We start from the raw sequence: 48282 nt of genomic DNA, 5'->3' as shown, positions 1-48282 counted from the left end.
TAAATCATCTATATCAGCTGACACTTTATCATTATCATAATCTTCAGGAAGATCCAAATTATCTATATCAGCAGATACTTTATCATTATCTTCAGGAAGATCCAAATCATCTATATCAGCTGACACTTTATCATTATCAGAGTCTTCAGGAAGATCCAAATTATCTATATCAGCGGATACTTTATCATCATCTAAATCTTCAGGCAGTTTTAAATCATCTATATCAGCAGATACTTTATCATCATCAGAGTCTTCAGGAAGATCTAAACTATCTAAATCATCAATAGAAGGTAAACCATTATCCTCTGACGGCATGGAACTAGCCATATGTTCGTCTGTAAAAACTGACTTAAAACTGTCATAGTCGCTTTTTGATATTTCTTTTGGTAATGCTTTATTTCCTATTAAAAAAGCAATACTTCCTAATCTTTCTAAATCTTCTATTTTAGGCATATTCAATCATCTAATATAAATTTTTTAGTTAACATATTATATTATAATTAAGCTATAAAAATATGTCAACTAAATTATCGGATAATACTAAAATTACAATAGCATATTATTTAGAAGAAATTTCTATTTGTTTATTAAGTTTAGCTATTTTTTCATTGTTTCTTCTTGCTTCTTCAGGATTTATAACCATTTGACTAGATAATTTATTTATTTCATCTTTTAATATAGCAGCATCTATATCTTTTGGATATAAAGCAGTTTCTACTAATATTCCTATAACATTGTTTGTAACTTCAGCTATACCATCTTCTACATACATATTTATAAGTTTATTATCTTCGTTATATATTTTGAGTTCGCCGTAACCTATTCTTACTATATACGGGCAATGATCCAAATGTATTGAAACATATCCATCATGCGAAGGTATCTCTACATGATCTATTTTTATGGATCTCAGTATAGGTCCAATTCTAGTAATTACAGAGCAAGTTAAAGCCTTTTTATTTTTTTTTGCTGCAGTAGCCATATAAAATCCTCAAAATTAAATTATATTTTTATATTTTAAAACAAAAATTATAAATATCAATGAAATTATAAATAAAATTAATAGTATTAGTGAAATAAAGAATAAAAATCTTACAACTATTTTTAAAGAATTTATTTCTGAATATATATATTGAAATTCTTTTCTAGTTTTAGATTCTACTTTTTCTATTATTTCCTTTTCTTTTTCATCTAATTTATTATATAGTTTTTTTGTTCTATTTTCCATAGTTGTTGTTTTTACCAAATCTCCAACCATATTAGCAGAAGATAAAACAGTTAATATAACATTAAGCCAACTCATATATTATTTACCTTTGGACATTATACTGTATAGATATTCATCTGGTTTTACTATTTGTCCTTTTTTATTCACAAAAGGGTGAAGCGTATAACCTGTACTATATAATATTTTTTCGTTTTCTTTGCTTCTTATTTCATATTTTAGTTTTAATGATACATTTTTTAGTTTTTCAACACTAGTATAAACTACTATAACTTCATCATATCTTATAGAAACTTTATAATCTACAAAAGCCTCTTTTACAGGAAGCATTATATCGTATTTTTCTTCCATATCTTTATAGGAAATGCCTAACTCCCTTAAAAGCTCCGTCCTTCCTATCTCAAAATATCTTAAATAATTTGAATGATAAACTACCCCCATTTGATCAGTATCAGCATATATTACTCTTATTTCAGTTTTATTAACATGAGCCATAGGTAACTCCTAATAAATATTTATTCTTTAAATTATAACATATAAATAAAAAAAATATTTATTTTTTTTATATTTTTTATATATACAAATCACAATATTATGCTTGTATATTATACTTTCTTCCAAACTAATTTTATTTATGATTTCAGGTACTAGATCTTGAAGCACTCTATATAAAGATGTATGTTAGTATACTAAAATAATAAATCTTACAATATATTAAACATTATATTTATAATTAAAAAAATAATTTCATACTTAATATATCAATAAGTTTTGAAACAAATCTATTAAATTGTTTAAGTATTAAAATAAATGTTATTTTTTATATTGATATTATATTAATTTTGTATATACTTTATCATTATGAAAAATGGAAAAGTAATATTTCCGGGTACTTTTGACCCTTTTACATTGGGACATCTCGATGTTCTCTATAGGCTTGCTGATATATTTAATAAAGTTTATATATCTGTAGCACTTAATTTGGAAAAATCTCCTACTTTTACGATAGAAGAAAGAAAAAATATGATAAAAAAGGTAATAGGGGATAATGATGCTATAGAAATTGTATCTATATCTGGGCTTGTTACGGAATATATGAAGCAAAATGATATAAAGGTATTAGCAAGAGGGATAAGAGATAGTGAAGATTTATACTATGAATTAAGAATGTCCAGAATGAATAAATTATTATATCCAGAAATGGATACTATATTTTTGCATACATCAGAACATTATGCTTATGTAAGTTCTTCTTTAATAAAGGAAATACTTAAATTTAACGGACCTATAGACGGATTAGTGCCGGAAATACTAGTTGAAGATATAAGATCCAAATTCATAAAAAAATAATAATAAAAAGATTAGAATATGAAGAATTTTTACCTAGAAAATTACGGATGCCAGATGAATAAGGCGGATTCAAATAGTTTAATAAATTCACTTATGCAGGAAGGATTTATACAGACAGAAAATTATGAAAATGCTGATAATATCATAATAAATACATGCAGTGTTAGAGCACATGCTGAAGAGAGAGTATTTTCAAGAGTAAAACTCTTTAATGCAAATAGGAAAAAGAATAAAAAAGACACAAAAATAATCATTATGGGCTGTATGGCTCAGACTTCAAAAGATCATCTTGAAAATCTTGGAGCTGATAAGATATTTGATGTATACAATGAAGTTAATATTGTAGACTATTTGAAAGATGAAGAGGTTTTTGTTAAGAAGTTTAATGATAATTATATATTTAATAAATCCTATGTAGATGAAGATAAGCCTCATAAAGCATTTATACCTATATCGCATGGCTGTAATAATTGGTGTACTTACTGTATAGTGCCTCATACACGCGGTAATATGGTAAGCAGAAAGTCAGGCGAAATAGCAGAAGAATTAAAAAGATTAATAGATGAAGGGGCTAAAGAGATTACTCTTTTAGGTCAGAATGTTAATTCTTATGGGCTTGATATTGACAATGAGATTAATTTTACAGATTTATTATACAAATTAGACAAAGTTATTGATGAAAAGGCTAAAGACAAGGTTTGGATAAGGTTTTTAACTTCTCACCCAAAAGATTTTGATAAAGATTTAGCCGATGCTATATGGAATCTAAATAGTTTATGCAAACATATACATCTTCCTTTTCAAAGCGGTTCAGACAGAATATTAAATCTTATGAACAGAAAATATACAAAAGAAGAATATATAAAAAAAGTATCATATTTAAGAGATTATGCTGAAGATTTTCCTGTATCTACTGATGTAATAGTAGGTTATGCTGATGAAACAGAAGATGAGTATAATGAAACATTAGAATTACTTGAAAGTATTGGTTTTGAAGAAGCATATCTTTATAAATATTCAGAGCGGGAAGGTACTATAGCGCATAGAAAAAAAATACAGTATGATAAAGCAGCAGGTGCCAGAAGGCTTACTAATCTCGTAAATTATCAAAGAGAATTAGCTCAGAAACTATTAGCTAATCAGGTTGGTAAAAAAACATCTGTGATGATAGATGATATAGCCAAAGATAATATGCATTATTTATGCAGAAGCAAAGAAAATAGGATAATACTTGTAAAAAAAGATAAAGAACTTAATATGGGCGATATTTTTAATGCTGAAGTTACAGAGATAAAAAGCCATACATTGATAGGGAAGTTTATTTAATAAGATAGGTTAATATTTATGACTTATTTAGAGTATAATTTCAGTGATAATACTAATAGGGCAGAGGCAAGAAAAACATTAGAAAATTTGATTTTTTCTATGTCTGAGAATCATTATAATAAAAATAATTTAATCATAGAGAGAGAAGAAAATAAAAAACCTTATTTCAAAAATGAAAATAGTATATATTTTAATGGAACGCATACTTCGCAGTTATTTGCTGCTGTTATGAGCGATGAGTATAATGTCGGAATAGATGCCGAAAATATAAGGGATAGGGATTATTTTGCTATTGCAGAAGAATATTTTTATAAAAGTGAAGTTGAATATCTTAAAAATACTCATAAATTAGAAATAGATTTTTTTACTATATGGACAATTAAAGAAGCGTACATAAAAATGCTTGGAAAAACTATTTTTGATATAAAAAATTCTATAGAGGTTGATTTGCTTGAGAGAGAAGTGAGAAATGCTGATAATTTGTTTTTTGCTTCTTTTATACTTGATGACTTATATATAATAAGTGTATGTTTCGATACAAAAAATGATGTTTATTTGAATATTCAGGATTTTAATTTAAATATGCTATTTACTTATCCTACATTGCCGAATATTAATATAAATATGTAATTTTGAATTTTATGACTATTGACTTTTTTTATTCTAAATTATACACTTATATTACTTAGTGATGTTGTTTATTAAAACTAAGGAGTATATTTATGCTTAATAGAATATTTTTATCAGCAATATTGTTTGCTTTTTCATTATGCAATATTTTATTATCACAGGATATATCTTTTAAAGTTACAGGTATATCCGGCATAGCCTTCATAGAAAAACCAGATATAAATAAATCATTGAGAGCTTTCAGAGGAAGTGAAGTACATAGTGAATATAGATTAAGAACATCAGCTGATACTCAAGTTGATCTCACTTTAAGCAGAAGGGGAGACAAAATAGGTTCTATTGTAGTTCCTCAGAATAGTATAATTCTCGTTAATAAACCTATTTCAAAAGAAGATAATAGAGTTTCTTTGTCTTTATTAGAGGGCTATATTAAAGTTAATATAAATAAAAATGCGGGAGCCTTAGTTGAAGTACATACAGCAACTACTACTTCTGTGGTGAGGGGGACGAGTTTCGAGGTTGCTTTTGCAGAAGATGGTTCTACTATAGTTGTTCTTGATGAAGGTCTTGTTGATGTTGTTACTGACAATGATAAAGAAGTTCTCAATCCTAAGAAGGCGTATGTAAATACAATAGATGATAAATCTGAAATTATAAATCAAAGTTCTGACAGCGATCCTATAGTATTTTTGAATAGGGGAGAGGAGGCATCAAGAGAAGATTATATGTATACTATAGAAAACTTGATGTCTGCTATGGAAGATATACCTTATAAAAATAATAATAATAACGATAATTTTTCTTCATTAGTGAATGTAGAAGAAGGTGAAAATAAAATTAATGATATTGAAATGAAGCATTATAGAATGATAGCTGCAAATGAGGGATATTATAATACTATAATAAAATTAATAAATTTATATCCGGATAAAAAAAATGAGATGGTGCAATATGCTAGAAAATCATTAGCATTGTATGCAGCGAATCAAAGAGCCATTAGTAAAATGAGTTCTACTATAATAAGAACAAGAGAAAAATTTGATAGAATAAAAAAGAAATTTAATGACAGAATGATGAGTACTGCTGCGGCTAAATAATTTATAAATCAAATATGTTTTTTATATCTGAGTTTTTTCTTAATTTTGATATATAGAAATTTCTTTCATATTCAGCAAGCAGGATTTTAGCCCTCCTTATAAATTCATTTTCATCATAAACAATCAGATCTATATAAATATTGTATACTCCCATAGCTCCGCCAAGTACAATTCCTATATCAGCTTCTTTATCTCCGCTTGCAAGAACTTCTTTTTCCAATCTTTCCTGTATTTCATACCTCTCATTTAATATTTCTTTTCTTGATTCATCATCATTTATGTAATTATATGTATAATATAAAAATATTGCTCTAGCTCCGCATTTAGATATTTCTATTATATCATCTGTATTTTCATTGTAATAATCATTTACTGTTTCATAATATGATGTAGTTCCTGCTATTATATCATATCTTAATGCATTGGATTGTCTAGGTTCTGAAGTGTATGCTAAATATTGATTTATTGGATTAGTGATAATTTTTTTTCTATGGAAGGATAATGTTTTTTTTATGTATTTTTCTAATTCTACAAGAGGAATCATATTATTTAATTTTCTATTACTTATATCGGCATATCTTATATATACCCTTGACAAACCTTCTCCTATAGAATTTTCCATAATGAGGAAAAATATATTATATGCTTCTTCTTTATCAAAATCATTTAAATCTTTATTATAGAACACTAAATCAAATTTATCATTTTCATCATCGAATTCTATTTTAACAAAAACATCCTGAGTTTCTATTCTTTTATTATGTATTTCAATAGTAAAGTTTACGCCATTAGAACTAGGTATAAAAGGCATAAAAGTCCATTTTTCTTTTAACTTTTCCGGCATATCAGATATTATTCTTGGAGTTAGATAAAACAGATAATTTTTGCCGTCTATATTAAAAGTAAAATTATAATTCCTGCCTATATTAAAAGCTAAATTATCAGATATTATCTTTGCAGCATTGGATAGAAAATGAACTATATCTTTGTTTTTATTTTTGATTATATTATCAATTTCTGCTTCATTATCTTCAAACCATTTCCAAAATGATTTTACCCTTTGAGCAAAACTTAATCCATTATCCTCATCTTCAAAGCATAAAGAATATAAATTTTTTATGTTCTTTGATATATCTTCAAAATTTTCTATATTTTTTTTGTTATAATTTTCAAATAATTCTATAGCCTTGCTGAAATATTGCTTAGCAGTATTTTTCTCATTTTTATGATAATAAGCATATCCTGTTCTGTAATACCATACAGGATCAAATAATCCTTCCTCTCTTATATACATAAGATTATCCAATGCTTCATCATAATTCTGCACATTGTTTAAAGCTCTGGCAAACAGCAGAATTATTTCATAATCTCTTTTATCTTCTTCTATAGAATAAATAATTTCTATGATTTTCTGGTGCTTGTCCTGATTATGCAGTTCTTTAATTTTTTCTAAAATTTTTTTATTCATTGAACTATATATTACAATATTTTTATAAAAAAATCTATTTATTTAAAACATTAATTTATTTTTTAGCCATGATAGTTTTTTATTTTTATGCTTGACAAAAATAATTTAATATAGTAATATAGAGTACTCATAGTATTGTATAAAATAAAAATATATATAAATTGGAGATAAGCAATAATGTATGCAATCGTAGAAGTAAAAGGTAAGCAATACAAGGTGGAAAAAGGTCAGGATATTTTAGTAGAATATCTAGGCGATGATGCTAAAGAAGCTCCTGAAATTAAAACTCTTCTTCTTAAAAAAGATGATGAAAGTGTTTTAGTAGGAACACCTTATGTTGACGGCGTTAAAGTAAGTTCTAAAATAGTAGAAATGATGAAAGGCGATAAAGTAGTTATTGGTAAACATAAAAGAAGAAAAGACTATAGAAGAAAAACAGGTCATAGACATAAATATCATAAAATAACTATTGAAGATATAGCTGTTTAATGGCTTCATCTGTTAATGTAGTATACAATATAGAATCTATTATACAAAGCATAACAGTTGAAGGGCATGCCGGTATTAAAAAATCTGGTGAAGGTTATGAAGTTTGTATAGCTTTGAGTACATTAACACAGGCTATGTATAAGGCTTTATTATCTATAGTGGGAAATAAGTTTTTAAAGTACAAAATAAATAATGGATTTTTGAGTTTAGAACTTGTTAATTTTGATAAACTTGAGAATAATAAAAAAATAGAGTATAAAATAGTTAGTAATGGATATTTGATAGGTATAAAATCTTTAATTAAAGAGTATCCTGATTTTATAAAATATAAAGAGGAGTATAAAAATGGCACATAAAAAAGGCGGCGGAAGTTCTAAAAACGGACGCGATAGTCAATCTAAACGTTTAGGTGTTAAAGTTTACGGCGGTCAGAAAGTTATATCAGGCAATATTATAGTTAGACAACGCGGTACTCAATTCCATGCTGGAAGAAATGTTGATATAGGTCGCGATCACACTATATTTGCTACTGCTTCTGGTTATGTTAAGTTCCATACTAATAAATTCGGAAAGAAAACTATTTCAGTTGTAGCTGAATAATAAATTAATTGTTTAAAATATTGTATCTCAGCTGATAATTAATAATTAGCTGAGATATTTTATTTTTTTACTTCTTTATTTTACATAATAAAAAATTATTAAGTTATTGTGAATCTCATCATATACACATAATTCTGATATTTAAATGTTTTAAATTTTTATTGCAGTTTCCAAAAATTAATGTTTATATCCTATATATAGTGATACTTTATAAAGAATCAGAGTAATCTCAGAAAGATAAAATCAATCAAATAAATAAGCCAAATAATTATCTTTATTTATATATTCTTTTATATCACTTGACTTAATGAATATTTTTTCATAGCCATAAGGAGACATTACTATAATACCAATATCTGTTATAAGAAATAATAAATCATCATTATAAAAATTATCAGGTGCATTATATTTTTTTAATATTTCATAAGAATTATTTACTAAATCTTTAAAATAAGAACTTATTAATTGCTGATTATTCAAATTATAAATAAGAGAAATATTATTAATTATGAGTTTTTTATTTTCTTTCATTTGAGTAATTCTTTTATATATACAAATACTTTTTTCATCTAAGTATAATATATTAAAAGCATATAAATCTTTAATTTTTACAAAATATTGTTTTAGCTCATAAGTAGAGAATTGTTTGAGAAATGAACTAACTTCATCTGAAAGCTCTTTTTCTTTTTTATATTTAAAATCTTCTGAAAAACTATTTTCTCCGTTAACATAAAAATTTATTTTTTCTTTATAGTCTATGAATGCATAATAAAAATCAAATAAATGATTAAGAATTGTTACAGTTAATCCTCTATCATTAGTTTTTAAATATTTAAATCCGCATATATGGAATTTTTTTATATTTATTTTAGGTTTATCAATTATCTCAAAAATACCTTCTATTATTTTTTTACCATTAATGTACATATCATATTCAATTTTTGAAAGACTATTATTTTTTAAATTTATTTCTGCAATATTTTTTCTATTTAAAGTTATAAACTCTTCAGTATAATAATCAAAAACTTCAATTTTTTTACTGTTGCCTGCGATCTCATAAATACCAAATAAATCTGCATTATTTATAAATATTTTACCCATATACAAATAATGAATACCCTCATCAATATTTTCAAATCTATTGCAGTAAATATATACATTATTAATATTATCTTTAAGTATAAAAAAAGTTATATCTTTTACATAAAAATAAGGACGGTATTTATTTTTCATTAAAAGTTTAAAAATAATAACTAAAACAATAATAGAAATAATCAAAATAAAATATTCGTCATGTAAAATACTGTATAATAACTTTGCCATAATATTTATTTAACTCAAAAATTATTTTTTGTGGATTATATTATATACATAAATAAAAATCAATTATTGCCTATCAAAAAAACTAAATAAAGAATGACTTCTATTTAAATAATTTTTTAAATTAGCTGATGAAATAAATATTTTATCGGCATTTTTTTTATTTGTATTTTCTAAATCATAATCCTCATCATTAAGAATTAGATTTGTATATTCAGGCATCACTATAATACCTGTATCTGTTAAAAGAAATATTAAATTATCTATATTATCATAAAAATAGTCGCCAACTATATATTTAGATAATAACTCTTTACTATCAATAACTAAATCTTTTAAATATGAACTTATACTTTTCTCTCCGTTCAATTCAAATATAAAAGAATGATTTTTTACCATAGCTTCATCGCTTCTTTCATATGCCTTTACAGTTCTTTTGTATATGCATATTAATTCATCATCATAGTATAATATATCAAAGCATCTAAAGTCTTTAAGTTTCTTATAATATATAATACCAATTTTATCGGCATAATAGGCTTTGTTTTGATCATAATGATGGAATTTTTCTATAATAAGCTCTTTATTTTTTAATTCTTCTTCAATCTCTCTTCCTTTTTCTTCTTTGAATCTTTCATCAAAATTGTAAGCTCCGCTGATAGCCATATTTATTCTTTCTTTGCCTCTAATAAAAGGATAATTGAAATTAAATAAATAATTAGTAAGCATTTTTCTTACTTCATCCATACCAAGATAAGCTGAATATTTATCATCAGTAAAAGTAGTCTGTTCTACTGGAATATAAAACTCTTTTATTTCCATTTCAGGCTTTTTAATAACTTCAAAAACTCCTTCTACTCTTCCGCCTTCAATATCCATAGTATATTCAATTTCTGATGTTCTTTCATAATCGAATTCTCTTTTGAATTTTATCTTTAATAAAATTTCTCTATTGTTTTCTTTTGAACTCCAACCGCCAAATTTACGTACTTCTTTCCAGGACTTTTCATAAGGATCATCGTATTTAAATTGCTTTTCCTCTAGTCTTTCAAAATAAGCCATATCATAATCACGGTAAACATTAATTTGATTATTATTTAATTCATTAGTTTCACGAATCATTAATTTATTTTCGCTATTTATAAACATTTGACCTGTAAAAGAAGCAAAATATTCACGTGCGAAATTGTCAAATTTTGATTTAAGTACATACTTAATTTTACCGCGGTATTTTCTGTACCATTCATCATAATTATTATCTTTATATTTATAGCAATTAATATATATATTATTTACTTTATCTTTCAGCATGAAAAAACTTTTTTCATATACCAATATTTTATTTTTAGCATACCATTTTTTTGCTTTCTTCTCAATTAGAAAAAATACAGATAGAAAAATGGCAATTGCTCCAAACAAAATAGGCCAAAAATAATCACTAATAAGAAAAAGTCTTAATGGTTCCAATATTCCAAATGATATCATAAATACTCCTATTGTTGCTAGCAATAAACTCGCTTAATATGAGCTGACAACTAAAGTTGCCAGCTGCTCGTTTATTGATTTAAAAATTATTTTTTATTGTTATGCTTGACGCCACCGTATATAAGCTAGCGAGTAAACTCACTAGCTGGCTTTGGCTCGCTTGTTAATTATTATGCTCGCCTTTTATTATTGCTAATAAAAATTATTGGCTTATAGGCTCTGCCAATAATTTTTATATTTAGCTTTCTAATATTTTATTATGTTTGTATTTTATTGCTGCCAGCAATAAACTCGCTTAAAATATATATTAGAGTTGTTTTAAAAGTACTTGACAATATTATATATAAAATTTTGATAATTTATAAATTATGAAAATAAAGTTTTACATGTTGTATAACTTATTATTTTAGTATATAAATATGCAGTCCTTTTGCTTCTCGCCGCAGGCGTACTTCGTATGGGTCACCACCGAGTAGGTGCCTAGACGGCAAAAGAAGTGGGGGTGTGGCACGACTGTGTACTTCGTAGGGCTAGTCCCCACTATCATAAATAAAATTAGTTTTGTAACAAATATATTATTTTTTGTTGCTATATTTACCTTTTATTTTTCTTATAACCTTTTATATTTTGCAAATACTTCAAAAATATAAAAATTAATTATCTCCTATTAAAAAATTTAAATAAATAATGACTTTCATTCAGATAATTTTTTAAATGATCTGTAGGGATAAATATTCTTTCTGCAGTATTTTCTAAATTCATATCTCTATCATTAAGCTCCATATTTGGGTATTCAGGCATTACTATAATTCCTGTATCTGTTAAAAGAAATATTACATTATCTATATTATTATAAAAATTATCAGTAAGTTCATAATTAGATAATAATTCCTTACTATCAGCAACTAAATCTCTTAAATAAGAACTTATACTTCTTTCGCTTTCTAATTCAAATATAAGAGAATGATTTTTTAATATAATTTCTTTAGGTGCTTCTACTTCTACAGTTCTTTTGTATACGCATATTACTTCATCATCATAGTATAATATATCAAGGCATCTAAAATTACTAAGTTTATTATAATATGCAATACAAGTTTTATCATCAAGACAGAATTTATCTTCTAAAAGCCCATCTTTATGGTTCAATTTCTCTTCAAGCTCTTTTCCTTTTTCTTGTTTGAATTTTTCATCATAATTATAAGTTCCGCTGATAGCCTTATTTATTCTTTCTTTTCCTTTAATAAAAGGAAAATTGAAATTAAACAAATAATTAGTCATCATGTTATTCATATCAGACCAAGCTGTATCATAGGAATCTATCTGTTCAATTGGAAGAAAAAATTCTTTTATTTCTATTTCAGGCTTTCTAATAACTTCAAAAACTCCTTCTATTCTTTTATTTTCAATATCCATAGTATATTCAATTTTTGATGCTTTTTCATAATCTAATTCTTTTCTGAATGTTATTCTTGTCAATTTATCTCTTATCCCTTCTTTTGACTCAAATTTATCTCTCTTTCGTATAGCTGAATGATTTTGTTTGAAATATATTTCTTTAAAATATTTAACATCATAATCATGATAAACTATAATTTGATCTATGTATAACGGACTAGTTTCACGAATAATTAATTCATCGCTGTTATTTATAAATATTTGCCCTGAAAAAGAGTCAAAATATTCATGTGCCCACAAATCGAAATCTAATGAAGGAGATACATCTCTCAACTTACGGCAGGATGCCCCGTATGAATAATAATGTTCATCATATTTAATTTTATAGCAATTAATATATATATTATTTATTTTATCTTTCAGCATAAATAATTCTTTTTCATTTAACCATATTTTATTTTTAGAATACCATTTCTTTAGCGACGGTAGAATTTTACCAATATTAAGATATAATACCAGAGGCCCCAGAGATACAATAAAAACTAAAATACCTATGATAAGTTCAATATCCATAAATAACTCCTATTATTGTTATGCTCGCCCACACGAAGTGTGCCTACTCGGTTCGCCTATAATAAGCTAGTGAGTAAACTCACTAGCTGGCTTCGGCTCGCTTGTTAATTGTTATGCTCGCTTTTTATTATTGCCAGCGATAAACTTGCTTAATATAATCGTTTATCTTTGACACCCATAATTTTTAAAACTTATAACTTTAAAAATCATTTTTTTTGTTTTATTACAGTGATTATAATTGGTTCTTCTCCGCTAATATTATAAATAAGTTCGAGTGATGTATCAGTAAATTTAAATTCTGCATAATTGCCGTCTTCATCTGCAGTTTTATAATAATTATCTGACACTTTTAATAAGTTTTCATTTAGCATACCGCCTTCATAATTTTCTCCCCTTATCATAATTCTTATACCTTCAGAACCTACTGTTACAATCATTTTTCTTATTTTCTCTTCAGAATTATTAGGGTCTCCAACATAAGTGCCGTACCATTTAGGAGATATTACACCTGATTCTTTAGGATATGCAGATAAATCCATTACTAAAAAACTTGGAACTAATAAAGCGAATAAAAATTTTAAAATACGATTTTTCATATAACCTCCTTATTGCATCTAATTATAATTTTATTCATATTAAGATATTTTTCAATATTTTTTTCCTAATTTAGGCAAATTAATTGATTTAAGCTTTTGTGTTCCTTCATAAACAGACATTTCAAGTACTCCATTAGTAAATTTAAACTCCAAGTGAGCATCATTTGCAGATATAGTTTTATAATAATTATCTGATACTTTTGATAACTCATCATTTCCTATAGCTCCTTTTACAGCTCTGTCGCTTTCTAGTACAATATCCGCACACTTTTTTACAACTTCTATTGTAGATTCATCATTAGGATAATCAATTTCTAGTCCCTCATAACCTACGATTACATAAACCGATTTCATATATGTTTCATCTGGCGACATAAAATATTGCCCGTATAGCTCTTCAGGGATATTCGTGTTTTCTTCTGTTTTTTTAGAACATGAAACATTAATGAATAAAAAACTTGAAATTAATAAAAAGAATGAAAATTTTAAAATTCTACCTTTCATATCATATAACCTCCTATTGTATAGGATTATAAATACATTTTTTAATTATGTCAATAAAAATTTATTTCTGTATAAAAATATTCGATATTCTTTACTTGGATTAATGAAAAACTATATTTACTTTGATAAAATATAGTATTAAATCATACTAAATAATAATTATTCTTTACTATAATGATATTTGCAAGATGTTATTATTTTCTATATGATAAACTAATCTATACTCTAAATTAATTCTTTTTGAATATAAATCTTTTTTATCATATTTTAATTTTTCAAGCTCTTCAAGTTCTTCTATAACTTTTTCCATTAGTTTCCATATCTATATACTGCTGTTCTTTTATTATATCAATAATTTTTCTTAAACTTTCTTCAAGCATACTGTCTAATTCTTCTTTAACTGTCATAATTATTCCTTAACAATTACTTACTATAAATAATAATTAAAACAAAATCAAATTTTCATTTATATTATTTATAAATTAATTAAATAAATAAGCCAAATAATGATCTTTATTTATATAATCTTTTATATTCTTATAATCAATAAATATTTTTCCATATCCTTTTTCTTTCATTATTATAATAAATGAATCTGTTACTCCGAAAATTAAATTATCTATATTTGAATAAAAATCTTTAGGGGCATTATATTTTTTTAATAATGCTTCAGTATCATTTACCAAGTCTTTAAGATAAGGGCTTATTAATTTCTGACTTTCCAACTCAAATGTCATAAACATATTATCTATTTCAGAAAGCTTCAAATCTTCTAGCTTTGAAACTCTTTTATATAAAGATATTGTTTTATCATCATAGTATAATATATTAAAACTTTTAAACTCTTTAAGTTCATTATAATAATCAGCATAATTATCAATATAATTTAATATACTCTCATCCATTAATGATTTCCAATGTCTTTTTTTAGATTCTTTTACATACGATTCTACTATATCCTTATTTTCGTTTATTTTATCTTTTAAAAACTCATCTGAAAACTCTCTAACTCCATTAATAGAAGAATTTATTTTTTCTTTTCCATTTATAAAAAGATAATCAAAATTAAATACATTGCCAGAGAATATTCTCTCAGAACTGAATAAAATGCTTTCAACATTATACAAACCAAATATGTCTGCATTATGCAGTCTTATTATTTCTGCTTCATCTTCTCTTATAATTTCAAAAGTTCCTTCTATTTTTACAGGCTCTCTTAAAGTTTTTTTAATATTATCGCCAACATAGTCAGCAATACTGTCATAAGGCTTAAACTCAATAACATAGTCAATTTCTGATTTTGATGTACCATCTAATTTTGTTTTGAATTTTATTTCAGCAAAAGTTTCAGGCTCATATCTATAAGATCTATTACCCTCTGATGAGTGTTTAGTAGTTAAAATTGGATTATCTTTATCATAATAATTTTTAACTCCTATTCTTTCAGATGAAAAGTAAACATCATTCATAATAAAACCACTATCATTATTTATATATACCCTTCCTAGATATGGAAACACATTATCGCTAGTCAAGTATAAATTATTATAATTATCATTTGTTCTATATTCATAAACATAAACATATATATTGTTAATTTTATCTTTAAGCATGAAAAAATTATTTTTATAAAATCTTACAGGGTTTTTTTAGCCTTATTTTTAGGTATATTAATAATTATTATGACAGCAGCTACTAAAATAACTGCTGCTAACAAAATTATTATATCCTTATCCATAAATTTAGTTATTAAATTTTTCATAATAGCTCCTATTGTTGTTATGTTCGCCTACGCCTATAATAAGCTAGTGAGTAAACTCACTAGCTGGCTTCGGCTCACTTGTTAGTTGTTATGTTCGCCTCAGCTTAGTATAAGCTGCCAACTAAAGTTGTCAGTGCTTCGGCTCACTTATTAGTTGTTATGTTAGCCTTTTATTATTTCTAATAAAAATTATTGGCTTATAGGCTCTGCCATTCTTACGAATGTCAGATGCCAATAATTTTTATATTTAGCTTTCTAATATTTTATTATGTTTGCATTTTATTGCTGCAGCAATAAAATAACTTAATATAAGCTCGCAACTAAAGTTGTCAGCTCTTCGGCTTATTGTTTTAGTTGTTATGTTCGACGCCGCTAGCTTAACACTTTAAAATTAAATTAATCAAATAAATAATACAAATAATGATCTTTATTTATATACTCTTTTATATTTTTATAATCAATAAATATTTTTCCATATCCTTTTTCCTTCATTATTACAATAAATGAATCAGTTACTCCGAAAACTAAATTATCTATATTAGAATAAAAATCACTATCAGCATTATATTCTCTCAATAATTTTTCAGGTTCATTTACCAAGTCTTTAAGATAAGAGCTTATTAATATTTGACTGTCTAACTCAAATATAGCAAAGAGATTATTTATTTCGGCAAGATTAATACCCTCTAATTTTGAAAATCTTTTATATATACATATTATTTTATCATCATAGTATAATATATTAAAACTTTTAAACTCTTTAAGTTCATCATAAATATTATTATAATCACCTATATAAGATAAGATGCTGTCATCAAATAATGACTGCCAATCTTTTTTATAATATTCTTTTACATACGATCCAATTATACTATTATTTTCTTCTATTTTTTCTTTAACAAACTCATCTGAAAACTCTTCAGCTCCATTAATAAATGAATTGATTTTTTCTTTTCCATTTATAAAAAAATAATTAAAATTAAATACATTATAAACGAATCTTTCCTCAGCTTTCTTTAATGTTGATATTTCTGAATTATACAAACTTATTACTTCTGCTTCAGGCTTTCTTATGATTTCAAAAACACCTTCTATTGTTACAGTCTCTCTAAAAGTGTTTTTAAGTTTATCTGCAGTAGAATCTATAACATTTGTATAAGGATCAAACTCAATAATATATTCTATTTTTGATTCTGATGTATCATTTAATTTTGTTTTGAATTTTATTTCAGCAAAAGTGCTTATCAAATTATTGTTATATCTATCATAATAATTATAAACTTCTATTTTTTCAGATTTTACATTAGCCTCATTTATAATAAATTCATTATTATTATTTATATATATTCTTCCTTTATTGTTAGAGTAATTTTTATATAAATAATTATAACTTTCAATATCATTTTTTTTATATTCATAAATATAAACATATATATTGTTTATTTTATCTTTAAGCATAAAAAAATCATTTTTATAAAATTTAACAGGATTATTTTTAGCATCATTTGTCAGTATACCAATAAATACAAGAGCTGCCAATATTACTCCTGCTATAATTATTAATTCCATCATATAACTCATAACTCCTTATTATTAGTTTTCTGATAGTAAAAAATATAGGCAGTAAATTATTAATATTTTATTTGTAAAAATTTAATCAAATAAATAAGACAAATAATGATCTTTATTAATATTATATTTTATCTCATATAAAGGAATAAATATTTTTTTATACCCCTTATCTTTCATCAATATAATACCCGCTTCTGTTATAAGAAAAATTAAATTATCTATATCCTTATAAAAATTACTATTATATCTTTTTAATATCTCATCAGCATTATTAACAAAATCTTTAAAATAAGGGCTTATTAATTTTTCATTATCTAAATCAATTATAAGCGATATATTATTTACTGTAAGATTATTATTAGCTTCTATTTTAGCAAATCTTTTATATACACATATTGTTTTATCATCTAAATATACTATATTATCAGCATTATAAAAATCTTTAAGTTTATCATAATATTTAGTTTTAATATCGTTTAATGACATACTCTCATGTTTCTTTAAAATCTGTTCAACATTTATCTCCAATTCATTTTTTTTATCAGAATACGATTTATTATCTCCGTTTATATATGAATTAATTTTATCTTTATTCTTTATATTGAAATGATATAGATTAAAGAAATAGGAAAGCATCCCTATAAAACGATTACCTTTTGAAACCTTTTTAAACATTAATCTAGAATATTCTACCTTAATATCAGTATTTCTATTTACTTCAAAAACTCCATTCATAATTTTAGAGTCAGCTATTTCCACAATATAGTCAATTTCATTTTTATCACTCTTTATAAAATCATAAAGAGAACAATCGAATTTTATTATAGCTTTTTCATTTGCTTCCATGTCAACATCATACCAGCTAAAATATTCCTTATCATTTTTTTTATTATCATACAAATCATAAATAGCAATATCATTCCCCGAAAAATTACTGTTTATATTATAATATCCTTTTAGCTTATTATTATTTATAAATATATTTCCAAAAAAACCCAGCATTGTAGATAATAGTCCGAAAGAATAATAAGTATAACAGTAAATATACATATTGTTTACTTTATCTTTAAAAGTTATAAACATTATACTCTCTTCATAAATATTAGGAATATATCTTCTTTTATATACATAAATAAAAGAAGCAAATAAAGCAATCATCATAGCTATAAAAATTAAATATTTACCAAATACCAATTTAAAATAATATAAAAAATTATCAGTTTTAGCCCCGCTTAAAACTAATTCAGCCGCTATATCTTTATTGCCTTTATCAAGTGCTATTTCAAGCCCTTTGTCTAAATTCATTTTGAATTTATTTCCAAAGAATAAAAATTTCTTTTTTAATAAAATTCTTAACATAGGCTCATTTTCTTGATTAACTGCCAGCAAAAACTCATCATTTATATCATCATTGTCTTTATAATGTTTCAAAATAACTTCAGCAGCATCATAAAAATAATCATCTACAGCACTGTAAAGAGGCGTTTTACCATTAATAGATTTTTTATAAATATCAGCATTATTTTCAATTAAGAAATCTATTATATTAGTTTCGCCCCTATATCCTGAATAAGTATAAAGCAAAGTATAGCCGTCATATACTCCGTTTATATCATATTTTTGTATGAACTTCTTAACATCTTCTAAATCCCCATAACCTTCTGCAGTACTTTGATATTCATCTTCTAAACTATCTATTTCTATAACATTATATTTTTTATAAAGTTCCATTTTCTCTTTTAATGCTTTTTCTTCTGTCTCTTTTAGCAAGTTTTCCATATATTCTTTAGGGTCTTTTCCCATTTCTTTTAATTCATCTTCATTTGCAAACATTGCATCAAAAAGTTTTTTATAGAAATTAGTATCATATTCCTCTGAGCATAAAAAGAAAGATGATGTTATTAATAAAATAAAAGAGATAATTATTCTGCTAATAGTTTTTTTCATTTTCATAAATCTCCAATTAATAATAGACTTTTTTCAAAATTCTTTGACAAGATTATATATAAAAAATTTAGTAATTATCAATTATAAAATAATGTTTTATATATTGTATATTTATTATTTTTTAGTATATAAATATGTATTAATTTTGCATTCCTAATGCAAAATAAGCGGGTGTTAACGAAGTCCGATTTGTATACATAGTCCACGTAATTATAAATAGTTTTGAAACTAGAGTAATATATACTATAGTAACATATATGTCAATAAAATAATAAATTAGTATTTAAGGAATAAAACTTACATTCACATTTTTTATTATGTCCATATTTTCAGCTTCAGGCTTTGAATATTTTGATGATGCTTTTTGTGAATTAGCTTGATTTCCTATGTTAATAACAGAAGTATAAAGCACATTATTATCCTGATATATAGCAGCTTCAACAACTATTCTATAATCACCATCTTTTACAATATTTCCTTGATTATCTTTGCAATCCCAAACTATATTAACTTTTCCCTGTTTAGGTGTGGATTTAGATACTGCATCAACTATTTTTTTATCTATCTTTGATGCATTAGCTTTTTTCTGCCAATTATTTAATGATAAAGGTCTTTTTTTCCAGCCTTCTCTTCTGCCTGTAAAATCTGTAATATATATTGTGGCTATATAACTACCGTTATTATCTTCAGCCCAAACAGCTATTTGATTGCTTGCAAATCCCGGTCTTTTTGTATAGTCAAAACTTATATTAACTTTTTTAGTATTGTTCTGAGCATAATTTTCATTGATGTATGATACTGCAAAAATCATAAATAATATAATAAAAAGTTTTTTCATAAATAATCTCCTAATAATTAATTTTTTTATTTATATTAATTGCTTTTAATTATTAATAATCAATACTTTTCATAATGTATTTTATTTGGCTCAAATCTATCCGGCATTTGAGGCTCTCCATCCGGATATCCTATAACAACAAGTCCTAAAGGCTTTATATGTTCAGGCAGATTAAAAAGGTTTATAATTTCATTCATTCTCTCTTCGCGAGGTGCAATACCTATCCATACACTTCCTAAATCTTTAGCCTTTGCGGCAAGCATTAGATTTTCTAAAGCTGCAGAACAGTTTTGCTGCCAATAAAGTTTTCCAGATTCATCAGATAAATCCCCGCATACAACTATAGCTAAAGTAGCTGTATCAAGCATTTTGGCATAAGGGTGAAAGTTCATAATTTTATCTAGTGTTTCCCTATTTTTTACTACTATAAACTCCCAATTTCTTCTATTGTTAGCAGAAGGAGCATACATTGCCGCTTTAAGCATATATTCTATTTTTTCATCTTCAACTTGTTTGCCTTTAATATATTTTCTTATACTTCTTCTTGTAAATAAGATATATTCTTTCATATAAACATCACTCCTTAAAATTATTTTTTATTATTACTTTATAATAAATTTGCTTATTAAAATACTATATAATGTTATCGTATACTAGATGTTTTTATATTTAGTTATTTAATATTCTAAAACTATTATATAATAAATATTGAAAAATTAAAATTAAAAATTGTTAGAATGCTAAAAATTATATTTGAGTTATAAAAAAATTACTTGTTTTATGACTAGCAAATATTTATATGATTTTTGATAATTATGGCTAATTCAACACGAGTTAAACTTGCTCTAAAAATAAATCTAGTAAATAATCAAAATTCACACTATAAATTTAAAATCTATTCACCGCGTGCTGTTGATACTAAAAATAAAAAAAGGCTTATGTGTGCAGCTTTTATTAATGAAGCAATGTGCATTAATAAAATATTTTATATTATTTTAACTATTATAAATTTCTGCATTTTTATTTATAATATTCATGGTATTATAAAAAGAATAAGTATATTTAGTAATTAAGCTAAACTATAATTTAATAATATTAATTATAAGCATTAATCAATGTAATTTTGATATATTATAATAACAGCGATAAACTGAATATATTCTAGTTCATCGCTGCAATAATCAAAATTATAAATTACTGTTTTACCGGTACTAAATATGTAAAATCAAACTGCAAACTTTGATCGTATCTTATTCCTATTTCATTTTTTTCGTTTAAGAATAATCCATTAACTAGAGCAAGTCCTAATACTATACCATTATCAAATACGAAGTCCTTCTTCAAATTAAGTCCGAAATAGAAAGGTACTCTATAGAAAGGATCTCCTTCAACACTTATAAATTTATGCTTTTTATCTATATACCACCCTGAAACAAATATTATAGGCTCTATTTCAAACCAAGTCATAACAGGGATTGTTCCTCTTAAGAAAAGTCCATGTCCGAATACTCCGGGCTCATTATCTCTGTCAGGAAGATTATAAGAAGCCATATAAAGTATAGATAAATAATAACTATTAATACCAATAGCCCCGACATAATTTTCTGTAATAGCAGGCGAACCTTCTACGAATGGATATTCATGTCCTCCATTATGCCAATAGTGTACTGCCGCGTATGGTGTTGCTATATCATGGACAAAATCCATAGCATATATTAATCCTACATCGAATCTTTCTCTATGTTTGGCATTATGCTGTATTTGCCAATTCATATATACTTCTCCTCTTCCTCCTTTAAACCATTCAAAAGAAGCACCGTACTCATAATATCCATGTGTGAAAGGTTCATTATATTTATATTCTTCAGGTCCCTTTGCTATTAATGTGTTGTCTGGAGTAGATCTCACAACAGGCGTCATATCCATTAAAGGATCTCTTATAGGTGATGGTAAATTATGTCCTCCTGTCATTGTACCTATTCTCAAGGATATATATTCATTAGATAATTGTGTTGTAACTACAGGAAAAACTCTTATTCCTTGAGGAAATTCAAATGTAAATGGGAAAAATATTGAAGCCCCAACTCTTAAGCTAATAAAATCATTAAACTTTATATCAAAAGCACCTTCTGTAAAGTTTTCAAAATATGTTAATGTTGTTCTTGTATCCTGCCATAATAAATTTTCAGCATTATATGCATAGGAACTTGAAAATAATCTGAAATCTACAGTTACCGCTGCATATACATTACTTATGAGAATAACAAAAATAAAACAAAAATATAAGAAATGTTTCATAAACTAACCCTTATTTTTAATGGAATATTATATTAAGATTAATAATATATATATAAGAATTTATTATATCATAGTTAACATAAAATTACAATTATGATAACTATATATAAGTGCTTTCTCAGAAAAAATTTTGGGCGGGTGGGCGTATCAGATTTAAGAAAAATTATAAAGATTTGGAAAATAGTATAAAAGAAAATATTTCTAATACAGTTTATGCTTCAGTTAATGAAAATAATTCCAAATATGATGAATTAATAAATCAATTAGGAGCAAAAACAGAAGATAATAAAAAAGAGATAGACAGCTTAAATACTAGAGTAGAAGAAGCAAGAGAAGAGCAAACTAAATTCTTAGAAGAAGAGAAAGAGAATTTAAATAATCTCAAAGAAGAACTATCTAATAGTGTAGATGAAAAGATAGATGAAAAAATAGAAAAGAATAATGCTAATTATAACAGTATAATGCTTGAACAGAATCTCAAGAATTTTAAAGAACTATCCGGCTTGAAAAAAGTACAGAAAGATTTAGAAGATTCTATCTTAGTAAATAATTCTAAATATGATGAATTAATAAATCGATTAGAAAGTAAAACAGAAGATAATAAAAAAGAAATAGACAGTTTAAATACTAGAGTAGAAGAAGCAAGAGAAGAACAAACTAAATTCCTAGAAGAAGAGAAAGAGAATTTAAATAATATCAAAGAAGAATTATCAAACAGCGTAGATGAAAAAATAGAAAAGAATAATGCTAATTATAATAGCATAATGCTTGAACAGAATCTCAAGAATTTTAAAGAACTATCCGGCTTGAAAAAAGTACAGAAAGATTTAGAAGATTCTATCTTAGTAAATAATTCCAAATATGATGAATTGATAAATAATTAGAAAGTAAAACAGAGGGTGGGCGGGTTTCAATATTGATGCTTGCGATGAAAAGGTTATTTGTTATAAAATTAATAGACTTTCAATGAATAATATTTACAATAATACATTTTATATTATAATGTATTATCATTTTTATTTTTCAAAATAATAAAAATTATTAAAAACTATTATTAGGAGTTGCTGCAATGATTAAAAGAGCATTGATATCCGTATTTTATAAAGACGGAATATTAGAGTTCGCTAAGTTCTTAGCTTCAAAAAATGTGGAAATAGTTTCTACAGGAGGAACTTATAAATATTTAAAAGAGAATGGCATAAATGTTATAGAGGTTGCTGAAGTTACAGGTGCTAAAGAAATGCTTGACGGCAGAGTAAAAACTTTAGACCCTAAAATACATGGAGCAATACTTGCTATAAGAGACAATCCTACTCATATGGAAACTATTAAGGAGAGAGGAATAACTCCTATTGATATGGTGATAGTTAATCTTTATCCTTTCTTTGAAAAGGTGCAAGATGACAGTTTGAAGTTTGAAGAGAAAATAGAGTTTATAGATATAGGCGGACCTACAATGCTTCGTTCTGCTGCTAAATCTTTTAAGGATGTTGTGGTTATAAGCGATGTTAAAGATTATGATTTAGTTAAAAATGAAATGGAAAAAGGAGAAGTTAGTTTTGAGACTAAAAAATATTTAGCTTCTAAAGTATTTAATTTAACTTCTGCTTATGATGCTGCAGTGTCAGAGTTTATGTTTAATTCATTAGAAAATAAAGAAGATAAAAAACTTAATTATCTAAATATGTCTTATAGATTGCAGGAGAAATTAAGATACGGAGAGAATCCTCATCAGGGAGCAAGCTACTATGTATCAACTACAGATAAAGGCTCTATGAAAGATTTTGAGCAGTTAAACGGAAAAGAGCTTTCATTTAATAATATTAGAGATATGGATATAGCTTTAAAAATAGTGCTTGAATTTGATGAAGCTAAAAATGAATATGCCTGTTCGGCAATAAAGCATTCTACTCCTTGCGGTGCTGCTTTAGGTTCTAATGTACTTGAAGCTTATACTAGAACTTATAACTGCGATCCTACTTCTATATTCGGAGGCATTGTTGCTTTTAATAGTACAGTAGATGAGGAAACAGCAAAAGAACTTGTTAAAATATTTTTGGAAATTGTTATTGCTAAAGACTTTACTAAAGAGGCTTTGGAAGTATTAAAAACAAAAAATAATTTAAGAATAATAAAATACAAAACTAACACAAGCGATAAAATCAATCTTGTTAAAGTAGATGGAGGATTACTTGTTCAAGATGAGGATAGTGTTTTAGTTGAAGATTATAAAGTTGTAACTGAGAAAAAACCTACTGAAGAAGAGATGAAAAATTTAATATTTGGTATGAAGGTTGTAAAATATGCTAAATCAAATGCCATAGTAGTGATAAAAGACTTTATGGCTAAAGGTATAGGAAGCGGACAGACTAATAGAATATGGGCATGCGAAGATGCTTTGGAACGTGCTGGAGATGGAGTTGTAATGGCATCTGATGCTTTCTTCCCATTCAGAGATGTTGTTGATGCTTGTGCTAAATATAATATCAAAGCTATAATTCAGCCCGGCGGATCTATAAGAGATAAAGAATCAATAGAAGCCTGCAATGAACATGGCATCGCTATGGTATTTACTGGTATAAGACATTTTAAACACTAATATCTTATATTTATAATATTCAAAGCGAAGTTAATTTTCATTAGCTTCGCTTTTTTATATATTAAAATTTTTAATAAAGGGAAGATTTTTTACAAATTAAAATTTATTTTAAATATGATGAAAGCTGAAAATATCCTGCATGAGTGAGATTATTAATATTTGTAAATCCCAATTTATACATACGCATACAAGCTGCACCAGAACGATTTCCGCTTGCACAATAAACTATGTACTCTTTGTTTTTATCGAGTTTAGACATTTTTTCATTGAATTTAGAATCATCTAAAGGAATATTAATACTGTTTTTTATATATCCGCTTTGCTGAACTTCCATATAACTTCTAACATCTATTAAGCCTATATTTTTATTATTTTTATAAATGGAAACAGCATCATTTACATTTATGTTTTTGAATTTTCCTTTACTTCTTATATTAAAGATAATTTTTCTTATAGCATTTAATATTATAAAAGTTAGTATAAGTCCTACTATTAAGGTTAAAGTATTATTCATTGTATACCCACTATATGTATAAATTATTATATCATACAGGGAATTAAATTTCAATTAGTTAACTTAATTTATTTAAATAAATTTCACACATTATAGAAATCATCTAAATTATAAGCATCATTCCAAAATCTGTACTCCCAAACAAATGCTATATCAAAAGAAACTATCATTTTTTCTTTAACATAATCAGAAGCATTATTATATAAATCATCAATAATTTTAATCATATTCTCTGTTGATTTTGAAAACTCTTCATCGGCATAAGCATCAATCCAGTTTTTGTATGGATTATTTTCTATTTTGGCATTTTCTTTTATGTATTTTCCTACTTCATTATATATCCAAAAGCATGGAAGTATGGAAGCAGCAGAAGCCTCAAATGCTTCAGTATGAGCTGTATTAATTAAAAAACTTGTATAACCTAGATTGGCAGTTGTAATTTTATTTGTATTTTCTAATTTAAAAGTATCTCTGAAATATTTATGTACAATTTCTTCTTCTACTATATAGGCATTCATAGATGATTTTAAAAAAGCAATGGCATAATCTGCATTATTATTTATTTTTGAAGATATTATGGCTAATACTTTAGAGTAGTATTTTAAATATAGGCTGTCTTGTTCTATATAGTAGGCAAATTTTCCTTTATCCAAAGTACCTTCCATAAGTTCTTTATTAAACGGCATATCAATTATTTTTTTATATAGCTCTTCATTTTTTTTCCATACCATTTCTGAAAATTTCATTTTATTTTCCTTTTGTGATAAATTATTATTTAATTAAATTTTTATATTTTATTTAAATATTATTTTTCTATATACGCATAGTTAAATTTGTATCTGCCCAAAGGCTCATCAATATAATTTTTTAATTTTGGGTTAACTACCAAAAAGTCAGTTCTATATATAAAAGGTATAATAGGTACTTCTTCAAAAAGTATAGATTCTGCTTCTTTTAATGCATCCATTCGCTCTTTAGCATTTGTTGCGGTAATGGCAAAATCTATTAAAGAATCGTATCTTTCATTTGAAAAGCCTCCGTAATTGATATCACTGTAGCTTGTCATAATCTGAAGCATAGTAAGAGGATCATTATAATCGCCTGTCCAGCTTGTTCTAGCCATTTGGTAATTTCCAGATTCTCTAAAAGGCAAAGTTATTTTTGATTCTTCTGTTCTTACAGCTATTTCTATATTAAGTGCTTCTTTCCACATTTGCTGTACTGCTTCCATAACTGTAGTATAAAATCCTGATGATACTTTTAGCTCTAAAATAGGAAAGTTTTCTCCATTTGGGTATCCTGCCTCAGCTAATAATTTTCTTGCCTCTTCAACATTTTGATTATAATTATTCGCTATTATATAATTACTGCTTTCTTCTCTGAATGATTTTTCAAGTCCTTTTACTGCAGGAGGTATGAATGCCTCTGCGGATATTAATTTACCATATCCTATATTTGATACTATATAGTTTCTGTCTATTGCTAATGATAATGCTTTTCTTACTCTTTTATCAGACAGTGTTTTATCTCTAGTATTTAAGTCTATATAATAAGTTCCTATAATATCACTTACTGCCATTAGATTTTCTTTTATAAGATTTTCTATCTCTCCAATAGGAGGGGCATTTATAGAAAAATCAATATCTCCTGTTCTTACAGCATTAAGTGAAATATATTCATCAGCTATCAAAACGAAATTTATTTTTTTAGCAACTTGATTTGTATAATTCCAATAATTAGTATTAATTTCAAAAACTATTTTTTCATCAGGTTTTCTTTCTGTCATTTTATAAGCCCCATTTCCTATATAAGTATCAGGATTCCAAGTCCAATCATCACCGTATTTTTTTATTATATCCTCTCTTACAGGCATATATACGCCTCCAGAAGCAAGTAAATCAGTAAAATATATTGTAGGTTCTTCAAGTTCTATCACTAATGTATTTTCATCTATTGCCTTAACTCCTAGATTTTCTACGCTTTGTTTGCCTCTTATTATGTCTTTGGCATTTTTTATATATTCCATTAAATAACTTAATGGAGAAGCTGTTTTTGGATCTGCTGCTCTTCTATAAGAATAAACAAAATCATTAGCTGTTACTTTTTTACCGTCGCTCCATTTTGCATTATCTCTTAAATGGAATGTATATGTTAATTTGTCGTCGCTTATATCAAAACTTTCAGCAACGCCTCCTACAATATTGCCGTTTATATCTTTATTAAGAAGTCCTTCAAAGGCATGATTAATATAAATATATCCATAAGTTTCATCATTTAAAGTGGGGTCTATAGTATTGAGTTCATAACCCAAATTTACAGTGATTTCATCTTTGATATTTTTCGCTTGTTTTTTACAAGATATGAACGATATAAATAAAAATAATATAATGATAAATATTTGTTTTGAAGTCATAAAAAGCTCCTTATATTAAAAAAAATAGAGATTTTTATAACGCCGTTTGTTTTGTTTTATTTAAATTTTTAGTCTTGCTTGATATTTTTAATAAAACAAGACCAACTTTAGAAAAGGTCTCATTTTATTAGCTGTATTTGAAAAATTAATAAAAGAGATAATTCCCTACGCTGGCATTACCCAAACAGGTTATAAGGGTCGAAGTTTTTTAACAATAAAATTATGTAAACTTCCTCTCAGCCTTTTCAAGCTCCCCAATTTATGCTGAAAATGATACAGCATTTTTATTTTTTTATCAATACTTATATAATAATAATTTATTAAATTAATCTAAAATAATTATATAGTGAGAAATATATAAATATTTGTATTATGATTAATAAAGATGCTGATACTAAAACAAGTTTATTTTCTTTTACTAGCCAAATTCCATAAAACAAAAATATTGAGAATAAATATATTATAAGTGCGTATAAATATATTATTTCTTTTATTTTTAGAGTATATTTTATATTATCAATTTTTTCTGTATCTATAGCTTTATCAGTTATTAAAGTACCAAAAGGACTTCCTTTTTTATCCATTTTAATATCTTTAATAAAGTCATTATCATTAATAGTTTTTTTAGTATCTAAATATACATCATAAATATCACTGTTTCTAAAAACTTTATCATGATAGCTTATTCTAAAACGATAAGTATTATTAGCAATCAATGATATATTATTTAAATATCCTGTTCTAGCAATACTGCCTAGTATAATTAAAGCTAATAATAAGATTATAAATACAAATGATATTACTAATACAGGCATTGAAATTTTTTTATTTATTTTTATAAAATTAAAAAATATTACAAATACATTTTTTATATTTTTAAAAAAATATAAAAACATAAAAATTAAAATATATATTATAAAAGCATAAAAATATATTATGCTCTTTATTTTTAGAGTATATTTTATATTATCAATTTTTTCTATATCTATAGTTTTATCAGTTGTCAATGAACCGTATGGGCTTCCATCTTTTTCCATTTCGATATTTTTGATAAAGTTATTATCTTTAATATCTGTTTTAGTATCTACATATACCCCATAACATAAATATCACTATTTCTAAAAACTTTATTATAATAGCTTATTCTAAAACGATAAGTATTATTTTCAATTAATTTTATTTCATTTAAATATCCTGTCCTATAATTACTTCCTAGAACTGAAAAAATTATTAATAAAATTGCTATAAAAATTAAAGGAAATAGGCAGATAAAGAAATTTTTTTTATTTTTCATAAATAAATCCTTATAGATATTGAACCATAATTTACATGATAAATAAAAAAAATCAAGTATTTTTAATTGATTTATATATATTTTTATATTTTTCATGTTATTGATTATTGATTTTTATTTGTTATGCTATATAATGCTTTTCTATTATGAGTATTTGTTTATTTAAACCAAACCAAACCAAACCAAACCAAACCAAACCAAACCAAACCAAACCAAACCAAACCAAACCAAACCAAACCAAACCAAATAAAATACTTTTGCATTTTTTTCTGGGAGTTAAATAATGTTATTTAATTCCACAGAGTTTATGATATTTTTTCCAATAACACTCATTCTATATTGGATATTTCCAAAAAAATACAGATATATTTGTTTATTCATATCAAGCTATACATTTTATATGTTTTGGAATCCTAAGTATGCATTGTTAATGGGTACTTCCACTGTTGTAACTTTTTTAAGCGGTGTATTAATAGAAAAACTAAAATATAAAAGAACTGTTGTAGCTTTTAGTTTTATAATAAATCTTTCAATACTTATATTTTTTAAATATTTCGATTTTCTGCTTCAAAATATTAATATAGTTTTGTCAGCACTAAATATTCAGTTAATAAATAAGCCTTTCGATGTAATACTTCCAGTGGGAATATCTTTTTATACTTTCCAAGCATTAAGCTACACTATAGATGTTTACAGAGGAGAAATAAAGTCTGAGAAAAACATCATCAAATATGCTTTGTTTGTATCTTTCTTTCCTCAATTAGTAGCAGGACCTATAGAGCGTTCTAAAAACTTACTCATTCAAATAGAGAATTTAGAAAAAGTAAAAAGGTTCGATTATGATAGAATAACTGAAGGACTTACCTTAATGCTCTTTGGTTATTTTCAGAAGATGGTAATAGCAGGACAGAGCAGCAATATTAGTAGATACTATTTTTAATGGATACTATGAATCAACAGTATGGCTTTGATTTTGGCTGCAGTATTTTTTGCCATACAAATATACTGCGATTTTGGAAGCTGCTCACTCATAGCAATAGGAACTGCTAAAGTTATGGGTATTAATTTGATGGAAAATTTCAATACCCCATATTTTGCTAGAAGTGTAAAAGAGTTTTGGGGCAGATGGCATATATCATTATCAACTTGGTTTAGAGATTATCTCTATATTCCATTAGGCGGAAACAGATGCTCAAATATAAGAAAGAGTTTTAATATATTAGTAACATTTTTAGTAAGCGGACTGTGGCATGGAGCTAATTTTACTTTCATAGCTTGGGGTGCTATTCATGGAGTATTCCATATAATTGAGGAACAATTAAAACCTATCAAAGAAAAGTATTTAAATAAATTCAAAATAAAAACAAATGCTTTTAGTTTTGCTCTCATAGAAATAATAATTACTTTTATCATAGTAGATTTAGCTTGGATATTTTTTAGAGCAGAGACCATACATGATGCTATTTATTATATACAGAGGATATTTACTATGATAGATTTATGGACATTATTTGACGGTACTTTATATAATTTAGGCTTAAACATATTTGAGATGAATATTTTAATAATAGCCTTATTTATTCTCATATCTTTTGATTTAGTAAAGTACATAAGAAAAGAGAGTATATTTGAATTTTTAAATAAACAAAATCTATATTTCAGATGGTTTGTGATGTTATTTTTGATTTTTTACATAATTGTTTACGGCAAGTATGGAGCAGGCTTTGACCCTAAGCAGTTTATATATTTCCAATTCTAATAATGTGAGTATTTTATGAAAATAAAAGCTATAAAGATAATTTCTTTTGTATTTATATTTTGTGTATTGCTTTATTCAGTAAATAAAGTATTAAGATTAAAAGATTATAATGGTTTTAACCAATATTATATGTTTTATAAACAGCCAAAAAACTCAATAGATATATTATTTATAGGAAGTAGTCATGTTCATTGTGGTATAAATCCAGCAATACTATATAATGAATATGTATATCATCTTATAATTTTTCTTCAGCAAGTCAAACACTATTAAGCTCATTTTATCATTTAAAAGAGGCTTTAAAAACACAAATACCTAAATTAATAATATTAGATGTGTATATGGTTTGGCGTGATGAAAATCGTACAGATTATGAGTTTATGGTAGGCATGTTTGGTTTTAATTTTTCATTAGATAAAATTAATTTGATAAAACAACAAATTTCTATAAATAGATGGAATGAATTTTTTAATCCTCTTTATCAATATCATAATAGATATTCATATTTATCAATGGATGACTTTATTCAATCTGATTATATTAAATTTAGTAAAGGATCAAGTATGCTATACCAAATACAAAATTCTGTAAGAAATAATAATTTTACAGAAGAAAAACTTCCAATAACAGATATTTCCGAAAAATATTATAGAAAATTTATTTTGTTAGCCAAAGAAAATAATATACCTATATTAGTTATTTTAATACCATACTCATTTAGTGATGATGATAATAAAAAATTTAATACAGCTAAAGATATAGCATATGAATATAATGTACCTTTTATTGATTTTAATCTAAATTATGATGATTATAATTTGGATTTTTCTGAAGACTTTGCTGATCATAATCATTTAAATTATAAAGGTGCTGCTAAATTTACTAAATATTTAGGAAAATATTTAAAAGAGAATTATGATTTGCCAGACAGAAGAGGTGATCCTAAATATTATTCTTGGGAAATGAATGCTAAATATGAATATAAAAATGTGTATAACTTTGAATTAAAACAGTATACAAATTTAAATGAATACATAGAAAAAGTAAAAAATGCTGATAATTATGTTATAGGTATTAGTATGCTTGGTAATTATCAAAATAACGATGCTGTAGTTCAAAGAATAGCTGCAAATTTTAATATTAATAATATATACTTACAAAATGCATCTTATGTTATAGATAATAATAAACTTATATATTCATCTTCTGGCTCTAATAATTATTTATTTCATAAAGATATAGGGAACTATACTGATTTGGTTGTTCAAAATGGACAAAAATTATCTATTAATAGAGTAAATTATATCAGGACTCAAAATGGTATAAACATGGTAATTTATGATAAGTTTACAGAGCAAATAGTTGATAATATATATTTGGAATATATAGACAATGCTATTAATCCCACAATTAAAAGATAATAATTGATTTATTTGTATAAAAATATAAAATTAAATTCAGTTTTTTATATAATGTATATTACAATAGAGCGTTTTATAAGTTATAAATGTATATTTTAGTTATATTATTATGAGTTATATAAATGCTTTTTAATTCTACCGATTTTTTGATATTTTTTCCTATAACGCTTATTTTGTATTGGATATTTCCAAAAAAGTTAAGATATATCTGTCTTTTCATAGCAAGTTATATATTTTATATGTTTTGGAATCCTAAATATGCATTGTTAATGGGTACTTCTACTGTAGTAACTTTTTTAAGCGGTATATTAATAGAAAAACTAAAATATAAAAGAATAGTCGTAGCTTTCAGCTTTATAATAAATATTGCAATACTAATATTTTTTAAGTATTTTGACTTTTTACTATTAAATATAAATATGATTTTATCAGCATTTAATATAAAATTAATAGAAAAGCCTTTTGATATAATTTTACCTGTGGGGATATCATTTTATACATTTCAGGCATTAAGTTACACTATAGATGTTTACAGAGGTGAAATAAAATCTGAAAAAAATATTATCAAGTATGCATTGTTTGTATCATTTTTTCCGCAGTTAGTTGCAGGTCCTATAGAGCGTTCAAAGCATTTGCTTGGACAGATTCAGAATATGGATAAAATAAAAAGATTCGATTATCAAAGAATAACAGAAGGTCTTATTTTAATGCTTTTTGGTTATTTTCAGAAAATGGTAATAGCAGATAGGGCTTCTATATTGGTAGATACTGTTTTTAATAGGTATTATATTTATAACACATCAGAATTATTATTATCAGCATTACTTTTCGCAGTGCAGATATACTGTGATTTTGCTAGCTACTCACTTATAGCAATAGGAACAGCTAAAGTTATGGGAATAGATTTAATGGAAAACTTTAATACTCCTTATTTTGCTAGAAGTATAAAAGAGTTTTGGGGAAGATGGCATATATCATTATCTACTTGGTTTAGAGATTACCTTTATATACCTTTGGGCGGAAATAGGTGCTCAAAATTAAGAAGAAGTTTTAATATATTATTAACATTTTTAGTAAGCGGTTTATGGCATGGAGCTAATTTTACATTCATAGCTTGGGGTGCTATTCATGGAATATGCTATTTAATAGAAGATATTACTTCAAAGTTTAGAACTAATGTTTTAAATAAATTTGGTGTAAAGGTAAAAAGTTTCAGCTTTAAACTTCTTGAGGTGATTATTACATTTATAATAGTAGATTTGGCTTGGATATTTTTTAGGGCAGAAACTATACATGATGCTTTTTATTATATAAAGAGAATGTTTACTAAAATAGATTTATGGCGTTTGTTTGACGGATCTTTATACAAATTGGGATTAGACAGTTTTGAAATGAATATACTTATAATATCTTTGATAGTGTTATTTTTAGTTGATGTTATTAAGTATATAAAGAAAGAAACTATTTATGAGTTTTTAAAAAATCAATGCTTGTATTTTAGATGGGCTGTAATATTTTTCTTATTATTTTTTATAATCATATACGGCAAATATGGTGCAGGCTTTGATCCTAAGCAGTTTATATATTTTCAGTTTTAGGAGGTATTATTATATAAGAGTTTTAATAATTTAGTATACATATAAAAGACTTATTTCAAAAGTACTTGACAAGATTATATATGAAATTTTTATAATCTATCAATTACAAAAATAATGTTTTACGAGTTGTATAACTTATTATTTTAGTATATAAATATTTAGTCCTTTTTTTCTCGCCTGCCGACACCTGCCTACGGCACGCTTCGCGAGGCGGACTTTGTCGGAATGCATAGTGGTAGCAGTATCCACAATTAATAAATAAAATTAGTTTTGAAACAAGTCTAAAATATAGTTAGCGACATTTAATATTATTTTTGCACTTTTTGCAACTTTTTGCGGCGGGAAAAAGTTGAATAAAAAAATTAATAAATTTAAAAATTTTTTATATTTTTTGAGTTCGAATATAAAAAATAATAGGCTGTTTATAATATGATAAAAAACACATTAAAAATTATTTGCTTTATAGCTGTATTTATTATATTACTTTGGACTTCCAGCAGAGTATTAAGATTTAAAAATGAGAATGGTATATATCAGGGCGACAGTTTTTATGAACAGAAAACTAACAGCATAGATTTACTTATTCTTGGAAGCAGTCATGTGCATTACAATATTAATCCCGCTGCTTTATATAATAAGTACGGAATTGCCGCTTATAATTTCACATCTGGAAGTCAGCCTATATGGGGCACTTATCATTATTTAGTTGAAGCATTAAAATATCAAAAGCCAAAATTAATCGCATTAGAGTCCTATATCATAGCAGCAAGCAGAACTAATGTTGTAGATTATCAGATAGTAGCAGCTACTTATGCATTAAGATGGTCTCAAAATAGAATAGACTCTTTAAAAGTTACTGCTGCAGACAGATTTGATGAGTTTATTAATCCTATGTATAGATATCATAACAGATACAAAGATTTAAAAGATGAAGATTTTATTCCTTATGCTAATAATTATAATCATTATAAATATTTTAAAGGCTATTCTTTTCATAATAAAACATTTCCTGTTAAAGAGCCCAATATAAAAAATATAAAAGATACTCTGCCTTTACTAAAACAGCAGGAAACTTATTACAGAAAAATATTAGAGCTTGCCAAAACAAATAATATACCTATAGTAGTGATAGCTTCTCCTTTTCCTATGACTGATGATGAGGCTAGGCATTTTAATATGGTAGGAGATATTGCAAAAGAGTATGATGTTCCTTTTATGAATTTTAATCATTATTATGATGATTATGATTTAGATTTTTGGACTGATTATAATGATGCAGGGCATTTGAATTATAAGGGTGTAGAAAAATATACTTCGTTTTTAGGAAAATATTTAAAAGATAATTTTGATTTGCCAGACAGAAAAGGAGACAGCAATTATAATACTTGGGATAAAAATGCTTTATATGAATACAATAGAGTTTATGACATGAATCTTAGAGACATAGATAATATTCATAACTATATAACAAAAATAACTAATCTTAATAATTATACCATAGTAATAAATATGCTTGGAGAATACAGCACTAATGACAGCGTAGTAAAAGGTCTTTATTCTAATTTCAATATAACTAATGAAATGTATACCAATAATATTTCTTATGTTATAGATAAAAACAAATTAGTATTTTCTTCAATGGGTGAAACTAATTATCTTTATCATAAAGAACTTAATAAATACAATGATTTGGTAGTTGAAAATGGAAACAGAATAATGATAAGCAGGAGTAACTTAAGAAAAACTACTAATGGAGTTAACATAATAATATATGATAATATAACCTCTGAAGTAGTTGATTTCTTTGGTTTGGATTACACTAATAATAAATTGATTGAGACAATAGAGAGAGATTATTAATATTTATAAATTTTTGATTTAATATTTTTTAATTATAGTTATGAAGTACACAGTCATGCTGCGCTCTGCGTGCATACGAAGTATACCTCTCGTAGGCAGGTGCGGCACAGGCGAAGCCCACCTTTGGTGAAAGACTGCATATTTATATATACTAAAATAACCAATTATACGATATATAAAACATTGTTTTTATAATTTATAAATTACTAAATTTTATACATAATATTCTCAAGTAGTTTTTAATCAACTATTATATACAGTTGAATTAGAATAAATCAAAAAATTTTATTCTAACTCCCCGCCCTATAGATTTATTATTTCTTTATGCAATTATAATCTTATTTGTTTTTATGTTTTATTCTAATTTATTAGCACCCGCCCAAGTGTATTTAAATTTATAGTCTATACACCGCACGGTAGATAAAACAATAAATATAAATCTATTAACAATACAATTTTTACTATATTAAAAAATAAACTTTGCGTGCGTTGTAAATATTAAAAATGTAATCAAAATTTGGGTGGGCTTTAATAAATGATGACAAATTAAAAAGACAAATAAAATTTAAATTTAAAAATTGAACAATAAGACTAGAGGGTGGGAATTGTAATAAAGCAAAAAATTTTATTCTCACTGCCCATCCTTTAAGGTTAAATACTTTCCTCTGAAATAAATATTTTATTAATACTTATTACTTTATTAATAAAAGAATGCCCGCCCAAGTTCTTTTTAAATTTGCGGATTTTTATAGCACGCGGTAAGAAATATTAAAATTCATAGTTGGCATTGTAATTATTAATTGTACATGTTTTATGGAACTACTTTAACGCGTGGGCGAAAAACTTAATTATATAAATTAAATAATGAAATACTATAAATATCTATATAATTTATTTTTGAAACAAGTTTAATATTTATATATTTTATTTAATCAATTCATTTTTACAAATGAAACATGTCATGTTATCGGTTGTATAGATACTATATGCCAACTATATATAGTTTACATAATATATATACTCTTTATAATTTTAATTAATCAAGAATAAATTTAAGGAGTTTTTATGATGCTAGGAAGTTTTGAAATAGAAGTTCTTCAAAAAAATGCTGTAAGTGCAGAAATACAACACATATTTGATGAAGCTACAAATATGCAAGGTGTAAGAAGAGAATTAATGCTTTATTTAGGAAGACAATTGGTTCATGGGTATAATTATGCTTATATTTCAAGAAGTGAAATTGTTGTACCTTATTCTGTACCATATTATGAATTAATAATAGTAAATGTTACTTATGATAATGGCAATATAAAAATTAGTGATTTAAAAGCAACTACTATAATTAAAAACGCGGAGAAAGGTATGTTTGGCGGAATAACATGCTCTAAAGCTGATGAAGCCATTATAAGAATAATTGATTCAGTATATGCTAATGAATTGATAAACTTATTTAACAGTGCTGTAAGTAATACTAAAAATATAAAAGAAGGAACAGAAGAAGAAATGAAATTGGTTAAAAAAGTCAAAGAATATGATTATGATGTTGAACTATACTTAGGAGATAAACTTGTTACAGGTATTGATTATTATTATATAGCACAAGTTCAAAATGTAGAAACTACAGTAAAAGGTATTCAATTAGTAACAGTTAATAATCCTTCAAGCGGATCTAAAGTTGTAGAAATAAAAGATATATTATAATTATTAAAAAATATAAATAACTTATGTTACTAAAAAATTGCTAAACATAAGTTATTTATTATTTTAAATTATTAATCTTCTTTTTACAAATAATACATATCTATGTTATCGGTTGCATATTTGCTCTTTATGCCGACTATATATAGTTTACATAATATATATACTCTTTATAATCTTAAATAACTAATTAAGAATAAATTTTAAGGAGTTTTTATAATGCTAGGAAGTTTTCAAATAAATGTAATACAAAAAAATAAGGTATCTAAAGAATTAAAAGATATTTTTGAGGAAGGAACTAATTTATTCGGAGTTCATAGAGAATTAATGCTTTATTTAGGAGAACAAGTAGTTAATGGTATAAATTATGCATTTATATCTAGAAGCGAAGTTGTTATTCCTAATCCTACACCATATTATGAATTAATAATAATAAATGTTGATGGAGAAGGAAGAACTTGTCTTGTAGAAACAGAAACTATATTAAAAGCCTCAGAATTTTCAATCGGAGGTATAGTATGCTCTAAAGAAGATGAAGCTTCTATAAGAATAATTGATTCTACAGAGGCTCATGATTTACTTAAATTATTTGACAAAGGTATGCATAATGTTTTAGGTCTTGACTATGAAGCTGAGCTTTATTTGGGACAAAAAATAGTTAGAGGAGGCAATTATTATTATCTTGCAGAAGCTAAAAATGTAGAAAATAAAACAAAAAGCATTAAATTAGTAGTGATTAATCTTTTTACGGATAAAGTTCAGGTTGTAGAAATAAAAGATATATTATAATTGTACTATTAAATAGTAATTAATAACTGTAAGTTTTTGATGACAATGAATCATACATATTTTACTGATATATAAAGAATAAATTTTTAAGGAGTTTTTTTATGATACATACATACGGCGGTTTTGAAATCGATGTAAAACAAAAAAATGAAATATCTAAAGAGCTTGAATCTATTTTTAGAAATGGAACTCATCTATTAGGAGTTCACAGAGAATTAATGCTTTATTTAGGAAAACAAGTAGTTCATGGTATAAATTATGCATTTGTAGCTAGAAGCGAAGTTATTATTCCTAATCCTAGACCTTACTATGAATTAATAATAATAAATGTTAATGAAACAGGAAAAACTTGTATTGTAAGAAGAGAAACCATATTAAAAGCTTCAGCGTCTACAATCGGAGGTATAATCTGTTCCAAAGAAGATGAAGCTCCTATAAGAATAATTAATTCTACAGAGGCTAATAATCTGCTTAAATTATTTGACAAAGGTATGCATAAAGTTTTAGGTCTTGACTATGAAGCTGAACTTTATTTGGGATACCAAACAGTTAAAGGAATGAATTATTATTATCTTGCTGAGGCTGAAAGTTTAGAAAATGAAACAAAAAGTATTAAATTAGTAGTGATTAATCTATTTATGGATAAAGTGAAAGTTGTACAAATAAAAGATGTATTATAATTATTGTAATAAACTTGTACTCTTAAATAAAATTAATAAGTATAGTTTTTATAATAACAAATAAGACATATTTTAATAGTTCTATATTGTAGTTTACATAATATAGAAGTTATTTATAAAGAATAAATTTTTAAGGAGTTTTTTATGATACCTACATACGGCGGTTTTGAAATCGATGTAAAACAAAAAAATAATATATCTGAGGAGCTTAAAGATATTTTTGAGAAAGGAACTCATTTATTAGGAGCTCGCAGAGAATTAATGCTTTATCTAGGAAAACAAGTAGTTCATGGCTTAAATCTTGCCTTCATATCTAGAAGCGTACCTGCTACTCTTAATCCTTTACCTTATTATGAATTAATAATAATAAATATTAATGAAACAGGAAAAACTTGTATTGTAAGGAGAGAAACCATATTAAAATCTTCAGAATCTGCAATCGGAGGTATAATCTGTTCCAAAGAAGATGAAGCTCCTATAAGAATAATTAATTCTACAGAGGCTAATAATCCGCCCACCCGCCCCTTAATCTCTTGTAAAAAAATTATTTTACTTGTAAAATATATGCAAATTTCTTACTTAAATAAAGGATATATTTATGTCTGTTATAGGTTTATCTGGAAATATCTTATACGAAAATAGTTCTATACCAAAAGCATTTATTAACCGTTCATATATTGATTCTGTTATAAGATCCAAAGGAGCTCCATTTATAATGCCAATCACAGAAGACAAAGATATTATAAAAAAAATGGTAGAAAATGTTGACGGAATAATAATGACAGGAGGAGTTGATATTCACCCATTCAGATTTAATGAAGAGCCTATAGAAAAAATAGGTACTATATTAGCTGAAAGAGATGAATTTGACTTTACATTAATGAAATATGCTGTTGAAATGAATAAACCAATACTAGGAATATGCCGAGGAATACAGGTTATCAATGTTTATTTCGGAGGCACATTGATACAGGATATACCAAGTCAAAGAAATACTAATATACTTCATAGTCAAACAGCAGAATATCATACAGCAACACATAAAATTCAAATAGTAAAAGACAGCATCATTTATGATATATTAGATGAAACATCTGAAGTAAATAGTTTTCACCATCAGGCAGTTGATAAATTAGCTAAAGATTTTAAAGTAACAGCTACTGCAAAAGATGGAATAATAGAAGCTATAGAATATAAGAAAAAAGATTCTTTTATTTTGGGACTGCAATGGCACCCTGAATTAATGAGTTCAAGAATAGTAAAGATGCAGAATATATTTGACATGTTCATAGAAATTTGCAGATCAAGGAAATAATTTCATATTATTCTATATGTAATCATGGCATTCATATCAAAATATAGAGTTGCAGGAAATTCCGGATGTCCCAAATACTGTCCTATTCTCAAATTTACTTCTGTATATATTCTATTTATAAATTCATACTGAAGATTAGCATAAGCACCTATTGAATGCCATAATTGCTTTGTATTATTCATATAAGCGAGCATATAATTGATTCCAACAGTAAGAGGCATCAAATCAAAAAGAAGCATAGAATCTAGTTTATATGATATATCATTTTGATCTCTGATTAATAATAAATCATAGTCCAAATAATATTTTCCATATTTATTATAGGCATATTTAAAAGTAACTCCTGCCTGAAGAGTTAATCCTCTTCCCTCAAATAATGATTTCAAAAAACTTACCCTAAATGTAGGCGTAGCCTCCGCCTCAAATGATAAATTAGAAGTTTTCGGGGCATTTGCTATTGAATTAGTTCCGAAATCATCGCTTGGACTATTAAAATTTACAAAACCTCTTTTGGCATAAGAAAGGTAATAGTTGAGCATAGATACTTTCACATCTATATTAAAATATTCAGATATAGAACTATTCACATATAGTGTCAGTCTGTTCATTTCAGCACTAATATGATCACTAATTCCAACATCAGTTTTTATTCCTTCCCAAATATATCCGGGAAAAACATCAGAAATGAATCTATAAAACAGCATAATTTTTCCGCCGCCGTCTAAATATGGACTAAACCTTCCATTTAAATCTGCCCCTATATAAAGCCCGTCTTGAAGATTAGTTTGAGCGGTTAAAGGCTTAATTATTATTAATGCATATATAATTGTAAAAATAAATAAAAATTTTATTAGCTTCATTTAAAAAACATTCAATATTATAATTATAGTTCTAATATTATAACATTTTATCAAAATATGTATATACTATTAAATATTAATAAATCAGAAAAATAAAAAAGGAGCTAATTTTATAAAAAGCCCCTTTATATAAATACATAGCGAAAATAATAAATCAATTTTTTACAGGTGTTACAATAGTATCTTCAAAATCATTATCGCTATAAGTTTCATCATCGGAATAAGCTTCTTCTGCACTCATTAAAAGATTGGAATCATCTTCATCTTGTTTTTTAGATTTCTTTTTTGAAGAAGAACTTTCAGAGCTTTCCTCATCATCGCTGTTTTCTTTTAATGCATCTTTACTTCCGCCGTTTTTCTGCTCTTCTAAATACTCAGCAAGTTTTTCTTTTACCTTATCAACCCCGCCCATATTCAATGTTTCTCTAATTTGTATCTCAAGCTCCATACGCATTTTAGGGTCTGATGCCAAAAGTTCTCTTACCTTCTCTTTACCCTGAGCAATTTGTTCTCCATTATAATAGAACCAAGCACCGCTTCTAGTTATGATTTTTGCTTCCATAGCCAAATCTATTAAAAGTCCTTCAGATGATATGCCTTTACCAAATATTATCTCTAAATTAACAACTTTAAATGGAGATGATAATTTATTTTTTACAACTTTTATTTTTACTTTATGACCTATAGTTTCATCGCCTTTTTTAATCCATTCTGTTCTTCTTATATCAAGTCTTACAGAAGAATAGAATTTCAAAGCCTTACCTCCTGTAGTAGTTTCAGTAGGTCCTGCCCCGTAACCCGTAGTAGCAATATTTTGTCTTAATTGGTTAATAAATATTACCGCAGTATTTGTATTGCTTATTATAGCTGTTAATTTTCTTAAAGCATGACTCATAAGTCTAGCCTGCAAAGCAATATGAGCATCTCCTATATCACCTGCAAGCTCTGCCTTAGAAACAAGTGCTGCAACAGAGTCCACAACAACTATATCAAAAGCAGTAGAAGAAACGACCTTTTCTAATATCTCTAAAGCCTCTTCACCGCTGTTAGGCTGAGAAATATATAAATTATCAATATCTACGCCTAAAGCACTAGCGTATACAGGATCAAGAGCATGTTCTGCATCTATAAAAGCAGCATATCCCCCAGCCTTCTGAGCCTCTGCTATGATGTGTAAAGTGAGTGTAGTTTTACCTGATGCCTCATGACCATAAATCTCTATGATTCTACCGCGAGGAACTCCCCCTACTCCCAAAGCATGATCAAGAGTTAATGCCCCAGTAGATATAACATCAACATTAACAGTTTTATTGCTTCCAAGTCTCATAAAAGAACCCGGACCGTATTTTTTATTTATCTGATCTGTAATAGCTTCAATAGCTTCATTTTTACCGTCTTTTTTTGCTTCAGCAGTTTCTTTCTTTTTAGTAGCCATATTAAAAAATTCTCCTAAAAACAATATAATAATACATTGTATAAAAATACATTGTTTTTGTCAAGTTATTTACAGATAAAAAATGAAAAAATTAAAAATATTTTGGTTTATAAAAAAAGCCCCTTATAACAGGAGAACTAGCACCCAGTTGGGTTGACTTACCGTTGCTTCCTTCCGAACCTGGCGGATTCATCATCAACTGCCGTAGAACCCCGTTATAAGAGATGTATAAAAATAAAAACATATATACGGAAAGAGTGGGATTCGAACCCACGGTGCTGTTAAGCACACACGACTTCCAATCGTGCTCCTTCGACCAGCTCGGACATCTTTCCTAATACAGCAACGTGCCTGAGAAGATTTGAACTTCCAACCTTCAGAACCGCAATCTGATGCTCTATCCAATTGAGCTACAGGCACATAAGTTTTTAGTCTAACAAGTATAACATATTCGATATTTTTTTGCAAATATAAAATATAGTTTTAAATCCTATTAATTAAACAGATTCTCTCCGAATTTCATACCTAATTGAATGCCCAAATCAAAAGAAGATAAATTTCTGCTGTCAACCATTACTGTTTCAGCACCGCGTAAATCTATACCAAAATCTGTTCCAACATAAGCACCGAGTAAAAGAGCAATATTATCATGTACATATAAAGAATAGTCAAATGTAAACTTAACATAAGTAATAACTGAATTTTTCATTACATTTTTCATATTATTCACATCATAATAACCATCTGTTTTTGTGGTTGTATTTCCTGAAGTAAGCTCCATAGAATGTGTCAAATATAGAGGTAATTTTACACCTATACCCAAACCAAATGCAAAATCCTCATAATGAAATTTAGGAAGTATTCCTATAGATAAATTCTCAAAAGTATAATATTCTTTTTTCTTATAATCTATATTGCCTTCTTTATATGAACCAGACAATCCGAATGAATCATGAGAATACCCCAAATCTAATAACAAACTTATTCCTATATCTCCATCAGATACCCCATATCCTGCCTGAATATTTACTCCCGCATCAAAACCAGCTGTACCGCCGTCTTTTTTATAATTCTTTTTATAATCCTCAGTAGCAGTATTGGCAAAACTAACATTATAAAAACCCAAACTCATTCCTATAGGAACCATAACTCCGAATTGCCATCCGCTTGCTGCAAATGATATCTTAGCAAAAATAAAAATAATTGATAATATAATAGTTATTTTCTTCATAAAAATACTCCAAAATAATAAAAATATAAATTATAATTCAGGCATATCTATTTTTTTAGCTTCATGCCATAATTTATCAAGATTATAATATTCTCTTCCTTCCTCAGTGAATATATGAATAACTAAAAAACCATAATCACTTAAATACCAAACCCCTTCAGGATCATTATCGTTTTCAGCATAAGGAAGAACCCCATCTTCTTTTAAATCCTTATAAACAGCATCGGATCCTGCTTTCATCTGAGGCGAAGAAGAAGCTGTAGCTAATATAAAAAAGTCTGAAATAGTTGTTACATCTTCCAAATCTAATATAACAATATCTTCAAGTTTCTTATCATATAAAGCCTTAGCTGCTTTTAATGTTAATTCTTTAGCCTTATCTTTGTCTATAAATTTTTTCTTTCTTTTTTTAAGTTTAGTTTCTAAAAGTTCATTTGCATTATCATTTAATTCTTTATTTTTATCATTGTGTAATTTCATAGTAATCATTCCCCAAAATTAATACTGCATTATTTAAAACTCTTCTGTCTGTTTTAGCATATACTCTTGTTACCCTGCCTTCATTAGCAACCATAAATGCTTTCTCAATTTGTCCGTCTCTTATAAGCACAACACTTTCATTGAGATTAGTGCCAAAATTACCGTATTCTCCGGCAGAAAAACCTCTGTAACGCATTCTAATATTTATTCTGTCAGCAAGCCCAACAACTGTTGTAGCATTTAAAACTGTTAAACTTACATCCTCATTATTCAATTCGCTTTTCTGTGTCTTAAGCTCAACATACAATGTTAAATCATCCATCTGCTTAATAAAAGCACTTCCCTCAAATATAGGAGTCAAAATACCATTATCATCAACTCTCGCATCAATATTTTCTATAACCAATGTTCTTTCATTACTGTTTGCAAGTATATTCATAATAGCTTTCATATCAGGAGGTCTCAAATTACTTTTCATACTTCCAAATATAGCCTTCCTCATATCTTTAGAATGTATAATATTTCTAAGCTGAGGACTTTGTATCAATGATATCATAGAATTAACTATAACATCTTCCAATCTATATAAAGTTTCTATATCTTCATAACCTTTCATATTCAAGTAATGAAGATATGATATTACTTTTTTTCCTGTAAAAAGCCATTCGCCTATATCGAATGACAGCTCGTATCCTTTCTCCTCATCTTTATAATTAATAGGCTCTTCAACATACATTTTTACTCCGCCCATTAAGTCTATAATATCAGATATTTGATTATTATCAATAGCTATTCTATAAGTTATCTTCTTATCCACTGAATTTTCTATTGCTCTGAAAACAGCATTTTCTCCTCCGTTTTTATATAACTGTTCAATAACTTCAGCTGAAGAATTATTATTCTCCCATAATGCTATATTTTTAGGCAACCCTATTAAACCTATCCTATTATTTAAACTAGATATTATACCTACATAAGCACCATAAATATCATTATTATCATCTATAAATAAAACCGAAAAGTATAAAGGAGAATCATTTTTTTTAGCTATATCCAACTTACTTATAAAAAAATAATAAAATATCCCAGCAATAAATAATAAAGAAAATATAATAGCAAAGATAATAAGCATAATAGATTTTTGATTAGCCTGATTTATCGTTTTTATACTTATATTTTTTTCATTTTTATTCTTCATTTATATATAATATATTATGTTAATTAAGTTGTCAAATATATTTTTATAAAAGAAACTATATTGCAACTATTGAAATTGTTAAAGTTTTAATATAATATATACTATATATAAAAATAATGGATTTTATAATGAATTTTTTTAGAAAAATTATTTTTATTTTTGGATTATTACTGTCGTTAATATCTATAAATGCATTAATGGCATGCAAAAATTCAAAAAAAGAAGAAGAAATAGACAAAGATTACTAATTATATGCTTTTTTTTAAAAATAAACTTATATTATTAATGATAATACTGCTTTTTAGTATTAATGCATACTCTATCACTATAACAATACTTCCATTTGAGAGTGCTGATGAAACTTGGATAGAAGAGTATAAAGTAGATGACGGTATTCCTAGAGTATTGGAAGATTCCCTTATAAATAAAAAAATGCTAGATATTACAGATTATGATTTGTTAATATCATATTTTAGTTCTTATGATATTGTGGCATCATATAAAAGTATGCAGACTAATTTGCAGCTGGCATCTGATTTTATAAAAGAAACATTTAATTCCGATTATATTATTACAGGTGAAATATTAAATTTTAACTTAAAAAAGGGCGGCAAAGACACAGCAAATGTTGAGTTTAAAGTTAATCTCATAGATATAAAATCTCTGAAAATAGTAAAAACCTTTAAAGATAAAGGAAATTACACATTACCTAATAGCAGTCCTGTATATTCAGCGGAAGATGCACTTTTTACAGAAACAGCATTGGGAGCAGCGTCTGCAGCAGCATTAAGTAAAATAGCAGATAGTATAACAGAATATTTAGGAAACCCTCCTTTAGTAGGTATAGTAACTAGAATAGAAAATAATAAATTATATATAAATCTCGGTAAAAATAATAATATTAAAATCGGAGATGAATTTAATATATATAAAAGAGATAAAGTTCTGCAGCTTCCAAATTATCAAAATAATTCAACAAATAATATAAGCAATATACCAAAAATACAATTTGATAACAATACAGAAAAAGGATATATATCTGTAAGAAGTAATGAAAAAGGAGATGTTTGGTATACGAGTGAGATGCTCTATAAATATAGATTCTACAAAAATGAAGAAACTTTTATAACATCAGCTAAAGTTGTAGAAATCTATGATTATTATGCAATATTAGAAAACAAATCAGATAAAGTAATAGAACCTATGATGATAGTAAAAATAAAAGACTAGGAGCTCAATTGATGATATCAAAACAAAATGTCTTATATAACGAAATTGAAAAAGATGATTACTATATATATATAAATCAAAAAACTAATAAAGGTATATTTACACCATATTATAAAGGAAGCTGCAATAGTTTTTTATATGATTTCAAATTAGATATATGCAGAACATTTCATAAAAATGCTAAATCCTACTCTATAATAGATATGTCATTAGATGGAACTAAAATTATGACTATCTCAGTTACAAGCAATGACTCGCAAAATAATGTATTTAAAATAATAGAAATAGGAACAAATAAAGTATTGCTTGAAATAAATAATCTTTATGTATATGAGGCTTTTTTTACAGGAAATCCTAGATATATATTTATTAGAGCAAGAGAAGTAAATATAATGAAAGTATTTGTATATGATGTGCAGACAAGAAAAACTATGTATACATTAAAAGAAAATATATTTATTAGAAGCGGCTGCTTTAATGAACAAAGGCTTATATTTACATATCCTTCTATAACAGAAAATAGAATTATAAACTATTTGAATTTCAATACTTTAACTCAAACTAAAGAATTAATAGGCTATTCTGAAATAAAAGTATCTAAAATTTTTGATGCCTCTAATAAAGATTTACTTTTAGTAGATAATGATCAATCAGTTTCTTTGTACAGTAATAAAAAAATAATTTGGAAGATTCAATTTCTTTCATTTGTCAATCATTATATAGGGGGATTCTTTTATCTAAAAGAGGACAATAAAGTATATTTAGATACCCCTGCTATAATACAAGAGAAAATGTCTGATAACAAAATTGATACTATGGTTTTATATAGAATAGATGCCTATTCCGGTAATATAGAAAGCGTACAATTACCAGCTAAAATAAAATATAAAAAATTTACACATATGTTTGATTATAAATTAATAGATACAAGAGGAAATATATTTGATGTAAGAGATAGAACTGCATATTCTTTTCCTATAAATACACATAGGTAATTTAAAGCTATTGATTTTTTTAAAAAAATTTATATAATAATAATTATGTTAAGATATATATTAATACTAATTTCAATATTGATAATCTCTGTTTCATGCGATGAAACAGCAGATAGTAAAGAAGCATATAGTGTCTGCAATGAAACTAAAGCTCTTTCAGCTAAAGAATATGATGTGTTGATAAATAAAGGTACTGAAATGCCTTTTAGCGGTGAGCTTTTAAATGTAAAAGAAGATGGAATATATACATGTAAAATATGTGATACTCCATTATTCCATTCAGAATCAAAATTTAATTCTGGAACGGGTTGGCCTAGTTTTGATGATGCCATATCAGAAAATATAAAATTGGTACCTGATGGGGATAGAATGGAGGTTGTATGTGCTAAATGCGGCGGACATATGGGACATGTATTTTATGGGGAAGGTTTTACA

Annotated in this window: 49 protein-coding genes, 2 tRNA genes, 1 other RNA gene, 2 pseudogenes and 1 riboswitch (1 of these 55 only partly in view); of the genes and pseudogenes, 23 read left to right on the top strand and 31 right to left on the bottom strand. The window is 26.0% G+C overall.

Annotation, left to right across the window (positions count from 1 at the left end; all coding sequences use genetic code 11):
- The 4 genes and pseudogenes from BFL38_RS03110 to BFL38_RS03095 all read right to left on the bottom strand — a co-directional run.
- Positions 1 to 453: pseudogene (locus tag BFL38_RS03110) on the bottom strand (periplasmic flagellar collar protein FlcA); the annotation flags it as partial.
- 106 nt (positions 454 to 559) lie between these two features.
- Complete coding sequence (locus tag BFL38_RS03105) at positions 560 to 982, bottom strand: F0F1 ATP synthase subunit delta/epsilon (protein WP_069725663.1); 423 nt, start codon at positions 980 to 982, stop codon at positions 560 to 562.
- 15 nt (positions 983 to 997) lie between these two features.
- Positions 998 to 1303, bottom strand: a complete 306-nt coding sequence (locus BFL38_RS03100) for a hypothetical protein (protein ID WP_008722735.1) — start codon at positions 1301 to 1303, stop codon at positions 998 to 1000.
- A 3-nt stretch (positions 1304 to 1306) separates the two neighbouring features.
- The gene (locus BFL38_RS03095; protein WP_069725662.1) at positions 1307 to 1720 is read right to left on the bottom strand and encodes an acyl-CoA thioesterase; all 414 of its coding nucleotides are present in this window, start codon (positions 1718 to 1720) and stop codon (positions 1307 to 1309) included.
- A 366-nt stretch (positions 1721 to 2086) separates the two neighbouring features.
- On the opposite strand from BFL38_RS03095, the gene coaD reads away from it, so the two are divergent.
- The 4 genes from coaD (at position 2087) to BFL38_RS03075 (ending at position 5628) form a co-directional block, all read left to right on the top strand.
- Positions 2087 to 2575: a pantetheine-phosphate adenylyltransferase gene (coaD, locus tag BFL38_RS03090; protein ID WP_069725661.1), complete on the top strand. Its 489-nt coding sequence runs from the start codon at positions 2087 to 2089 to the stop codon at positions 2573 to 2575.
- An 18-nt stretch (positions 2576 to 2593) separates the two neighbouring features.
- Positions 2594 to 3901, top strand: a complete 1308-nt coding sequence (gene miaB / locus BFL38_RS03085) for a tRNA (N6-isopentenyl adenosine(37)-C2)-methylthiotransferase MiaB (RefSeq protein WP_069725660.1) — start codon at positions 2594 to 2596, stop codon at positions 3899 to 3901.
- A gap of 18 nt (positions 3902 to 3919) precedes the next feature.
- On the top strand, positions 3920 to 4531 hold the full coding sequence (locus tag BFL38_RS03080; RefSeq protein WP_069725659.1) for a 4'-phosphopantetheinyl transferase family protein: 612 nt from the start codon (positions 3920 to 3922) through the stop codon (positions 4529 to 4531).
- Positions 4532 to 4623: 92 nt separating this feature from the next.
- A complete protein-coding gene (locus tag BFL38_RS03075) occupies positions 4624 to 5628 on the top strand; it encodes a FecR family protein (RefSeq protein ID WP_069725658.1) in 1005 nt (334 codons plus the stop codon).
- A 1-nt stretch (position 5629) separates the two neighbouring features.
- On the opposite strand, the gene BFL38_RS03070 is transcribed toward BFL38_RS03075, so the two are convergent.
- Positions 5630 to 7096 (bottom strand): tetratricopeptide repeat protein, encoded by a 1467-nt coding sequence (locus BFL38_RS03070; RefSeq protein ID WP_069725657.1) that lies wholly within the window; start codon positions 7094 to 7096, stop codon positions 5630 to 5632.
- Between the two features lie 177 nt (positions 7097 to 7273).
- On the opposite strand from BFL38_RS03070, the gene rplU reads away from it, so the two are divergent.
- From rplU to rpmA, 3 genes are read left to right on the top strand one after another with little or no spacing between them, the layout of a single operon-like run.
- A complete protein-coding gene (gene rplU / locus BFL38_RS03065) occupies positions 7274 to 7585 on the top strand; it encodes a 50S ribosomal protein L21 (RefSeq protein ID WP_008722750.1) in 312 nt (103 codons plus the stop codon).
- On the top strand, positions 7585 to 7941 hold the full coding sequence (locus tag BFL38_RS03060) for a ribosomal-processing cysteine protease Prp (RefSeq protein WP_069725656.1): 357 nt from the start codon (positions 7585 to 7587) through the stop codon (positions 7939 to 7941). Before rplU ends, BFL38_RS03060 begins: the two co-directional genes overlap by 1 nt.
- Complete coding sequence (rpmA, locus tag BFL38_RS03055; protein ID WP_008722752.1) at positions 7931 to 8185, top strand: 50S ribosomal protein L27; 255 nt, start codon at positions 7931 to 7933, stop codon at positions 8183 to 8185. Before BFL38_RS03060 ends, rpmA begins: the two co-directional genes overlap by 11 nt.
- 243 nt (positions 8186 to 8428) lie before the next feature.
- On the opposite strand, the gene BFL38_RS03050 is transcribed toward rpmA, so the two are convergent.
- From BFL38_RS03050 to BFL38_RS02995, 13 genes and pseudogenes are all read right to left on the bottom strand, one after another.
- Complete coding sequence (locus BFL38_RS03050) at positions 8429 to 9508, bottom strand: hypothetical protein (RefSeq protein ID WP_069725655.1); 1080 nt, start codon at positions 9506 to 9508, stop codon at positions 8429 to 8431.
- 63 nt (positions 9509 to 9571) lie between these two features.
- Entirely contained in the window at positions 9572 to 10990 is a 1419-nt protein-coding gene (locus BFL38_RS03045; protein ID WP_069725654.1) for a hypothetical protein, read from the bottom strand.
- 657 nt (positions 10991 to 11647) lie between these two features.
- A complete protein-coding gene (locus tag BFL38_RS03040) occupies positions 11648 to 12961 on the bottom strand; it encodes a hypothetical protein (protein ID WP_069725653.1) in 1314 nt (437 codons plus the stop codon).
- 206 nt (positions 12962 to 13167) lie between these two features.
- Positions 13168 to 13557 (bottom strand): hypothetical protein, encoded by a 390-nt coding sequence (locus tag BFL38_RS03035; RefSeq protein WP_069725652.1) that lies wholly within the window; start codon positions 13555 to 13557, stop codon positions 13168 to 13170.
- Between the two features lie 51 nt (positions 13558 to 13608).
- Positions 13609 to 14061 carry a hypothetical protein gene (locus BFL38_RS03030; protein WP_069725651.1) on the bottom strand — a complete coding sequence of 151 codons (453 nt, stop codon included), beginning with the start codon at positions 14059 to 14061 and terminating at the stop codon, positions 13609 to 13611.
- A gap of 169 nt (positions 14062 to 14230) precedes the next feature.
- A complete protein-coding gene (locus tag BFL38_RS15070; RefSeq protein WP_256097184.1) occupies positions 14231 to 14371 on the bottom strand; it encodes a type II toxin-antitoxin system YoeB family toxin in 141 nt (46 codons plus the stop codon).
- A complete protein-coding gene (locus BFL38_RS15360; protein WP_256097183.1) occupies positions 14346 to 14468 on the bottom strand; it encodes a hypothetical protein in 123 nt (40 codons plus the stop codon). Before BFL38_RS15360 ends, BFL38_RS15070 begins: the two co-directional genes overlap by 26 nt.
- A 75-nt stretch (positions 14469 to 14543) precedes the next feature.
- Positions 14544 to 15823: pseudogene (locus BFL38_RS03025) on the bottom strand (hypothetical protein).
- Positions 15824 to 16219: 396 nt separating this feature from the next.
- Positions 16220 to 17395, bottom strand: coding sequence for a hypothetical protein (locus tag BFL38_RS03020; protein ID WP_069725649.1), 1176 nt, complete (start codon positions 17393 to 17395; stop codon positions 16220 to 16222).
- An 81-nt stretch (positions 17396 to 17476) separates the two neighbouring features.
- Positions 17477 to 19342: an ankyrin repeat domain-containing protein gene (locus BFL38_RS03015; protein ID WP_083249364.1), complete on the bottom strand. Its 1866-nt coding sequence runs from the start codon at positions 19340 to 19342 to the stop codon at positions 17477 to 17479.
- Positions 19343 to 19625: 283 nt separating this feature from the next.
- Positions 19626 to 20180, bottom strand: coding sequence for a DUF2271 domain-containing protein (locus tag BFL38_RS03010; protein ID WP_069725647.1), 555 nt, complete (start codon positions 20178 to 20180; stop codon positions 19626 to 19628).
- Between the two features lie 59 nt (positions 20181 to 20239).
- Positions 20240 to 20749 carry a nitroreductase family protein gene (locus tag BFL38_RS03005; RefSeq protein ID WP_069725646.1) on the bottom strand — a complete coding sequence of 170 codons (510 nt, stop codon included), beginning with the start codon at positions 20747 to 20749 and terminating at the stop codon, positions 20240 to 20242.
- Between the two features lie 625 nt (positions 20750 to 21374).
- Positions 21375 to 22478, bottom strand: coding sequence for a hypothetical protein (locus BFL38_RS02995; RefSeq protein ID WP_069725644.1), 1104 nt, complete (start codon positions 22476 to 22478; stop codon positions 21375 to 21377).
- A gap of 173 nt (positions 22479 to 22651) precedes the next feature.
- On the opposite strand from BFL38_RS02995, the gene BFL38_RS02990 reads away from it, so the two are divergent.
- Both BFL38_RS02990 and purH read left to right on the top strand, forming a co-directional pair.
- On the top strand, positions 22652 to 23362 hold the full coding sequence (locus BFL38_RS02990) for a hypothetical protein (RefSeq protein ID WP_176720536.1): 711 nt from the start codon (positions 22652 to 22654) through the stop codon (positions 23360 to 23362).
- 185 nt (positions 23363 to 23547) lie between these two features.
- Positions 23548 to 25077 carry a bifunctional phosphoribosylaminoimidazolecarboxamide formyltransferase/IMP cyclohydrolase gene (gene purH, locus BFL38_RS02985; RefSeq protein ID WP_069725642.1) on the top strand — a complete coding sequence of 510 codons (1530 nt, stop codon included), beginning with the start codon at positions 23548 to 23550 and terminating at the stop codon, positions 25075 to 25077.
- Between the two features lie 103 nt (positions 25078 to 25180).
- Here the strand turns inward: purH and BFL38_RS02980 are convergent, their stop codons facing one another.
- From BFL38_RS02980 to BFL38_RS15355, 5 genes are all read right to left on the bottom strand, one after another.
- Positions 25181 to 25591 carry a rhodanese-like domain-containing protein gene (locus BFL38_RS02980; protein ID WP_069725641.1) on the bottom strand — a complete coding sequence of 137 codons (411 nt, stop codon included), beginning with the start codon at positions 25589 to 25591 and terminating at the stop codon, positions 25181 to 25183.
- An 83-nt stretch (positions 25592 to 25674) separates the two neighbouring features.
- On the bottom strand, positions 25675 to 26337 hold the full coding sequence (locus tag BFL38_RS02975) for a TenA family protein (RefSeq protein WP_069725640.1): 663 nt from the start codon (positions 26335 to 26337) through the stop codon (positions 25675 to 25677).
- A 59-nt stretch (positions 26338 to 26396) separates the two neighbouring features.
- Complete coding sequence (locus tag BFL38_RS02970; RefSeq protein WP_069725639.1) at positions 26397 to 28004, bottom strand: peptide ABC transporter substrate-binding protein; 1608 nt, start codon at positions 28002 to 28004, stop codon at positions 26397 to 26399.
- Positions 28005 to 28149: 145 nt separating this feature from the next.
- A riboswitch (TPP riboswitch) is annotated at positions 28150 to 28271 on the bottom strand.
- Positions 28272 to 28324: 53 nt separating this feature from the next.
- The gene (locus BFL38_RS02965) at positions 28325 to 29041 is read right to left on the bottom strand and encodes a hypothetical protein (RefSeq protein WP_256097182.1); all 717 of its coding nucleotides are present in this window, start codon (positions 29039 to 29041) and stop codon (positions 28325 to 28327) included.
- A 47-nt stretch (positions 29042 to 29088) separates the two neighbouring features.
- The gene (locus BFL38_RS15355; RefSeq protein WP_256097181.1) at positions 29089 to 29298 is read right to left on the bottom strand and encodes a hypothetical protein; all 210 of its coding nucleotides are present in this window, start codon (positions 29296 to 29298) and stop codon (positions 29089 to 29091) included.
- Positions 29299 to 29581: 283 nt separating this feature from the next.
- Here BFL38_RS15355 and BFL38_RS15350 point away from each other — a divergent pair, with 283 nt between their 5' ends.
- The 11 genes from BFL38_RS15350 (at position 29582) to BFL38_RS02920 (ending at position 40418) form a co-directional block, all read left to right on the top strand.
- On the top strand, positions 29582 to 30238 hold the full coding sequence (locus BFL38_RS15350; RefSeq protein WP_256097180.1) for an MBOAT family O-acyltransferase: 657 nt from the start codon (positions 29582 to 29584) through the stop codon (positions 30236 to 30238).
- 21 nt (positions 30239 to 30259) lie between these two features.
- Positions 30260 to 31057: an MBOAT family O-acyltransferase gene (locus BFL38_RS15345; RefSeq protein ID WP_256097179.1), complete on the top strand. Its 798-nt coding sequence runs from the start codon at positions 30260 to 30262 to the stop codon at positions 31055 to 31057.
- Positions 31058 to 31072: 15 nt separating this feature from the next.
- On the top strand, positions 31073 to 31330 hold the full coding sequence (locus BFL38_RS15340; protein ID WP_256097178.1) for a hypothetical protein: 258 nt from the start codon (positions 31073 to 31075) through the stop codon (positions 31328 to 31330).
- 68 nt (positions 31331 to 31398) lie between these two features.
- Complete coding sequence (locus tag BFL38_RS02955) at positions 31399 to 32478, top strand: SGNH/GDSL hydrolase family protein (protein ID WP_256097177.1); 1080 nt, start codon at positions 31399 to 31401, stop codon at positions 32476 to 32478.
- Between the two features lie 122 nt (positions 32479 to 32600).
- A complete protein-coding gene (locus BFL38_RS02950) occupies positions 32601 to 34076 on the top strand; it encodes an MBOAT family O-acyltransferase (RefSeq protein ID WP_069725638.1) in 1476 nt (491 codons plus the stop codon).
- A 429-nt stretch (positions 34077 to 34505) separates the two neighbouring features.
- On the top strand, positions 34506 to 35936 hold the full coding sequence (locus tag BFL38_RS02945) for an SGNH/GDSL hydrolase family protein (protein ID WP_069725637.1): 1431 nt from the start codon (positions 34506 to 34508) through the stop codon (positions 35934 to 35936).
- Positions 35937 to 37001: 1065 nt separating this feature from the next.
- Positions 37002 to 37637: a hypothetical protein gene (locus BFL38_RS02940; protein ID WP_368664523.1), complete on the top strand. Its 636-nt coding sequence runs from the start codon at positions 37002 to 37004 to the stop codon at positions 37635 to 37637.
- 216 nt (positions 37638 to 37853) lie between these two features.
- Entirely contained in the window at positions 37854 to 38423 is a 570-nt protein-coding gene (locus tag BFL38_RS02935) for a hypothetical protein (RefSeq protein ID WP_069725636.1), read from the top strand.
- Between the two features lie 101 nt (positions 38424 to 38524).
- A complete protein-coding gene (locus BFL38_RS02930) occupies positions 38525 to 39103 on the top strand; it encodes a hypothetical protein (RefSeq protein ID WP_069725635.1) in 579 nt (192 codons plus the stop codon).
- Positions 39104 to 39247: 144 nt separating this feature from the next.
- A complete protein-coding gene (locus BFL38_RS02925) occupies positions 39248 to 39745 on the top strand; it encodes a hypothetical protein (RefSeq protein ID WP_256097175.1) in 498 nt (165 codons plus the stop codon).
- Positions 39702 to 40418 carry a gamma-glutamyl-gamma-aminobutyrate hydrolase family protein gene (locus BFL38_RS02920; RefSeq protein WP_069725634.1) on the top strand — a complete coding sequence of 239 codons (717 nt, stop codon included), beginning with the start codon at positions 39702 to 39704 and terminating at the stop codon, positions 40416 to 40418. The genes BFL38_RS02925 and BFL38_RS02920 overlap by 44 nt, the downstream gene beginning before the upstream one ends.
- A 2-nt stretch (positions 40419 to 40420) precedes the next feature.
- On the opposite strand, the gene BFL38_RS02915 is transcribed toward BFL38_RS02920, so the two are convergent.
- The 8 genes from BFL38_RS02915 to BFL38_RS02880 form a co-directional block, all read right to left on the bottom strand.
- Complete coding sequence (locus BFL38_RS02915; RefSeq protein WP_069725633.1) at positions 40421 to 41278, bottom strand: toxin A; 858 nt, start codon at positions 41276 to 41278, stop codon at positions 40421 to 40423.
- Positions 41279 to 41432: 154 nt separating this feature from the next.
- Positions 41433 to 42713: a recombinase RecA gene (gene recA, locus BFL38_RS02910; RefSeq protein WP_069725632.1), complete on the bottom strand. Its 1281-nt coding sequence runs from the start codon at positions 42711 to 42713 to the stop codon at positions 41433 to 41435.
- Positions 42714 to 42836: 123 nt separating this feature from the next.
- An RNA gene (gene ffs / locus BFL38_RS02905) (signal recognition particle sRNA small type) lies at positions 42837 to 42931 on the bottom strand.
- A 31-nt stretch (positions 42932 to 42962) separates the two neighbouring features.
- A tRNA-Ser gene (locus BFL38_RS02900) sits at positions 42963 to 43048 on the bottom strand.
- A gap of 11 nt (positions 43049 to 43059) precedes the next feature.
- Positions 43060 to 43133, bottom strand: a tRNA-Arg gene (locus BFL38_RS02895).
- Between the two features lie 73 nt (positions 43134 to 43206).
- Entirely contained in the window at positions 43207 to 43944 is a 738-nt protein-coding gene (locus BFL38_RS02890; RefSeq protein WP_069725631.1) for a hypothetical protein, read from the bottom strand.
- Between the two features lie 30 nt (positions 43945 to 43974).
- A complete protein-coding gene (rsfS, locus tag BFL38_RS02885; protein WP_069725630.1) occupies positions 43975 to 44424 on the bottom strand; it encodes a ribosome silencing factor in 450 nt (149 codons plus the stop codon).
- On the bottom strand, positions 44408 to 45622 hold the full coding sequence (locus BFL38_RS02880; protein WP_069725629.1) for an LCP family protein: 1215 nt from the start codon (positions 45620 to 45622) through the stop codon (positions 44408 to 44410). Before BFL38_RS02880 ends, rsfS begins: the two co-directional genes overlap by 17 nt.
- Before the next feature lie 252 nt (positions 45623 to 45874).
- Between BFL38_RS02880 and BFL38_RS02875 the strand changes: the two genes are divergently transcribed.
- The 3 genes in view from BFL38_RS02875 to msrB are tightly spaced (at most 45 nt apart) and all read left to right on the top strand, a layout consistent with a single transcriptional unit that may run on beyond the window.
- On the top strand, positions 45875 to 46852 hold the full coding sequence (locus tag BFL38_RS02875; protein ID WP_069725628.1) for a hypothetical protein: 978 nt from the start codon (positions 45875 to 45877) through the stop codon (positions 46850 to 46852).
- 11 nt (positions 46853 to 46863) lie between these two features.
- On the top strand, positions 46864 to 47847 hold the full coding sequence (locus BFL38_RS02870) for a hypothetical protein (protein ID WP_069725627.1): 984 nt from the start codon (positions 46864 to 46866) through the stop codon (positions 47845 to 47847).
- A 45-nt stretch (positions 47848 to 47892) separates the two neighbouring features.
- Positions 47893 to 48282, top strand: partial view of a peptide-methionine (R)-S-oxide reductase MsrB gene (gene msrB, locus BFL38_RS02865; protein WP_069725626.1) — the 5' portion only. The gene runs 84 nt beyond the window's last position; only the first 390 of its 474 coding nucleotides appear in the window; it begins with the start codon at positions 47893 to 47895; its stop codon lies off the right edge, out of view.

Source organism: Brachyspira hampsonii (assembly GCF_001746205.1).
GTDB classification, from domain to species: domain Bacteria; phylum Spirochaetota; class Brachyspiria; order Brachyspirales; family Brachyspiraceae; genus Brachyspira; species Brachyspira hampsonii_B.
Note: the sequence above shows the minus strand (reverse complement) of the source record. Positions and strands in the feature narration are given on the sequence as shown.

Bases quoted from the DNA above. Each gene is read 5' to 3' on its own strand.
- BFL38_RS15340 (WP_256097178.1), top strand. From the start codon at position 31,073: ATGAAAATAAAAGCTATAAAGATAATTTCTTTTGTATTTATATTTTGT.
- BFL38_RS02920 (WP_069725634.1), top strand. From the start codon at position 39,702: ATGTCTGTTATAGGTTTATCTGGAAATATCTTATACGAAAATAGTTCT.
- BFL38_RS02915 (WP_069725633.1), bottom strand. From the start codon at position 41,278: ATGAAGCTAATAAAATTTTTATTTATTTTTACAATTATATATGCATTA.
- rsfS (WP_069725630.1), bottom strand. From the start codon at position 44,424: ATGAAATTACACAATGATAAAAATAAAGAATTAAATGATAATGCAAAT.
- BFL38_RS03070 (WP_069725657.1), bottom strand. From the start codon at position 7,096: ATGAATAAAAAAATTTTAGAAAAAATTAAAGAACTGCATAATCAGGAC.
- BFL38_RS03060 (WP_069725656.1), top strand. From the start codon at position 7,585: ATGGCTTCATCTGTTAATGTAGTATACAATATAGAATCTATTATACAA.
- BFL38_RS02965 (WP_256097182.1), bottom strand. From the start codon at position 29,041: ATGGAAAAAGATGGAAGCCCATACGGTTCATTGACAACTGATAAAACT.
- BFL38_RS03095 (WP_069725662.1), bottom strand. From the start codon at position 1,720: ATGGCTCATGTTAATAAAACTGAAATAAGAGTAATATATGCTGATACT.
- BFL38_RS02880 (WP_069725629.1), bottom strand. From the start codon at position 45,622: ATGAAGAATAAAAATGAAAAAAATATAAGTATAAAAACGATAAATCAG.
- BFL38_RS02945 (WP_069725637.1), top strand. From the start codon at position 34,506: ATGATAAAAAACACATTAAAAATTATTTGCTTTATAGCTGTATTTATT.
- BFL38_RS02975 (WP_069725640.1), bottom strand. From the start codon at position 26,337: ATGAAATTTTCAGAAATGGTATGGAAAAAAAATGAAGAGCTATATAAA.
- BFL38_RS03035 (WP_069725652.1), bottom strand. From the start codon at position 13,557: ATGAAAAATCGTATTTTAAAATTTTTATTCGCTTTATTAGTTCCAAGT.
- miaB (WP_069725660.1), top strand. From the start codon at position 2,594: ATGAAGAATTTTTACCTAGAAAATTACGGATGCCAGATGAATAAGGCG.
- BFL38_RS03080 (WP_069725659.1), top strand. From the start codon at position 3,920: ATGACTTATTTAGAGTATAATTTCAGTGATAATACTAATAGGGCAGAG.
- BFL38_RS03105 (WP_069725663.1), bottom strand. From the start codon at position 982: ATGGCTACTGCAGCAAAAAAAAATAAAAAGGCTTTAACTTGCTCTGTA.
- BFL38_RS02875 (WP_069725628.1), top strand. From the start codon at position 45,875: ATGCTTTTTTTTAAAAATAAACTTATATTATTAATGATAATACTGCTT.
- BFL38_RS15070 (WP_256097184.1), bottom strand. From the start codon at position 14,371: ATGGAAAAAGTTATAGAAGAACTTGAAGAGCTTGAAAAATTAAAATAT.
- BFL38_RS03075 (WP_069725658.1), top strand. From the start codon at position 4,624: ATGCTTAATAGAATATTTTTATCAGCAATATTGTTTGCTTTTTCATTA.
- BFL38_RS02995 (WP_069725644.1), bottom strand. From the start codon at position 22,478: ATGAAACATTTCTTATATTTTTGTTTTATTTTTGTTATTCTCATAAGT.
- BFL38_RS15355 (WP_256097181.1), bottom strand. From the start codon at position 29,298: ATGAAAAATAAAAAAAATTTCTTTATCTGCCTATTTCCTTTAATTTTT.
- BFL38_RS02940 (WP_368664523.1), top strand. From the start codon at position 37,002: ATGATGCTAGGAAGTTTTGAAATAGAAGTTCTTCAAAAAAATGCTGTA.
- purH (WP_069725642.1), top strand. From the start codon at position 23,548: ATGATTAAAAGAGCATTGATATCCGTATTTTATAAAGACGGAATATTA.
- rplU (WP_008722750.1), top strand. From the start codon at position 7,274: ATGTATGCAATCGTAGAAGTAAAAGGTAAGCAATACAAGGTGGAAAAA.
- BFL38_RS02955 (WP_256097177.1), top strand. From the start codon at position 31,399: ATGGTTTGGCGTGATGAAAATCGTACAGATTATGAGTTTATGGTAGGC.
- BFL38_RS02930 (WP_069725635.1), top strand. From the start codon at position 38,525: ATGATACATACATACGGCGGTTTTGAAATCGATGTAAAACAAAAAAAT.
- BFL38_RS15360 (WP_256097183.1), bottom strand. From the start codon at position 14,468: ATGACAGTTAAAGAAGAATTAGACAGTATGCTTGAAGAAAGTTTAAGA.
- BFL38_RS03005 (WP_069725646.1), bottom strand. From the start codon at position 20,749: ATGAAAGAATATATCTTATTTACAAGAAGAAGTATAAGAAAATATATT.
- BFL38_RS03015 (WP_083249364.1), bottom strand. From the start codon at position 19,342: ATGAAAAAAACTATTAGCAGAATAATTATCTCTTTTATTTTATTAATA.
- BFL38_RS02950 (WP_069725638.1), top strand. From the start codon at position 32,601: ATGCTTTTTAATTCTACCGATTTTTTGATATTTTTTCCTATAACGCTT.
- BFL38_RS15350 (WP_256097180.1), top strand. From the start codon at position 29,582: ATGTTATTTAATTCCACAGAGTTTATGATATTTTTTCCAATAACACTC.
- coaD (WP_069725661.1), top strand. From the start codon at position 2,087: ATGAAAAATGGAAAAGTAATATTTCCGGGTACTTTTGACCCTTTTACA.
- BFL38_RS03050 (WP_069725655.1), bottom strand. From the start codon at position 9,508: ATGGCAAAGTTATTATACAGTATTTTACATGACGAATATTTTATTTTG.
- BFL38_RS02890 (WP_069725631.1), bottom strand. From the start codon at position 43,944: ATGAAGAAAATAACTATTATATTATCAATTATTTTTATTTTTGCTAAG.
- BFL38_RS02980 (WP_069725641.1), bottom strand. From the start codon at position 25,591: ATGAATAATACTTTAACCTTAATAGTAGGACTTATACTAACTTTTATA.
- BFL38_RS03020 (WP_069725649.1), bottom strand. From the start codon at position 17,395: ATGATGGAATTAATAATTATAGCAGGAGTAATATTGGCAGCTCTTGTA.
- rpmA (WP_008722752.1), top strand. From the start codon at position 7,931: ATGGCACATAAAAAAGGCGGCGGAAGTTCTAAAAACGGACGCGATAGT.
- BFL38_RS15345 (WP_256097179.1), top strand. From the start codon at position 30,260: ATGGCTTTGATTTTGGCTGCAGTATTTTTTGCCATACAAATATACTGC.
- BFL38_RS03010 (WP_069725647.1), bottom strand. From the start codon at position 20,180: ATGAAAAAACTTTTTATTATATTATTTATGATTTTTGCAGTATCATAC.
- BFL38_RS03100 (WP_008722735.1), bottom strand. From the start codon at position 1,303: ATGAGTTGGCTTAATGTTATATTAACTGTTTTATCTTCTGCTAATATG.
- BFL38_RS02870 (WP_069725627.1), top strand. From the start codon at position 46,864: ATGATATCAAAACAAAATGTCTTATATAACGAAATTGAAAAAGATGAT.
- BFL38_RS02935 (WP_069725636.1), top strand. From the start codon at position 37,854: ATGCTAGGAAGTTTTCAAATAAATGTAATACAAAAAAATAAGGTATCT.
- recA (WP_069725632.1), bottom strand. From the start codon at position 42,713: ATGGCTACTAAAAAGAAAGAAACTGCTGAAGCAAAAAAAGACGGTAAA.
- BFL38_RS03040 (WP_069725653.1), bottom strand. From the start codon at position 12,961: ATGGATATTGAACTTATCATAGGTATTTTAGTTTTTATTGTATCTCTG.
- BFL38_RS03030 (WP_069725651.1), bottom strand. From the start codon at position 14,061: ATGAAAGGTAGAATTTTAAAATTTTCATTCTTTTTATTAATTTCAAGT.
- BFL38_RS02970 (WP_069725639.1), bottom strand. From the start codon at position 28,004: ATGACTTCAAAACAAATATTTATCATTATATTATTTTTATTTATATCG.
- BFL38_RS03045 (WP_069725654.1), bottom strand. From the start codon at position 10,990: ATGATATCATTTGGAATATTGGAACCATTAAGACTTTTTCTTATTAGT.
- BFL38_RS02925 (WP_256097175.1), top strand. From the start codon at position 39,248: ATGATACCTACATACGGCGGTTTTGAAATCGATGTAAAACAAAAAAAT.